A 57,261-nucleotide genomic window follows, 5' to 3' on the forward strand; every position below is an offset into this window, starting at 1 on the left:
GGCCAGGCTGGCGGCTTCGGGCAGTTGCGCGAAGGCGGCGGCGGCGCGCACGCGCTCGGCCACCTGATGCAGCGGCGGCGTCAGCGCAATCACGGCTTCCACCGCATTGCGGTCGAAATCGTTGATGAGCTGGTTGCGGTAGCGCTCGTAGATGAAGGTGCGGACTTCAGCCAGTGTGTCGGCCGGGATCTTGCCGGCGGGGAACGTGCCCGCAGCCAGTTCCAGCAGGCCATTGAGCGACAGCGGGCCGTCCTGGCTGACCTTCAGCCAGCCACCGGCCGCCAATTGTTCAAACGCGCTGATCAGGCCAAGCGCCGCACGGCGCAGGCCGAAGGGGTCGCGCTCGCCCGTGGGCGCCAGGCCGATGGCCCAGATGCCGACCAGCGTTTCCACGCGCTCGGCGATGAACAGCGTGGCGGCGGTCAGGGTGTCTTGCGTGACGGGGGCGTCGTAGCGGTTGCGGTATTGCGTGCGCAGCGCTTCGACGACGCTGGCGGGCTCGCCGTCGCCCGCTGCGTAGTAGGCGCCCATGATGCCTTGCAGCTCGGGGAATTCGCCCACCATGTTCGAACCCAGGTCGGCCTTGGCCAGCATGGCGGCGCGATCGGCGGCGCTAACGTCGCCGCCCAGTTGCTCGGCCACGCCACGCGCGATGGCGCGCACGCGCTCGACACGCTCAAGCTGGGTGCCCAGCTTGTTGTGATAAACGATGGAACCCAGTTGTTCCACGCGCGAGGCCAGCGGCGTCTTGCGGTCGGTTTCGAAGAAGAATTGGGCATCGGCCAGGCGCGGGCGCACTACGCGCTGGTTGCCTTCGACGATGTTCACCGGCTTGTCCGTGTGCATATTGCTCACGATCAGGAAACGGTGCGTCAGGCGGCCGGTGGCCGGGTCGAACAGCGGGAAATACTTCTGGTTCAAGCGCATGGTCAGGATCAGGCATTCCTGCGGCACTTGCAGGAACTGCTCTTCAAACTGACCCACATAGACGGTGGGGTGTTCGACCAACGCCGTCACTTCGTCCAGCAGCGCGGCCACTTCCGGGTCGTCGCCCAGCGTGGCGGACAGGCGGCCGGCGTGGTCCAGCAACTGGCGCTGGATGTCGTCGCGGCGGCCTTCGAAGGACGCCACGACGCGGCCCTTTTCAGCCAGCGTGGCGGCGTAGGAATCGGCGTCGGCAAACGATACCGGGCCGGCGCACATGAAGCGGTGGCCCAGCGTGTCGCGGCCGGCCTGCATGCCCAGCGCGGATACCGGCACCACGTCGGCCCCGAACAGCGCAACCAGGCCGTGCGCCGGGCGCACGAACTTGACGGTGGTGACGCCGTCGGCCAATTGGTAACGCATCACCTTGGGGATCGGCAGGCTGTTCAACGCCGTGTCGATGCCTTCCTGCAAGCCAACGGCCAGTGACGAGCCCGGGGCGGTGCCGCGAGCCACCAGGTAGTCCTGCTTGCCGTCGGATTCGCGGTCCAGCGTGGCCAGGTCGATATTTTCCAGGCCCTTGGCGGCCAGCTTCTTTTGCAGCGCCGGGGTAGCCTTGCCGTCTTCGGTCAGGCCGATCTTGGCGGGCATCAGCTTTTCGGCATAGGGCTGGTCGGGCGCCTGCGCCAGCACGGCGGACAGGTGCACGGCCAGGCGGCGCGGCGTGGAATACGCGGTGACCGCGCAGCCTTCGGCCAAGAGGCCGTGGCGCTCCAGCGTGGCGCGCACGCCTTCGGCAAAGGCCTGGCCCAGCTTTTGCAGGGCTTTGGGTGGGAGTTCTTCGGTCAGCAGTTCGACCAGCAGGGGGCGGATGTTCGTCGTCATTTATGCAGCCTCCCCGGCGGCCTGATTGCGGCGCAGCATGGGAAAGCCCAGTCGTTCGCGGGAATCGAAATAAGCCTGCGCGACGGCGCGCGACAGGTTGCGGATGCGGCCGATGTAGGCGGCGCGCTCGGTCACGCTGATGGCGCCACGCGCGTCCAGCATGTTGAAGGTGTGCGCGGCTTTCAGCGCGGCCTCGTAGGCCGGCAGCGCCAGCGGCACCTCCATCAGGCGCTTGGCTTCGGCTTCGTAGTCGTTGAAGTGCGCAAACAGCATGTCGGCCGACGAGTGCTCGAAGTTGTAGGTCGATTGCTCGACCTCGTTCTGATGGAACACGTCGCGGTACAGCACGCGGTTGCCGTTGGCGCCCTCGGTCCAGACCAGGTCGTACACGCTTTGCACGTCTTGCAGGTACATGGCCAGGCGTTCCAGGCCGTAGGTGATTTCACCCGTGGTCGGCGTGCAATCCAGGCCGCCCACTTGCTGGAAGTAGGTGAACTGGGTGACTTCCATGCCATTCAGCCAGACCTCCCAGCCCAGGCCCCAGGCGCCCAGCGTGGGGTTTTCCCAGTCGTCCTCGACAAAGCGGATGTCGTGCTGGGTGGGGTCGATGCCCAACGCCTTCAGCGAACCGATGTACAGGTCCAGGATGTCGGGCGGCGCGGGCTTGAGCACCACCTGGTACTGGTAATAGTGCTGCAGGCGGTTGGGGTTTTCGCCGTAGCGGCCATCCTTGGGGCGACGCGACGGCTGCACGTAGGCGGCGCGCCACGGCTCCGGGCCGATCGCGCGCAGGAACGTGGCCGTGTGCGAGGTGCCGGCGCCGACTTCCATGTCGTAGGGTTGCAGCAGGGCGCAACCCTGCTTGTCCCAGTATTCCTGGAGCGTAAGGATGATTTGCTGAAAGGTGAGCATAGGATTCTTGGAATTCGACTCGCCAGGCAGGCCTGCCGTGGGCGTGGGAAACCGGGCATTTTAACTGGCCCGGGGCCGTCCTGTTTGGCGGGCGCGGTCGGGCGGTTACATCTATGCCCGGATGGCATCCCCCGGCCGGGCCGAGTGTGCCCCTGGCGGACGCTCGGGAAGCCGCCCGGCTGCGCCTGAAAACCAATGGTCGTATGATTCCGGGTTACGTCCCAAGTCTTATATAAAACCCGGAACCCGATTCCGAGAAATCCCGGAAGGAGCAGTCCTATGTCAGACCTGATCACGGTGGAAGTCACCGACGGCATCCAGATCATCACGATCAACCGCCCCGAAGCCAAGAACGCCATCAACCTGGAAACCGCCCAGGCCATGGCCGCCGCGCTGGACCAGTTGGACAGCCGCGACGACATCCGCATCGGCATCCTGACGGGTGGCGGCGGCACGTTCTCGTCGGGCATGGACTTGAAGGCATTCGCCAAATCCGGGCAGCGCCCCTATGTTGAAGGCCGTGGTTTCGCCGGCCTGAACGAGCGCCCGCCCAAGAAGCCGCTGATCGCCGCCGTGGAAGGCTACGCGCTGGCTGGCGGCTGCGAAATGGCCTTGGCTTCCGACCTGATCGTGGCCGCCAACAACGCCAAGTTCGGTCTGCCCGAAGTCAAGCGCGGCCTGGTGGCCGGCGCCGGCGGCATGCTGCGCCTGCCGCGCCGCCTGCCGTACCACATCGCCATGGAAGTGATCCTGACGGGCGAAATGCTGACCGCCGAACGCGCGCATTCGTTTGGCCTGGTCAACCGCCTGACCGAGCCGGGCGGCGCATTGGCCGGCGCGCTGGAACTGGCGCGCGCCATCGTCGAAAACGGCCCGCTGGCCGTGCAGACCGCCAAGAGCATCGTGTCGCAGGCCGTTGATTGGGAACAGGAAGGCATGTTCGACCGCCAACGCCCGCTGATCGCCCATGTTTTTTCGTCGGCCGACGCGAAGGAAGGTGCGACCGCTTTCGCAGAAAAGCGCAAGCCCGTTTGGAAAGGCCAATAAGCCTTATTTTTCCTCGCGGCCAGCGTTGGCTGGCCGCGTTTTCATGTTTTCCATCTAGACCCGCAAATCGCCATGTCCGTCATCATTAAAGAAGAAGACTTCATCCAGTCGATAGCCGATGGCATTCAGTTCATCAGCTACTACCACCCCGTCGACTACATCCGCCATCTGGCGCGCGCCTATGAGCGCGAGGAAAGCCCCGCCGCGCGTGACGCGATGGCGCAGATCCTGACCAATTCCCGCATGTGCGCCGAAGGCAAGCGTCCGCTGTGCCAGGACACCGGCATCGTCAACGTCTTCCTGAAGATCGGCATGAGCGTGCGCTTTGACACCAAGCGCACCCTGCAAGAGCTCTGTGACGAAGGCGTGCGCCGTGGCTATCTGAATCCCGACAACCCGCTGCGTGCTTCCGTGCTGGACGACCCGCTGTTCGCGCGCAAGAACACGCGCGACAACACGCCCTGTATCCTGCACGTCGAGCTTGTCCAAGGTGACAAGGTCGACGTGCAAATCGCTTCCAAGGGCGGCGGTTCGGAAAACAAATCCAAGTTCGCCATGCTGAACCCCAGCGATTCGCTGGTGGACTGGGTGCTGAAGACCGTGCCGACCATGGGCGCCGGCTGGTGCCCCCCGGGCATGCTCGGCATCGGCGTCGGCGGCACCGCTGAAAAAGCCATGCTGATGGCCAAGCAGTCGTTGATGGAAGACATCGACATGTACGAACTGCTGGCCCGTGGCCCGCAGAACAAGCTGGAAGAGCTGCGGATCGAGCTCTACGAAAAGGTCAACGCGCTGGGTATCGGCGCGCAAGGCCTGGGCGGCCTGACGACTGTGCTGGACGTCAAGATCAGCACCTTCCCGACGCACGCCGCGTCCAAGCCGGTTGCGATGATTCCGAACTGCGCCGCCACGCGCCACGCGCACTTTGAACTGGATGGCTCGGGCCCCGCGCGCCTGGATCCGCCGTCGCTGTCGGAATGGCCGGAAGTGCATTGGGCACCGGACTACAACAAGTCCAAGCAGGTGGACCTGAACACGCTGACCAAGGAAGAAGTGGCCAGCTGGAAGCCGGGCCAGACCCTGCTGCTGTCCGGCAAGATGCTGACCGGCCGCGACGCCGCGCACAAGCGCATCCAGGACATGCTGGCCAAGGGCGAGCCGCTGCCCGTGGACTTCACCAACCGCGTGATCTATTACGTGGGCCCGGTGGATCCGGTGGGCGACGAAGTGGTCGGCCCCGCCGGCCCCACCACCGCCACGCGCATGGACAAGTTCACCGACATGATGCTGGAGAAGACCGGCCTGATCTCGATGATCGGCAAGTCCGAACGCGGCCCGGTCGCGATTGAAGCCATCAAGAAGCACGGTTCGGCGTATCTGATGGCCGTGGGCGGCGCGGCGTACCTGGTGTCCAAGGCCATTCGCGGCGCCAAGGTGCTGGGCTTTGCCGACCTGGGCATGGAAGCCATCTACGAATTCGACGTGAAGGACATGCCGGTGACCGTGGCGGTAGACGCCAAGGGCACCTCGGTCCACACGACGGGTCCGAAGGAATGGCAAGCCAAGATCGGGAAGATTCCGGTCGCGGTTGCTTGATGGGTTTCGCGCGGTCGGCGGTGGGGTTCTTACCCCGGGCCTGCCGCGCTACACCCATCCTACGTGCCTCTTTTTTGTGGCGATGGATGTGCGGACCCATCCTGCGTGCCTCTTTTTTTCGGCGATGGATGTGCGGACCGATCCTACGTGCGTCTTTTTCTCGGCGGTGGAATGTGCGGACACATCGTAGGATGGGTGAAGCGCGCGCGGATGCGGACAAGAACCCTGATGTTTATCGCGCGTAACCCATCATGCAACGGCGGTGCTGTGGCTGAATTGGTTAAGGATTCCGGCGCTGCTTGATGGGTTTCGCGCGATCGGCGTTGGGGTTCTTGCATTTGGCCTGCCGCGCTGCACCCATCCTACGTGCCATCTGTCGGTTTTATTAATTCGGCGATGGCGGCGGGGGATTTTTTCAATACCTCGCGCAACACCTCTTCCGTATGTTCGCCCAATAGCGGCGGGGCGCGGCGGTAGACCACCGGCGAATCCGAAAATCTTAATGGGCTGGCGGTGACGGGTGCCGTGCCGCCCAAGGGATGCGGCAAATCGCGGCGCAACTGCCTGGCTTGGGCTTGTGGATGCGCGAAAGCCTGCGCGATGTTGTTGATCGGGCCGCAAGGCACCCCCACCGCCTCCAACTTTGCAATCCAATCATCGCGGCGGCCTGCCTGCATGATCGCCGTCAGGATCCCGATCAATTCCTCGCGGTTCGTGACGCGCAAGCGGTTGGTGGCAAAGCGCGGATCATCACCCAGCTCCGGCACACCAATGGCGCGGCAATACGCCCGGTACTGCGATTCGTTGCCCGTAGCCACGATCAGATGGCCGTCGCTGGCCGCGAATACCTGATAAGGCACCACGTTCTGATGCGCGTTGCCCGCGCGCGTGGGCGCCACGCCGGAATTGAAGTAGTTGGAATTCTGATTCGCCAGCAACGCCACATGGCTATCCAGCAGGGCGATGTCCAGATGCTGCCCCAAGCCGCTACGATGCCGTTCCTGCAACGCCGCCAGAATCGCGACCGTAGCGTACATGCCCGTGACGATATCCGTCACCGCCACGCCCGCCTTCTGCGGGCCGCCGCCGGGCAGGTCATCACGTTCACCCGTAATGCTCATCAGCCCGCCCATGCCCTGGATCATGAAGTCATACCCAGGGCGCTGCGCAAAGGGCCCGTCTTGCCCGAAGCCGGTCACCGAGCAATAGATCAAACGCGGGTTGATGGCTTTCAGGCTGTCGTAGTCCAGCCCATATTTCTTCAGCCCACCCACCTTGAAGTTCTCGACCAGGATGTCGCTGACGGCCGCCAGCTCGCGGATCAGCGCCGCGCCCGCGGGCGTGGCCATGTCCGCTTCCACCGAACGCTTGTTGCGGTTCGTGCTCAGGTAGTAGGCGGATTCACTCGTATCCTGGCCGTTCGCATCTTTCAAATACGGCGGCCCCCAGGCGCGTGTGTCGTCGCCTACACCCGGGCGTTCGATCTTGATGACGTCGGCGCCCAAATCGGCCAGGTTCTGCGTACACCAGGGGCCGGCCAGGATGCGCGACAAGTCCAATACACGGATGCCGTCCAGCGCGGGCGGCCGCGTCATGACTGCACCGTCGCGGTTCCGTGGCTCATGACCACAACATCGCGTTCGCGCGAGCGTGCCAGGAACTGGATCTGCCCGTCCGGCTGTCGCCAGATATCGCATTGCAGCGTTTCGCCGGGGTACACCGGCGCCGAGAAGCGCGTGTTCAGACTGGTCAGCCGCGAGGCGTCGTAGTCGCAGCAACTTTTCACGATGGCGTGCGCGGCCACGCCGTATGAGCACAGCCCGTGCAGGATGGGGCGCGGATACCCCGCCTGGCGCGCCACCTCGGGGTCCACATGCAACGGATTGGGATCGGCGTTCAGCCGATACAACAGCGCCGCATTAGGCGCGACGCGCAATTCGCAGCGCAGGTCCGGCTCGCTATCCGGCGTAGGGGGCAGCGGTTCGGGGCTGGCATCGCCCTGGCCGAAGCCGCCGTCGCCCCGGCAAAACGTGCTTTGCCGCAAGGTGGCCAGGCAGGCGCCGTCTTCGCCATGCAGCGTGCGTTCATTGATGACGATGGCGCCTTTGTCCGCACCCTTGTCGATTACATGCGTGTTGCGCGTGCGGCTCACGACCATGCCCGACGCCGGCAAGGGCGCGTGCACCGTGAGCCGCTGCTCGCCATGCACCACTTTCACCCAGTCGATGCCGGTGCGCGGGTCGCGCACCCAGAAGCCGGGGTAGGCCAGCACCACGCCCATCGTGGGAAACGCCTGCAAGCCCTCTTCGTACACGTAGCGCAACTGGCGGGTGTCCTCGGGGTCTTGCCCCAGCCCGATGCCCAGCGCGTACAGCATGGTGTCTTTCTGGTCGTAGCGCTGACGGACCTCGTCAAAGCGCCAGTCTTTCACGGTGGCGTAATCCAGCGGCATGGCGGTCTCAGATAGGGTCCCAGTCGATCACGTCGGGCGAACGCTCCAACGCGTAGAAGTGCTTGCGCATCGCCGGCACGGCAATGTCGGCAATGCGTTCGGGCGTCCAGCCTTCGCTGTGATGCACCGTGCGCAGCGGACGCGGCTGGCTGATCAGCATGATTTCGTTGGCGCGCACCGCGAAGATCTGCGCGGTGACTTCGCTGGCCGCGTCGCTGGCCAGGAACACGGCCATCGGTGCGACCTTGCCCGCTTCCATCTTCTTCAACTTTTCGACGCGTGCTTTCTCTTCGTCGGTTTCCGCCGGAATGGAACTCGTCATGCGGCTCCAGGCGAACGGCGCGATGCAATTCGAGCGCACGTTGTAGCGCGCCATGTCCAGCGCGATGGACTTGGACAGCGCCACGATGCCCAGCTTTGCGGCGGCGTAATTGGCCTGGCCGAAGTTGCCGATCAGGCCCGAGGTGGACGTCATGTGCACGAAGGCGCCCGATTCCTGCTCGCGGAAGTACGGCGCCGCCGCGCGGCTCATGAAGAACGACCCGTTCAGGTGCACGTCGATCACCTGGCGCCATTCCTCTTCGCTCATCTTGTGGAAAACGCGGTCGCGCAGATTGCCCGCGTTGTTGATGACGGCGTCGATGCGCCCGAAGGCGTCGATGGCCGTCTGCACGACGCGGCTGGCGCTGTCGTACGCGGCCACGCTGTCCGTGTTGGCGACGGCCTGCCCTCCTGCTGCCGTGATTTCGCGCACGACCTCTTGCGCCGGGCCTTGCGCGCCGCCTTCGCCCGTGAGCGACACGCCGATGTCGTTCACCACCACCTTGGCGCCCGCTTCGGCCATCGCCAGCGCAATGCTGCGCCCGATGCCGCCGCCCGCGCCGGTGACGACCACTACCTTTCCGGAAACGATGCCGCTCATTGACTCTGACTCCTTTGCTGCGGCGCACGCGCCGTCGTTGGAAAACAGTTCCGCATCAACCGGTCTGGTTCATGGGAATGCCCCATGGTAGATTCGTGACGGCATTCGAAGAATTCAAAATTAGAAATGCCCCCCTTCTGCGTGGTGGAACATGAGACATGATCTGACCGACCTGCGTTTGTTTTTGAACGTGGGCGAAACCCTTAACCTGACCCGGGCGGCGGAACGCACGTTCCTGTCCTTGCCGGCGGCAAGCGCCCGGGTCAAGCACATGGAAGAAGCCTTCAAGGCGCGCCTGTTGGTGCGGCTGGCCACGGGCGTGGCGCTGACGCCGGCGGGCGAAGTGCTGCTCAAGCACGCCAACGCCGTCTTCCGTCAACTGGAATGCCTGAACGCTGATCTTCAGCCCTACGCCAGCGGCCTGAAAGGGCGCTTGCGCTTGCTCGCCAACACCACGGCCACGAATTCCTTCCTGGCCGACGCCTTGTCCACCTTCCTGGCGGAAAACCCTGACGTGGATGTCGAGCTGGAAGAAAAAATTTCTGGCGACATTGTCATTGCCATTCGCGCGGGCGCGGGCGACCTGGGCCTGGTGGCCGGCAATATCGACGTGGAAGGCTTGGACGTCACGCCGCTGTTTCGCGACGAACTCACGGTGGTGACGGCGCTGGACCACCCGCTGGCCGCCTCCAAGTCCGCGCACTTCGTGGACCTGGTCGATGCCTATCAGTTCGTGGGCATCCACCCGGACAGCGCCATCCAGACCTTTCTGGAAGATATTGCCAGCGGCCTGGGCAAGCGCATCTGCCAGCGCGTGCACGTGGGCAGCTTTGAAGCAGTGTGCCGCATGGTGGAAGCGGGCGCGGGCATTGCGGTGGTGCCACGCGCCTGCGCCGCGCGCTACAGCCGGCCCGACGCGCTGCACGTGCTGAAGCTGGAAGACCCCTGGGCGCTGCGCGACCGCCTGCTATGCCGGCAGCGCGGCCGGGATCTGCCCAGCTTCGCCGAATGCTTCATCGAACACGTGCAACGCGCCGCGCGCGGGCAGTAAGCGCACGGGGTTCGATTCGACTTGCTTGTGGTCCCACTTGCCTGTCGTCCCTTTGGCCTGCGCCGGATGTCGTATCCGCGCCAGGCCCTAGGGAAAATCCTGTCCGCTCACCGAACATTCAGGTCGTGCGAAAGAGGGGCTTTTGAAAATGTGTAGCGGCGAATCCGGGCGCTCGGCAAATAATAAAAAAGCGCAACAACAGCGCGCATAAAAAACGGCGGGCGGCAGCACCAAAGCTTGACCGTGCATAACACCAAGACCTGGAGACTGCAGTGATTGATCCTCAACGCCGCCGCGTCATCGCGGGGCTGGGCGCCGCATGCGCCTCAGCCGTACTGCCCACCTTGTTGCCTTCCGTTGCCCGCGCCGCCACCTGGCCCGGCCATGCCGTGACCTTCATCGTGCCGTTCCCAGCCGGCGGCCCGGTGGATACCACCGCCCGCTTCACCACGCAGCCCCTGGGCCAGATGTGGTCCGTGCCCACCGTGGTGGACAACAAGTCGGGCGCGGGTGGCATCGTCGGCGCGCAGTACGCCGCCAAGTCGGCGCCGGACGGCTACAACTTCTTCTTCGCCTCGATCCACCACGCGGTGCTGCCCAGCCTGCGCAACAACCTCACCTACGACATCACCACCGACTTCGTGCCGGTGGGCATGGCGGCCGTGTTTCCCATCGTGCTGGTGGTGAATGCGTCGGTGCCGGTGAACACGGTGAGCGAACTGATCGCCTATGCCAAACAACATCCCGGCAAGCTCTCGTTCGGCTCATCGGGCACGGGCGGTGGCACGCATCTGGCCGGGGAGTTGTTCAACGCCATGGCCGGCACCCGCATCCAGCACGTGCCCTATCAGGGCAGCGCGCCCGCCATGCAGGACTTGCTGGGCGGACAGGTGCAGGTGATGTTCGCGGACGGCCCGTCCGCCGTGCCGCATTTGAGCGGCGGCAAGGTGCGCGCGCTGGGCGTGGGCAACCCCACGCGGTCCAGCATGCTGCCCAACGTGCCCACCATCGCCGAGTCGGGCCTGCCCGGCTACGAGGCCTATTCGTGGAGCGGCGTGATGGCGCCCAAGGGCACGCCGCCCGACATCGTCAAGCGCATGAACGCCGACATGGTGAGGGTGCTGTCGGACCCAGGCACGGCCAAGGGCATGATCGCGGCGGGCGCCGAACCCAAGCCCGGCACGCCCGAGCAGTTTGGCGAATTCGTGCGCAATGAAATCGTGAAGTGGCGCGACCTGATCAAGACGGCGAACATCAAGCTGGAATAGGGATCCTTGGAATAAGCCGCCGTGATATAGCGCATCGATAATGCGGGCCACATTCTGGCGTACTTCGGATTGTGGTCCCGCATTTCAGATTTGTTCTATATCTGTTTGCTGTGGGGTCGGCTAGGCTCCTGGCAGGAAATCCTTACGGACTCTGCCATGCCCTCCCAGTCGACTTTCCGTTTCACCTTTCAGCCGGTGAATGCACACGCGATCGGCGTTACGTACGACGTCATCGAGTTCACGCTGGACGAAGCGCTGTCGGAGACGTATCGCTTGACGCTGTGGCTGTCCAGCACGGAATCCGATGTGGATTTCGGCGCCATGCTGGACGACGCGGCCTTGTTCACGATCTGGCATGGCAAACACGCAGCGCGTTACGTACACGGCATCGTCACTGAATTTGAACAAGCCGGCACCGGCTTTCGCCGCACCCACTATCGGGTCGTCGTAGAACCGTCTTTGGCGCGCGCCGCCCTGTGTTCCGATTGGCGCATCTACCAGCATCTGTCCGTGCCGGAGATCATGGCCGACGTGATCAAGCGCCAGGGCATCACCGACTACGAACAAATCAGCACCTACGAACACCTGCCGCGCGAGTATTGCGTGCAGGCAGGCGACACAGACTTAGCATTTCTGGACAGGCTTGCCGCCGAGGAAGGCTATTTCTATTACTACGCGCATTCCGACGTTGGGCATCGTCTGACACACGGCGACCGCATCACCCTCAACGACGACATCCCGGGTGGCCCGGTCATCTACCACCCCGCGTCCGGCGGCGACCCGCCCGCGCCCGGCTTGCAGCGTTTCAGCTATGCCGAGCGCGTGCGCACCGCCATCCAGACACAACGCGACTACACCTATACGCACCCCCGGTACGAGCAGGAACACAGCGCTGTCGCCGCGGATCAGGCCCATCAAGACATGCGCTACGAGCGCTATGACTACCCCGGGCGCTACAAACGTGATGAGGCGGGCAAGCTCTTTACCCGAACCCGCCTGATGGGACGGCGTAACGACGCTTGCACCGCGTCAGTCGAAGGCGACGACCCGCGCCTTGTTCCCGGCCTGGCCTTTTTGTTGCAGGGCCACGCGCGCGACGAGTGGAACCGAAAGTGGCGCCCGGTACGTATGCGTCACCATGGCGTGCAATACGTCAGCCTGGAGCAGGACTGCGCGGATGCCCAGCCAGGCACGCACTACGGCTACACGGCTGAACTCGTGCCTGATCAAACGGACTGGAAGCCGCTACCCCGCGGCAAGCCGTGCATCGATGGCCCACAAACGGCCACCGTTGTCGGCCCGCCCAACGAAGAAATCTTTTGCGATGCCCATGGCAGGATCAAAGTGCAATTTCCGTGGGACCGCCTGGGCCGCAACAACGAACACAGCTCGTGCTGGATACGCGTGGCGCAGGATTGGGCGGGCGCGCAGTGGGGGCATATTGCGGTCCCGCGTATCGGTCAAGAGGTCATCGTGAATTTTTTGAACGGTGATTGCGACCAGCCAATTGCCATGGGGCGGCTCTTCCGCGAAACCAACCTGCCGCCTTACGCGCTGCCTCGGCACAACACGCTTGCCACCATCAAATCCAAAGAGCACAAAGGGCACCGCGCGAACGAACTGCGGCTGGACGACACCTCGGCGCAGATCAGCGCGGCGCTGATGAGCGACCATGACGCATCCCAACTGCATCTGGGTTATCTGACGCAGCCCAGGCCCGAAGGCGGGGCACCCCGTGGTGAAGGGTTTGAGCTGCGTACCGACGGGCAGGGCGCGGTGCGCGCGGCAAAGGGGATATTGCTGACCACGGGCGGACAAGCCCACGCCAAGGGTGGGCAGCTATCCCGCAACGAGCTGGTGCGGGGCCTTGAAAGCGCGCTGGCGCTGGCCAGCAACCTGGGCGAATACGCGGCGGGCCACGAAGCGCTGGCGCATGACGCAACACGCCAGCAGCGGCTGACGGACAATGTGCGGAATCTTGGGCATGGCGCCAACGACGAAGCCGGAGCCAGCAACGGCGGCCAACCCGTTATTGCGTTGAGCAGCCCGGCGGGCATTGCCGTGGGCTCGCCCGCATCAATCACCGTGGCGGCGGGCGGCAACGCGGACACCGTTGCGCAGAAGAACCTGCACCTGACGGCGGGGCAAACCGTCGTCATGAATGCGGGGCAGGGAATCAGCTTCTTCACACAAGGCGGCGATATGCGGCATATCGCCCACCAAGGCCAGATGCTGTTGCAGGCGCAACATGGCAACGTCCGCGTGCAGGCTGAAAAAAGCGTTGAAATTTCCTCGGCCGACGCGCATGTCCTGGCGGTTGCCGACAAGCACATCACGCTGTTGTGCGGCGGGGCCTACATCAAGATGCAGGATGGCGCGATTGAGTTCGGCTGCCCCGGCACGTTCACGGTCAAGGCGGCCAGCCATCAGATGTTGGGGGCGGCCAGTTTGGCGGCGGAACTTCCTAAATTCGACCTTGGCCAGACCCAACGAAAATTCATCGTGACCCTGCCGGACGGCGTGCGCCCGGTGGCCCACCGCCGCTACACGATCACATTGAACAATGGCGAAACCGTCCAGGGCGTTACCGACGCGGAAGGCACAACGCAGTTGATGGAAAGCCATGCGATGCACATCGCAAAGCTGACTGTGCACGACGCCGATTGACGCGTTCTGGCGTCGGGTCGCGATGCGTGTGACGTGGCTCTTGGCGGGCCAATTCACTTCGACCAAGGAGCTTCCATGGAAACACGTTCCGTCCCATTGACGGGCCAGTCCGAGGCGCTGCTCTTGCCCGGCGCGCGCCCTGCGATCGTGCGGGTGCAGCAGGCCAAGCCCTGCGTGGTGATTCTGATTCACGGGGTGAATGATCTGGCCGGCGTGTATGACGACCTGGAAACCGGCATCTGCGTGGGCTTGAATGAGCGCTTGGATCATTTGAAGACCGCGGACGGCAGTAGAAGCTGCGCCGCGCTGAATCCCGCCAGATACCGATTGCCCGCCGAGGATCAGGGCGCGGCGCCTAACCCCGACGCCGTCTACTATCGCCGCCGAGCATCCGCCGGCAAGTTCGGCGGCGCGTCGCGCAGTGTCGTCATCCCGTTCTATTGGGGCTTTCGCGAAGAAGAACAATACATCGACAAGAAGACCGAGCACGGAGAATGGCTGGACCGCTACCACAACAGGCTCGACAAAGACGGCATCAAGCAGGGTGGGATGTTCGCCAACGCCACGACTTCCATTCCGGATATGTGGGGTGAGGGCTTCTCCGGCAAGCTGATGGGCCTGCTGCCGATCAACCCCTTATTTGGGTCGCCCGACCACCCACTGGTCATGGCGCCCAGCCGCAAATACATGCTGCTGGCGGCCAAGCGCCTGGCCATGTTGGTGAACATGATTCGCGCCTACCGCCATCCGGACGGCAAGACCACCGGCGAGAACGACACGATCAATGTGGTTGGGCACAGCCAGGGCACGCTGATCACCCTGCTGGCCAACGCCTTGCTCAAGGACGAAGGCAAGCGGCCCGTGGATGCGGTCATCATGATGAACCCGCCATACAGTCTGCTGGAATCCCGCTTCGAGCGCATGGAGATGTCCGAGGCGCAGCAGACCACCAAGGCGCGCGTGACAACGCTTGCGAACATCGTCGGTTTCATCGGCGCCAATCCCAACCCGGTGCCCACCTTTGCCCAGATGGCCGACCCATCAAGCCCCGCCTGCATCGGTGGCTTGCGTTGGAATGGTTTGCAATGCCAGACCACGCTGGATGGCAAAGACGTTGCCTTTTCCGAGCGCGACAATCGCGGCCGCGTGTTTCTCTACTTCACGCCCGAGGACAAAACCGTCGGCATGCGCAACGTGCAGGGTATCGGCTGGCAAGGCGTTGCCGACACCTTGACTTACCAAGCCATGCCCGTGCGCAAGCCTCGGACGATGGTGGATCTTGTGCCCACGCTGGCGGGCAACATGGCGAAGCAGTGGGTAGGCGATATCCATGGTCCTGGCTTGTCCGCACTGGGAAGCCATTTTCATCAACGGGTATTCACGATGCGAACGCGCGATGGCGAGGGCCAAGCCATTGGTCTGCCACCTACTCAGGACTACGTCTTGCGCCATCAACATGAAAGCACCTGGGAGGGTTCGGGCATGGGCTTGCCGCAGCGATGGGCGGCCAGCGCTGACTTCGCGCCCGACCAGTCGGTGCCCATCAACGCGCCATCCCTGCCGCTGCCATTCCTGGCGGACTTCAGCTCGGGCGGCGTGGTGATGGCCGAGCAGGCATCGGCGGGTATTGCACCGGTAAACGCGCCGGATGATCCGATTGATGCATCGATTGCCATCACGAACAAGGGAATACGCGTGGCGGGCACCCGCGCGGTGACCTTGCCGCAAAGCGCTGGGCCGGTTCCGCAAACCTATAGCTCCCGCAGTGGAGGCATGGCGTATGCTCCATTGCTTGAAGCAGAACTCACGGGTTTGAACGACCCGTTGCGTAACCCGTACAGAGCGCCGGAGAACAACGAATGGGCGGCGGACTGGCACCGGATCACCCAGGTCGACCACGTGGGCGGACGTCGCTTTAACGTGACGTATCAGGAAAGCCCGAACGAAGCGCGTCGGCGAAGAATGAACGCGGGGGTGGACGAGCAAAGCCCGATTTCCTTTCATTCCTCCATCCCCGCGAATGCCATGCATAGCCAGCGGGCGATGGCGTATGACCTGGCGATAGGGCAGGCACGCAGTATTGATGATGCGCCGTTCTATGCGTATCTGTGCCGGGTGGCGGATTGGAGGATGGCTTGGGTGGAAGACTACCGAACCCCGCACTCTGACGGGATAGAGGAACGGGATAAGCCAGATGCGCTGACGCTCGCCTATTACGAGAATGAAGAAGAGGTGTATCGATCGTTGATTGACGCGACAGATCTTTATCGAAGTAGAAAAGTGTCGCTCTATGACTCAAAAGGTCGATTAGTGGAGCGTGGCGGGGGAACGCTTCCAGAGGTGATCGGACAGCTTCCATTGCCAACGTTGGTGACAACTCAGACATTGAAAGACCGTAACAACCGTCTTGCTCCTAGCTCGGGGCGGGGGGCGCCGGATGAATAAATCGCGGAATTTTGCTTTTCTTGCGCTGACCTGCATAGCAACGGGCGTTGCGCCTTTGCATGCGGAACCTCTTATCTCGGGTGAGTCGGCCGCAGTTGTTGGTTGCCGTTTACCAGCCACTCCCGCAGAACCAACCGGCATTGATCCAATACCGCCGTCTCCTGGACACGAAATGCTGAATTTCTCTGCTCCTGCCTCATCCCCTCGCCTGGAAACTTTGGACATCGTCCGCATTGGATTGAGTCTCGACGTCTATCGTCAAGGTCAGGTATGGGCTCAATTGCAAAAGCAGAATGCAGATAGAGCGGAAACATTACATGTCGGGACGATATTGCCTATGGACCCGGCTGACTACCCAACCATTGCCGAAGATAAGGACATGGCCTGGAACATGCGAATGGCTAACGCTCTGGAACTGGCATTGATCGGCTTTCCAGAGCGTTGGCCCATTCCAAGTCTTGCCGTTGTGAGGGACTATGACCCGACAGTAGTGGGGCTGCGCTTTTCTCCTCAGAGAACTTCAGTGTCTATGAACGGGATGATTGATCGAATCATGGGGCCAGCCGGCCTGCATTGGCACCGTGCCAAGCCGCTAAAGCCGGGTGTCATCTGCAATAGCACGCCTGAAGAATTCGTCGACTATCTGTTTAGGATCTTTGAAAGAAACCCGGATATGCCCGCGCTGCTGGTCTATGCCGTTGATGGATTCGGTATGGCTTACGCGCTTGGTAGTCGCAACGACGCGCGCAGGGTGCCCAGCGGCCTGCGGCAAACCGACGATTTGACGGAAGCCGTCACCGCCATCGTCTTCGCCCGCCCCGAGCGCCTGGACTGGCTACGCGGGTTTGCCAAATACACAAAGCCACACAAGAACGACATCGACCCCGCCTTCACCGATTGGCGCCGCAACCCGCCATATTCCTTTCAACCCAGCCCCTGGTTCCCTCAACCCATCACCGAACGCGGTTTCCAGCAATGGGACCGCCTGACACCATTGGCCCGGTTGCACCGCCCGGTCGAAGTCTCGTTGCAATCCGACGGCATTCCCCTGAAAGGCGACGCACGCCATGCGGCAGTGGCAAGCGCCTGGACACAGGCCGTGACGCCTTTGGCCCACGCGCCTACACGAGTCTTCTATGACGCAGGTTTGAACCGTTCTGCCTTGGCAGATCTGCTTCCCGCTTTGCAACTGGCCGACAGCCCGCTGGATCTGCTTGCTTCTGACCAAAGCTATGACCTGACTCAACGCCTGGGCGACACGGGCGCGGCGTCTCCCTTTGTGGGAATTGCGCTAGCCACCATGGCCAGCTATCTGAACGCCGACACCAGCGCCATCGTCCCGCTGCGCCGCGATGATAGGGTCACAGTCATCACCATCAGTTCCCCCACGCCGGGCCAGAAGCCGGCGAACGATCCCTTCGGCGTGAAGCTGCGCCCGCAAACCCGCACCTTGAGCGAAGCCCCGTCACCGGAGTTTCTGCAGCGGTTTGCGGAACTCACGCAAGAAAGCCGGCGCAATGCCCCGCCACCCGCTCGGTATGTGGACCCGGAGAAAATCGCGGCCGAGCAGCGCTTACTGGATCAGTTCATCGCGGGTGGGCCGAGTATGGATTTGTTGGGGGATACGGAAAAGTGACGCGGCGGGTGCAAGCTAGCCCGCTGCCGTCACCAACGCCGCCCGCGCACTGCGATATTCCGCTTCCAACTGATCCACCAGCGTTGCAATCGACAGGATCTCCTGCGCCGCGCCCACGCCTTGCCCGGCGCTCCAGACATCTTTCCAGGCCTTGGGCCGCGAATTCTTGTCCATGTTTGCGGGCGGCGCTTCGCCATTTCGGGACAAGGCCACGGGGTCCAGTCCCGCCGCCAGAATGCTGGCCGACAAGTAGTTCGCGGGTACGCCCGAAAAGTACGGGGTGTAAGTCACGTCAGCCGCTTGCGCTTGCAGCACCATCTCGCGGTACGCGTCGCCCGCCAGTGATTCCTGCGTGGCGATGAAGCGCGTGCCCATGTAGGCAAAGTCGCAGCCCAGGACTTCGGCGGCAAGCACATCCTTGCCATGGCTGATACAGCCCGATAGCGCCAAGGGGCCATCGTAGAACGCGCGGATTTCGTTGATGAGCGCGATGGGGTTGATCTGGCCCGCATGGCCGCCCGCGCCCGCCGCCACCAGGATCAGGCCGTCGACCCCCGCCTCCAGTGCGCGCTTGGCGTGCCGCACGTTGGTGACGTCGTGATAGACCAATCCGCCGTAGGGATGCACGGCTTGCACCACGGCTTCGGGCGCATGCAATGACGTGATGATGAGCGGCACGCGCCGTTCGGCGCAGATGGCCAGGTCGCCCTGCCAGCGTGGGTTGCTGGGGTGGATGATCAGGTTCACGCCGTAGGGCGCCACCTTGGCCGTGGGGTGGGCGCGTCGGCGGGCGGCCAGGCCGTCTTCGATGCGGGTGAGCCAGTCTTGCAACTGTTCCTGCGGACGGGCGTTCAGGGATGGAAAAGTGCCGATGATCCCCGCCGCGCATTGCGCCACGACCAGCTCGGGCCCAGAGACCAGAAACATGGGGGCGCCGATGATCGGCAGGCGGGTCTGGGCGCGTAGCGCAAGCGGAGGATGCATCAGAGGGGCTCCGGTAGAGGTCAGTTGGCCTGGATGTTGGCGCTTTGGATGACGTCCGACCACAAGGCGTACTCGCGGTCGATACGGGCTTGCAGGGCTTTGGAATCGCCCGTGTTGATGGCGTAGCCGCCATCGGTCATGGCTTTGCGGAACGCGGGGTCTTTCGACACGTCTTGCAGCGCGCGGGTCAGGCGGGTTGAGACGGCATCAGGCAGTTTCTTCGGGCCGACCAGCGCGTACCAGCCCACGACTTCGTAGTCTTTCATGCCGGCTTCGATCATGGTGGGCACGTCCGGCAGTTCCGGGTTGCGGGTCTTGGACGTGACGGCCAGCGCGCGCGCCTTGCCGCTCTTGATGAAGGGAATGGCGGTGCTGGTGATGTCGAACATGAACGTCACCTTGCCGCTGACCACGTCCATCATGGCGGGCGAGTTGCCGCGATAAGGCACATGCAGCATGGGCGCGTCGGCCTGTTTTTTCAGGAGCTCGGCCGACAAGTGATTCGAGGCGCCGATGCCGGCCGATCCGAACGACACGGCATCGGGATGCGCGCGCGCGTAATTGACCAGTTCGCCGACGTTCTTGGCGGGAATCTGCGGGCCGATCAGCAGCACGTTGGCGTAGTCGACCACCAGCCCGATCAGCGAGAAGTCGCTGCGCGGATCGAACAGCTTGCTGCGCTGGACCAAGGGCGACATGGTCAGGGTGGGGCTGGCGGCAAAGCCCAGCAGGTAGCCGTCGGGCGTGGCCTTGGCGGTGGCGTCCGACGCAATCATGCCGCTGGCGCCCGCGCGGTTTTCCACCACGACGGTCTGGCCCAGCTTGTCGCCCAGGTACTTGGCGAAGACGCGGGCCGTGGTGTCGACGGGGCCGCCGGGCGCGTAGCCGACCAGCAGGCGGATGGGGCGGTCGGGATACGCTTCTGCACTGGCCGAGGACGCCATGGCGAAGGCTGCCGTGGCGGCGGCCACGGCAAATAGGGTCTTGAGTTTCACGCTGTTGTCTCCTTGTGGTTAAGAGGCCGGTCGTGGAGCGGAAACAGCGAGTCCGCGCCTACGCCAGCCTTTCTTTCAGCGGTTGCTTCAGTATTTTTCCGCTGACGGTCGTGGGAATGCAGTCGATGGGAATGACTCGAGCGGGCCGCTTGTACGGCGCCAGTTGCGCGCGCAGGTGCAGCATCAACAGTTCGGTTTCGACCTTGGCGCCGGGCTGCGGCTCGACAAAGGCGATGACCTCTTCGTTGTGGTCGTCGGTGTTGCGGCCCACCACGGCGGACAGGCGCACGCCGGGGAACGCGTTGATGACCGACTCGACTTCGATGGGGTAGACGTTGAAGCCCGAGCGGATGATCAGGTCCTTGGAACGGCCGGCGATGAAGAGTGCACCGCTGTCGTCCACATAGCCGATGTCGCCGGTGTTGAGCCAGCCGCCGGGCAGCAGCGCTTGCGCCGTTTGTTCCGGGTTGCGGTAGTAGCCCAGCATGACGCCGGGGCCACGGATCAGGATGTCGCCGCGCTGGCCAGGCTTGGGAGCGTCGGCATCGGGGCTGCCCAGGCGCAGCTCGACGCCGTCCACCGCATAGCCGGCGGAGCAGTCTTCGCGGGGTTCGTCGATGCGGGTGATGAACATCGAACCCGCGTATTCGGTGATGCCGTAGCCGTGATGCATGGCCACGCCGAAGTAGCGTTCGGCGTCGCGCTTCAGCGTGGGATCCAGCGCCGCGCCGCCGGTGTACAGGTAGCGCAGGGCAGGGGCGCGCAGGTCGGCGCGGGGCGGGGCCACGGCCATCATGCGGCTGAACATGGTGGGCACGCCTTGCAGGATGCTGACGCCGGGATGCGCCAGGGCCTTGAAGGCGTCTTCCGCGTTGAAGCGGCTGCGCAGCACCAGGCTGGCGCCCGCGTGCACGGTCGCCATCAGCACGGTGGCGATGCCGAAGATGTGCGACATGGGCAGCGCCGCGTAGCCGATGTCATGCGGGGTCAAGCGCCGCGACGCGGCCGATATGCGAGCGAAATGCAGCAGGCCTCGGTGCGGCACCAGCACGCCCTTGGGCGCGCCCGTGGTGCCGGATGTGTAGATGACGGTTGCCACTTCCGTGGCTAGCGCGCCGGTTTCCGCATGAGTGGGAGTCGTCGCGCGCGCGGCTTGCACGCCCGGCCCCCAGACAACGGGGTCCGCTTCCACCGCACCCACGGCGGCGGCGTGGGCGGCTGCCGCGTCCGACACTTCTGTGGTGTACAGCAGCAGTTCGGGCTGGGCGTGCTGGCGGATGTTGTCGACTTCGCGGGCCGACAGCCGCGCGTTCACGCTCACCGGCCACGCGCCCGCCACGCCGCAGCCGAACAGCGCCGCGATCATCGCGGCGCAGTTTTCCCCCACCATCAGCACGCGGTGCCCCGGCTGCACCCCTTGCTCGCGCAGCCACTTGGCCACGGCCTGTACGCGCTGCCATAGTTGCGCATAGCTCAGCGTGCCGCCGCCTTCTTCGTAGAGAAAAACGGCGTCGGGTTGCTGGCGCGCCTGCTGGGCCAGCAATTCATGGATGCGGGTAAGGGGTTCAGCTTGAGACATCGATGGTGGCGTGTGGATCAAGGTGCGAGTCAAGGTTCAATGCAAGGTGCGGATCAAAGCGCGGATCAAAGCGCAAATCAAAGCGCCGCCTGAGTGCCCAGGATGGCGGTCGATTGGCTGGACAGCGTGCCGCCGTTGCCGTGCACCAGCGCCAGTTGCGCGTCGGCCACCTGCCGGTCGCCGCATTCCCCGCGCAATTGGCGCACCGCCTCGATCATGATGAAGACGCCATACATGCCGGGATGCACGCAGCACAGCCCGCCGCCGTTGGTGTTGACGGGTAGCCTGCCGCCCGGCGCAATGGCGCCGTCCGCGATGAAGTCCTTGGATTCCCCCTTGGCGCAAAAGCCCAGGTCTTCCAGGAACAGCAAGGTGTTGATGGTGAAGGCGTCGTAGAGCTCGACCACGTCGATGTCACGCGGCGACACGCCCGCCATTTCAAATGCCTGCTTGCCCGATTGCGCGGCGGCGGTGACGGTCAGGTCGTGCATGGACGAGATCTGCCGGTTCCATACGGCGGTGGCATTGCCCAGCACGTAGACGGGCGGGCGCGGCAGGTCACGCGCCCGGTCGGCGCGCACCAGCACAAAGGCGCCCGCGCCGTCGGTGACCAGGCAGCAATCGCGCACGCTCAATGGGTCGGACACCATGCGCGCTGACAAAATCTGGTCCAGCGTCGTGGGTTCACGCAATTGCGCCTCGGGGTTCAATTGCGCCCACTGGTTGGCCGCCAACGCCACCTGCGCCAGATGCTCGCGGCGCGTGCCGTACTGGTGCATATGGCGGGCGGCGGCCAGCGCGTAGGACGACAGCGGGCTTAGCGGGTCGTAAGGCGTTTCATAGGGCTGCGGGTCGAACTGCTTGCGCACGCGGCCCACTTCGGCGCGGCTCAGCGTGGACGTGCGCTGCGTGCTGCCATAGCAGACCAGCACGGCGTTGCACTGGCCCGACGCCAGTGCGTGCATGGCCGGCAACAGGTGCGCCACGAAGCTGGAACCGCCCAGCATGGTGCTGTCGATGAAAGTGGGGCGGATGCCCAGGTGTTCGATCACCGGCATGGCCCACATCGGCGCGGCGACGCTGGCGGTGCAGATGCCGTCGATGTCGCGCAGCGTCAGGCCGGCGTCGGCCACGGCGCGCTGCGCCGCCTGCACCAGGATTTCCATTTCGGTAAAGCCGTTGGCTTGCCCCAGGCCCGCGTGGCCCACACCGGCAACCGCGACGGCGCCGCGCAAATCGTTAAGCGTCATGCTGCCTCCTGGGTGGGGTCGAAGACCACAAGGCCGTGGCCGTCTTGTTGAATGACACGGGCTTGCACGGCCATGCCGATACGCACGTCGGCGGGCGCAATGCCTTCCACGCGGCTCATCAGCCGCACGCCTTCTTGCAGGTCGATCAGCGCCACGTTGTAGTCACCACCGGCCTCGGGCTTGCGGCGCACGACGGTGGTGGAATACACCGTGCCGCGCCCGTCGGCCGGTGCAAAAGCCAGTTTGTCCGCCCCGCAGTGCGGGCAGACCATGCGGGGATAGAACACCGCGCGGTCGCAGCCGCCACAGTGCTGGATAAGAAAGCGGCCCTGGTCGAGCGCCTGGCGGTACTGCGCCTCGACGCCCTGCGACACGCTTTCCTTGGGATCGGAAACAGTCATGGTGCGATGGGATTTCAGTGGATGACGGCTGCTAGTGTCGGCACTGCGGCGGGCTTCTGCCATTCTTCATTGCTGAAGCAGGCCTTTTGCGTATCGGTAGTGGGGGTGGCTTGCCTTGCCCTACATCCAGCGCGAAGCCGGTCTTCGGAAGAGGCAGATTGTCCGGCCGCGCGCGTCATGGCTAGATACCGGGCAAAGGAGGTAGACCATGAACCTGACCTGGACGCCGCAAGAGCGCCAATTCCGCGACGAGGTGCGCGCGTTTGCCAGCACGCACCTGCCCGCCGATATTCGAGACAAGGTGTTGCGCCATCAGCGCCTGGAGCGCGACGACTACGTACGCTGGCACAACATCCTGGCGGACCACGGCTGGGGCGCGCCCAACTGGCCCGTTGAACATGGCGGCACCGGATGGAACGCCTTGCAGCGCCTGATCTTCGAAGTGGAATGCTTCAAGGCCGGCGCGCCGCGCCTGCTGCCGTTCGGCTTGTCGATGATCGGCCCGGTGCTGATGAAATACGGCAGCGCGGAACAGCAGGCGCGTCTGTTGCCGCGCATTCCGCGCGTACAGGACTGGTGGTGCCAGGGCTATTCCGAACCGGGCTCGGGTTCCGATCTTGCCTCGCTGAAAACGCGTGCCGTGCGTGATGGCGATGACTACGTCGTCAACGGCCAGAAGACCTGGACCACCTTGGCGCAGTACGCCGACTGGATGTTCTGCCTGGCCCGCACCGACCCTGACGCCCGCGCGCAGCGCGGCATTTCGATGCTGCTGCTGGACATGCGCGCACCGGGCGTGACGGTGCGCCCCATCCGCACGCTGGACGGCGGCCACGACGTGAACGAAGTGTGGCTGGAAAACGTGCGCGTGCCGGTGGCCAATCTGGTGGGCGAAGAGAACCAGGGCTGGACCTACGCCAAATACCTGCTGGGCCACGAGCGCACCGGCATCGCCGGCCTGGGCCATTGCCATCGCGAACTGGGCATCTTGAAACAGATGGCGGCCCAAGCGCAATCGCGCGGCAAGCCGCTGTTGGCCGACAGCCGTTTCCGCGACAGAATTTCGCGCATTGAAGTCGACATCATGGCGCTGGAAATGCTGCTGCTGCGCGTGGCCTCCAGCAACGACGGCACGCCGGGCCCGGAGGCTTCTGTGCTGAAGATACGCGGGTCCGAGATCCAGCAGGACCTGGCCATGCTGCAAATGGAAGTGGCGGGGCCGGACGCCTGGCCTTACGACCCCGATTGGCTGCTGGCCGACCACGACACCCACGGACCCGGCCCCGAGATGGCCGCCGCCGCGGGCGCGGGCTATGCCGATATGCGCAAGACCTCCATCTACGGCGGCACCACCGAAGTGCAGAAGGGCCTCATCGCCCGCCTGGTGCTGGGCCTGTAGGCCCCGCGCAACCCGACAGGAAGACACGCATGGATTTCCTCTATACCGAAGAACAGCGCATGCTGGCCGACAGCCTGCGCCGCCTGGTGGACCAGGCATGGACAACCCCCCAACGCCGCGCGCGTCAGGCCACGGGCACGCTGGACGCCCGCGCCTGGGGCGCACTGGCCGAACTGGGTGTGCTGGGCCTGAATATTTCGCAAGACTTTGGCGGCTTTGGCGAAGTGCCCGCCAGCCTGCTGCCCGTGCACGTGGAACTGGGCCGTGGGCTGGTGTCCGAACCCGTCATTCCCAGCGCGGTCATGGGCGCGGCGCTGCTGGATGCCTGCGGTGACGACGCGCGTGGCCGCTGGTTGCCGACCATTGCCTCGGGCGAGGCGATTGTCAGCGTGGCCTATCAGGAACCCGGCCGCCGCTATGACACCCGGCCGCAAGATTGCCGCGCTGCCAAATCCGCTCAGGGCTGGCGGCTGGACGGCGTCAAGCATCTGGTGTGGCACGGCGCCGCCGCAAGCGCTTGGCTGGTGAGCGCGTTGGGGGCGGATGGCCAGACGGTGCTGCTGGCAGTGCCAGCGGATGCCTCGGGCGTGCGGGTTACCGACACGCCCACGCTGGACGGCGCCCGCTGCGCCCGGCTGGATTTCAACGCGGTGGAGCTACCCGAAGACGCCTTGCTGGCGGAAGGCCCGCAAGCCGACGAGGCCCTGGCCCAGGCCTTGCAGTGGGGCACGGCGGCGCTGTGCGCGCACGCGGCCGGCGCCATCGACCGCCTGCTGGAAATCACCGTCGATTATCTGAAGACCCGCAAGCAGTTCGGCCAGCCGCTGGCGTCGTTTCAAGCTTTGCAGCACCGCCTGGCCGAAATGCTGGTGGCCAAGGAACTGGCCTTGTCGATGGCCTATGTGGCCGTGGCCGCCCTGACCGAATCGGATGCCGTGCAGCGCCGCCGCATGATTGCGTCGGCCAAGCTGGAAGCCGCGCGCGCCGGACGCCAGGTGGCGCAGATGGCGGTGCAACTGCATGGCGGCATGGGCATGACCGACGAGCTGGAGGTGGGCGATTACTTCAAGCGGCTGACCATGGTGGATCAATTGCTGGGCGACACCGCCGAACAACTGGCGGTGCTGGAAGAATTGGCGATCCTTGAGGAGCAGGCATGAGCGCGACCCCCACCACCGCAAGCGAAGATTTCACGCAGATCCGCTTCACACTATCGGATGGCGTGGGCGTGATTACGCTGAACCGGCCGGACAGGCTCAACAGCTTTACCGAGGTCATGCACGCCGAACTGGCGCGCGCGCTGGACGCCATGGAGGCGCACGCGGGCTTGCGCGGCCTGGTCATCACTGGGGCGGGCCGGGGCTTTTGCGCGGGGCAGGACTTAAGCGAGCGCAAGCCCGCCGAAGACGGCGCGCGGCGCGACCTTAGCCTGATGCTGGAGAAATGCTACCGACCCTTGATCACGCGCCTGCGCGCGCTGCCCGTGCCGGTGGTGTGCGTGATGAACGGTGTGGCGGCGGGCGCGGGGGCCAGTCTGGTGCTGGCCTGCGACGTCGTATTCGCCGTGCAGTCCGCGCGTTTCGTGCAGGCCTTCAGCAAGATCGGTTTGTTGCCCGATGCGGGCGGCACGTGGTTCTTGCCGCGCCTGGTGGGTTCGGCCCGAGCCATGGGCGCGGCCTTGTTTGGCGAGTCGGTCAGCGCGACGCAGGCAGAATCGTGGGGACTGATCTGGCGCGTCGTGCCAGACGAGGCCTTGGCGTCCACCTTGTCGGACATCACGGCCACCTTGGCCACGGGCCCCACGCGTGCCTATGCGGCCACCAAGGCCGCGTTGCACGCATCCAGCGGCAATACGCTGGCGCAGCAGTTCGACCTGGAATGCCAGTTGCAGCGCGAGCTGGGCTACACCGACGACTACCTGGAAGGCATGCGCGCCTTTGCTGAAAAGCGGCCGCCTGCGTTTAGCGGAACCTGACTGCCGCGGTCGACGACCGCGACTGCCCCGAGCCACGTGCGCCTAAGGCGTGCGCGGCGTCTGAATCTGTTCGATCAGTTCACGCGCGCAGCCGGGCAGGGCGTCGATGTCGCGCACCAGCAGCTTGCGTTCGCGCACCACCCAGGGTTCATCAAGTTCTACCACACGCAGCTTGGTGTCCGCCCCATAGCGGCGGGCGGCGGAATCGGGAATCACGCCGATGCCCACGCCCGCCTGCACCATGCGGCAGATGGAATCAAAGCTGTACAACTGGATGCGCTGCGGCAGGCGTTGGCTGACGCGCTCCAACTGGTCTCGCAAAAAGGCCACCAGCGTGGAGCCTTCGTGCATGGTGATGAACGGGTAGCGCACTGCGTCCACCAGCTTGACCTTGTCCTGGTCTTGCAGCGGATGGCCGTTAGGCACCACCAGCACCAGCCGGTCGGTGCTGAAGTGGATGGCTTGCAGTTCGGGGGCGTCCACCGGGCCGGCCACGATGCCCAGGTCGGTGGTGCCGTCCAGCACGCCACGCACGATGTCGCGCGTCAGGCGTTCTTGCAGGTCGACCGTGACGCCCGGATGCACCGACAGGAACTGCGCCAGGATGTCCGGCATGAATTCGGTCACGGCCGTGGTGTTGGCGAAGATGCGGATATGCCCGGCGTCGCCGTCGGATTGTTCCTGGAAGTCGTGCTTCAGGTGGTCGACCTGCCGCATGATGACGCGGGCGTGCTGTAGCAGCTTCTGGCCGGCGGGCGTGATTTCCACACCCCGGCTGTCGCGGTACAGCAAGCGGGAATTGAGCTGGTTCTCCAGCGCCTTGATCCGCACGCTGACGGCGGCCAGGGACAGATGCGCGCGTTTCGCAGCCTGGGTCAGGCTGGGAGATTCGGCGATGTGGATGAACAGGCGTAGGTCGGCTAGGTCGAAGTGCATGCGGCATAGTTTACGGCGCGCCGCGTCGGGGCTGGGCCTGGCTTGTCGATTCAGGCGCCGCAAACCCCGCCTTGAGGAAAAACGAATTCACAACGGGGACGGCTTGCGGGCATGCTTGATGCCTGAGTAAACCCCACCATTGAACCCACCAGAGGATATAGGCATGACTTCTACGGATCCGGCAGCCTGGATCGGCAGCGGCGAACGCAAGCCGGACGCCATGGACCCCGGCCACGCCGCGCGCATCGCGGCCACCCTGGGCGGCGTTGCCCCGGCCCAGGGCGACGCCTTGCCGCCCTTGTGGCAATGGGCGTTTTTCATCAGCACGGTGGGCATGGATGGCTTGGGGACGGATGGCCACCCTTCGCGCGGCGGCTTCCTGCCCCCCGCGCAGGACCGCAACCGCATGTGGGCGGGCGGCCGGGTGGAATTCCGCCAGCCCTTGAAGGTGGGCGTACCAGCCGAGCGCGTGTCCACGGTGATCAAGGTGGAAGAGAAAGCGGGCCGCACCGGCGCCTTGCTGTTCGTGACCGTGCGCCATGAATACCATCAAGCGGGTGAAATCGTCATCCAGGAAGAGCAGGACATCGTCTACCGCCAGCCGTCGCCGCCCAAGCTTGTGGGCAGCGAGCCTGCGCCCGAAGCCCAATGGCAGGACACCGTCAACCCCACGCCCGTGCTGCTGTTCCGCTATTCGGCGGTGACGTTCAACGGCCATCGCATTCATTACGACCACCCCTATGTGACGGAAGTCGAAGGCTACCCCGGGCTGGTCGTCCACGGCCCCTTGATCGCCACGGAAATGGTGGCGGCGTTCACCCGCGCCCATCCGAAGGCACGCCCCACGCACCTGAGCTACCGCGGCCTGCGTCCGCTGATTTCGCCCACCCCCTTCCAGGTGGCCGGCCGCTTGACCGAGCCGGGCGTCGCCCAGTTGTGGGCCGAGCAGGACGGCACGCTGGCCCACCAAGCCGAACTGAGGTTTACCGAATGAGCACACCGGCATCCCGCCCCTTGGACGGCATTACCGTCGTCAGCCTGGAACACGCCATCGCCGCGCCGTTTTGCACCCGCCAACTGGCGGACATGGGCGCGCGCGTCATCAAGATCGAACGGCCCGGCAGTGGCGATTTCGCGCGTGGCTATGACGAGCGCGTGCGCGGCCTGTCGTCGCACTTCGTCTGGACCAACCGTTCCAAGGAAAGCCTGACGCTGGACCTGAAACGCGAAGAGGCCGGCGACGTCATGCAACGCCTGCTGGAGTCGGCCGACGTGCTGGTGCAAAACCTGGCGCCGGGCGCGGCGGCGCGCCTGGGCCTGTCGTTCGACACCTTGCACGAACGCTTCCCGCGCCTGATCGTCTGCGACATCTCGGGTTACGGCGAAGGCGGCCCGTATCAGGACAAGAAGGCGTATGACCTGCTGATCCAGAGCGAAAGCGGCTTTCTGTCGGTCACCGGCACGCAGGACGACCCGGTCAAGGCCGGGTGTTCCATCGCCGATATCGCGGCGGGCATGTATGCGTATTCGGCCATCCTGAACGCCTTGCTGCTGCGCCAGAAAACCGGCCTGGGCAGCCGCCTGGACGTGTCCATGCTGGAGAGCATGGTCGAGTGGATGGGCTTTCCCATGTACTACGCCTTCGAAGGCGCCAAGCCGCCCGTGCGCGCGGGCGCGGCGCATGCGTCCATCTACCCCTATGGCCCGTTCCCGGTGGGCGACGGGTCCACCATCATGCTGGGCCTGCAGAACGAACGCGAATGGCGAGTGTTCTGCGCGCAGGTGCTGCGCCAGGCCACGCTGGCCGAAGACGCGCGCTTCATCTCGAATTCGCAGCGCACCGCCAACCGCGACGCCCTGCGCGACCTGATCGTGGCGGCGTTTGCAGACTTGTCGATTGAACAGGTTACGCAGCGGCTGGAAGACGCGCAGATCGCCAACGCCCGCGTCAATGACATGGCGGGCGTGTGGGCGCACCCGCAATTGCAGGCGCGGGCGCGCTGGAGCCAGGTCGACAGCCCGGCCGGCATGCTGCCCGCCTTGCTGCCGCCCGCCAGCAGCAACGCCTTTGCGCCGCGCATGGCGGCGGTGCCTGCCGTGGGTCAAAACACGGATGCGGTGCTAGCATCGCTGGGATACGCGCCGGATCAGGTGGCGCAATTCCATGCATCGGAGGTCGTGTGACGCATCCCGTCGTTCGTAGCGCCCTGTTCGTGCCGGCGTCTCGCGCCGAGCGCATCCCCAAAGCGCTGGCCGCGGGGGCTGACACCGTTATCGTGGACCTGGAAGACGCCGTCGAGCATCTGGCCAAGGCCACTGCCCGCGAAGCGCTGTGCGACTTCCTGGGGACGCATCGCGACGTCCGCCTTTGGGTGCGCATCAACGACGCCTCCACATCCTGGCACGACGACGACCTGAAAGCGTGTCGCGGCCGGCCAAACATTGCCGGCATCCTGCTGCCCAAGGCCGAAACGCTGGCGCAGGTGCGGCATGTGGCCCAGACCGGGCTGCCGGTCATTCCCCTTATCGAAACCGCGCGCGGGTTGTTGAATGCCGGCGAAGTCGCGGCCACGCCCGGCGTGGCGCGGCTGGCGTTCGGCAGTCTGGACTACGCGCTGGACATGGGCCTGACACCCGACACGCCCGGCGCCGAGACGGTGCTGGACCATGCCCGCGTGCAGGTGTTGCTGCATACCCGTTCGGCCGGCCTGCACCCCGCGCTTGACGGCGTATTTCCCGGCGTGCAGGACACGGCCGGCTTGATGCAGGCGGCCAGCCGCGCGCAGCAGATGGGATTCGGCGGCATGTTGTGCATCCACCCGGCGCAAGTGCCAGTCATCCACGCCGCCTTTGTGCCGGCGCGCGAAGAGCTCGATTGGGCGCGCCGCGTGGTCGCCGCGCATCGCGATACCTCGGCGGGTACCTTCATGCTGGATGGCAAGATGGTCGATGCGCCCGTCATCGCGCGCGCGCGCCTGGTGCTGGCGCAAGCCGGCGAACAGGCTCCCACATGAGCAACGCGCTCTTCATCGGCCACACCTACATCGACGTCACCGTGTTGGCTGATCACTGGCCCACCGGTGACGAAAAAAGCGTGGCGCGCGATTACGCGGTTTCATTCGGCGGCAACGCCGTCACGGCCGCATTCGCCTGCGGCCGGCTGGGCACGCCGCCCGATCTGATCTGTTCGCTGGCGCCCGATTGGTTGGGCCATATGTACACCGACATGGCGGCGGCGCACGGCATCACGCTGCATGCGCGGCATGTGCGCCGTTCGTCGCTGTCGTTCATCATGCCCAGGCACGGCAAGCGCGCCATCGTGCGGGCGCGAGACGTCGAATACCTGAATGATTTTCCGAAGCTGGATATCGGCGGCTATCGCGCCCTGCATCTGGACGGGCATCAGCCCGACGCCGCGCTGCATTACGCGCGCGCGTGCCGGCAGGCGGGCGTGCTGACGTCGCTGGACGGCGGCGGCATGCGCGAGAACACCGACGAGCTGCTGAAGTTTATCGACGTGGCGGTTTGCGCGGAGCGCATGTGCGAACAATTGGGCTTGAGCCCGGAAGGCTTGCTGGACCTGCTGAAAGCCCGAGGCTGCCGCATCGGCGCCGTCACGATGGGCGAGCGCGGCATGCTTTGGTACGACGAGACAGGGCGGGTGGACACCCTGCCGTCGCTGGACGTGCCGGGTGATCGTATTGTGGATACGTCAGGGGCGGGCGACGTGTTCCATGGGGCTTATGTGTGGTCGTATTTGAACCGGCCTGAATTGCCCTGGCTGGAACATTTCACCTTCGCGCGCGCGGCCTCGGCGCACAAGATTCAGTATCTGGGGAATGAGGCCGGGTTGCCGCGAGTGGAAGACGTGGAACGCGCGATGATGGGGTTCGCGGCGAAGGGGTGATTGTTTGGAGCTTGGCCGCGGGGCGGTGCGATGGATTGGCGGCGGGCGGTGTGATGGGTTGCGCGCGGCGGACGGTGGGTTTCGCGTGATGGTCGTGTCGCGCTTCACCCATCCTACGGTGCTCGTTGGCTCCCGTCGTCGTATGGGGCGTGGCAGATGGGTTGCGCGCGATGGGGGCTTGGGCCTTTCTGACCCGGGTCTCGCTCTTCACCCATCCTACGGTGCATGTTGGCGCTCTGTCCTTGCGTAGGATGGGTGAAGCGCGGATTGACCGCTGTGCGAAAACCGGCGTCTAACGCGCGTAACCCATCAGGCGGCCACCCGCTCAATCGCCTGATCCCGAATCTCATCGATCCAGGCCGAAATCGGCCGGCCATTCACCACCATGTCCGGCGCAAGATCCCGCAGCGGCAGCAGCACGAACGCACGTTGATGCATCCGAGGATGCGGCACGGTCAGCCGTTCGTGATTCAACGCCAGATCGCCGAACATCAGCAGGTCCAGATCCAGCGTGCGAGGCGCATTCTTATAAGGACGCTGCCTTCCATGCAGATTTTCCAGCGCCTGCAGCACATCCAGCAACGCCAGCGGCGCAAGATCCGTATCTAGCGCCGCGACGGCATTCACGAAATCGGGGCCGGTGGCCTCGACCGGGGCGCTGCGGTAGAACGGTGACGCCGTCACCGCCTTGATGCCGTCCGAAGCCTTCAGCTCGGTCAGCACGCCGCGCAAGGTGGCCGCGCTGTCGCCCAGATTGGCGCCCAGGCCGATATAGGCGCGGACCAAGGGGGGCGACACGGTTTACTCGGCGGTCGACGGGCCGCGCGGCGAACGGCGCGGGCGCCGGCGCTTGCGCGGGGATGACGACGAGGCGGGGCCGCTTGGGCCGCCATCGCCGGCTTCGCGCGGCAGCCGCGAGACTTCTTCGATCATGTCGGCGCGGGTGGCGTCGTCGGCATTGGCCAGGTCCATCCACCACTGCGCCAACACGCTGTCGAACTCGCCGGCGGCGGCGCGCAGTTGCAGGAAATCGCAGGCGGCGCGAAAGCGCGGTTGTTCGATCATGCGGAAAATGGTCTTGCCCATGCGGCGTTCAAAACGCGGCTGCATGAACCAGATTTCGCGCATGTCCGACGAGAAGCGGCGCTGGATGGCCAGCTTTTCGGTCTGTTCGTCCAGCACCGAATCCGCCGCTTGCGACAGCGCCGGAATGGTGTGCTCGCCTTGCGCGCGCAACTGCTTCCAGCGCACGTCCACCTGCTGCCACAGCAGCGCGGCAAACAGGAAGCTGGGGCTGATCGTCTTGCCGGCGCGCACACGCGCGTCGGTGCGTTCCAGCGCCAGTTCCACGAAGTGCTCGCCACCGGGCTGTTCCAGCACCACGTCCAGCAAGGGCAGCAGGCCGTTGTGCAGGCCGTCGGCGCGCAACTGGCGCAGGCAGTCCATGGCGTGGCCGCAGGTCAGCAGCTTGAGCATTTCGTCGAACAGACGCGAGGCCGGCACGTTTTCGATGAGCTCGGCCATGGTGCTGATCGGCTGGCGCGTGGCCGGGTCGATCGTGCCGTTGAGCTTGGCGGCGAAACGCACGGCGCGCAGCATGCGAACAGGGTCTTCGCGGTAACGCTTGACCGGGTCGCCAATGATGCGGACCTGACGCTTTTTCAGGTCGGCCACGCCATCGTGGTAGTCAATGACTTCCTCGTTGTGCGGGTCGTAGTACAGCGCGTTCATGGTGAAGTCGCGGCGCTTGGCGTCTTCTTCCTGCGAGCCGAACACGTTGTCGCGCAGGATGCGGCCGTGCTCATCGGTTTCCTGCTCTTCGGACGCCGGGGCGCGGAAGGTGGACGTTTCGATGATTTCCTGGCCGAACACCACGTGCACCAACTGGAAGCGGCGGCCAATGATGCGGGCGCGACGAAACAGCGGGCGGATCTGTTCGGGCGTGGCGTTGGTGGCCACGTCGAAATCCTTGGGTTCAAGTCCCACGATCAGGTCGCGCACCGCGCCGCCCACGATATAGCCTTCATAGCCGTGCTGGCGCAGGACTTCGCAGACCTTGATGGCGTGGCGAGAAACATTACGGCGGTCAATGCCGTGTTTGTCGCGCCCAATGCGCAACGGCCCCCGAGGTGCCGGCGCGAACAAGCGGCCGACGAATTTTTTTATGGTTTCAGTGATCATTTATGACTTCGAGTCTTCCATGTGGTCGAACAAGTCGATCACTTGCCAGCCACGGTCTTGCGCGATGGTGCGCAGGGTGGGGCTGGGGTTGGCGGCGATCGGACGGGTCACCTTTTCGAGCAGGGGTACATCATTGACCGAATCGCTATAGAAAAACGATTCGGGGAAATCCGCAAGCCCAAATCCCATATTGGCCAGCCAATCGTTCACGCGCACCACCTTGCCTTCCTTGAAACTGGGCGTGCCCAGGATGCGGCCGGTGTAGCGGCCGCGCAGGTATTCGGCGTCGGTGGCCACCAGGTGCGGTACGCCAAAGGCGCGCGCGATGGGGGCGGTGACGAAGCTGTTGGTGGCCGTGACGATGGCGCACAGGTCGCCAGCGTCCAGGTGCGATTGCACCAGCGCACGCGCGTCGACGGTGATGGACGGGCGGATGACTTCGCGCATGAATTCCTCATGCCAGTCGGCCAGGTCGAACGGTGAATGCGCCGCCAACAGGCCCAGCATGAACTCGGCGGCCTGTTCGGCGGTGAGTTCGCCACGGTTGTAGCGATCCATCAGGTCGTCGTTCTGGCGGCGGGCTTCAACGGGATCGCCCGCGCGGCCTGTACGGGCCAGATAGTCGGCCCATTGATAGTCGCTATCCAGCGGCAACAGGGTGTGGTCCAGGTCGAACAGGGCGAGACGTCGGGAAGTCATGTGCGTTGCGAGTCAGGATCTGCGAGCATGGCGCGCAGCAATGGCAGGGTGATGGGACGGCCGGTGGCCAGGGAGTAACGGTCAAGCGCGTCGATCAACGCGGCCAGCTTGCGGATGTCGCGCTCGTGGTGGATCAGCATCCAGTTGATGATTTCGGGCGCCAGGTGCATGCCGCGTTCGGCGGCCTGCGCGGACAGGGCGGCCAGCTTGTCGGCGTCTGAGAGCGGGTCCAGGCGGAACACCAGGTCCCAGCCCAGGCGCGTGCGCAGGTCTTCGCGCAGCGGCATCGACAGCGGGGCGCGGTCGCCGGCCAACGCCAGCGCAAAGGCGCGGCCCGTGGCGGCGGATTCACGCCAGCGGTTGTACAGCGCAAACAGGGCGGCCTGGCGGTTGTCGTCCATGCGGTGCACGTCGTCCACAGCCACGAACTTGGGCATGGGCGATTTGGAATCGGCTTCGGCCAGACGGCGCAGCATGGTTTCGCCCTTGGCGGGGTCGATGAAGACGGCGTCCGGGCGCGCGGTCAGGGCGCGCAGCAGGTGGGTGCGGCCACAACCGGCGGCGCCCCATATATACAGGGCGCGGCCGGGATTCAGCGCGCGCACGGCCGCCAGCGCTTCCCCGTTGGGGCCGGCGATATAGTTGTTCAGCGATGGCGCTGGCGCGGGAAGAACGTCAAGCAACAGCTGGCGGTTCATGAGAGGTTATCAATCAGGCTTGTTCGGTACTTCCAAGACCCAGCGCAGTACTGCGCGCGGGGCCCGCTGCGGCGCGATGGGCAGGCCGATGTTGCCGGAAAAGCCAAAAAACGGTGATGCACGGGGCCGATTCGGGTATTGCCCGCCAGAAACTGGCAAAATCCAACCCGGCCAACCCAACACTTTAAACCACCTGGGGGCATGGTGTCGCGCTCAAGGGCTTTGCCAGGCTTGGGTTTGCGCGCTTTTGGTCCCCCAGCGCGTCCGACCCACCCCTGGCGCTTTCGTGGTGCTCGGCCAGACCGAACCCTGCACAGGCCCACAACATCGTAAAATGCGGGGCGTTCCACCAAATTCCCAGCAATTGTTACATACCCCACGGCATTTCTCATGACGAATCAACCTAAAGCCCCCTTGACCTACCGCGATGCCGGTGTCGACATCGACGCAGGCGACGCCCTGGTCGACCGTATCAAACCCCTCGCCGCGCGCACCATGCGCCCCGGGGTGCTGGCCGGTATCGGCGGCTTTGGCGCGCTGTTCGAAGTGCCCAAGAAGTACAACGAGCCCGTGCTGGTGTCGGGCACCGACGGCGTGGGCACCAAGCTGCGCCTGGCTTTCGAGTGGAACCGCCACGACACCGTGGGTATCGACCTGGTCGCCATGAGCGTCAACGACATCCTGGTGCAGGGCGCCGAGCCCCTGTTCTTCCTGGACTACTTTGCCTGCGGCAAGCTTTCGGTGGACACGGCGGCGTCGGTGGTGGGCGGCATTGCCAAGGGCTGCGAACTGTCGGGCTGCGCGCTGATCGGCGGCGAAACCGCTGAAATGCCGGGCATGTACCCGGACGGCGAATACGACCTGGCCGGCTTCGCGGTGGGCGCGGTGGAAAAGTCCGCCATCATCGACGGCAAGTCCATCAAGCCGGGCGACGTGGTGCTGGGCCTGGCCTCCAGCGGCGTGCATTCCAACGGTTTTTCGCTGGTCCGCAAGATCATCGAACGCGCCGGCGCCAAGCCCACCGACGACTTCCACGGCCAGCCGCTGGTTGACGTGGTGATGGCGCCCACGCGCATCTACGTGAAGCAAGTGCTGGCCGCGCTGGCCAAGCATGGCACCGACATCAAGGGCCTGGCCCACATCACCGGCGGCGGCTTGCTGGACAACGTGCCGCGCATCCTGCAAGCCGGCCTGTCGGCCAAGTTGCATCGCGACGGCTGGGAAATGCCCAAGCTGTTCCAGTGGCTGCAAGAGCAGGGCGGCGTGGAAGACACCGAAATGCACCGCGTCTTCAACTGCGGCATCGGCATGGTGCTGGTGGTGGACGCGACCCAGGCCGACGCCATCGCTGAAACCTTGCGCGAGCAGGGCGAAACGGTCAGCAAGATCGGTGAAATCGTCGAGCAGACAGAAGGCATGGCGCAGACCTTCGTGGTGTAAGCCCGACCCCGACCGGTTCCGCGTGAACGAAAAACCCGCCGCTGGCGGGTTTTTTCATGGGCGGACGGCGCGTGCTGCGCCGAGCGTGGCATGGATAGGCCCACGGCCATGGCGCTGCATTGCGGCGCGTACGTTGCCGTTAGCGCTTGCCCGCCAGCGCCAGCGCCACGGCGTCGATGGTTTGCGCCACCGCGTCGCTGGCCAGGCAGTCAACGATGACGCGGTCGGGCTGGGCGCGCAGCCAGGTGATCTGGCGCTTGGCCAACTGGCGCGTGGCGGCAATGCCTTGTTCGCGCGCGGTGGTTAGATCGACCTCGCCATCCAGATGCGCCCACATCTGCCGATAGCCCACGCAGCGCACGGACGGCAGGCCGGGGTGCAGGTCCGGCCGGGCGCGCAGCGTACGGACTTCGTCAAGCAGGCCCTTGGCCAGCATGGCGTCAAAGCGCTGTTCGATGCGCGCGTGCAGCGCGGCGCGGTCCGAGGGCTCAAGGCTGATGGTCAGGTAGTGATTGGTGTCGTCATCCGGCTTTTGCTCGCCGCGCCGCAGCAGGGCCGACATGGGCTGGCCCGTCAGTTGGCAGATTTCCAGCGCGCGCTGGATGCGTTGGCTGTCGTTGGGCGCCAGGCGGGCGGCGGTGACTGGGTCCCGAAGCGCCAGTTCAGCATGCAGCGCGGGCCAGCCTTGCGTAGCGGCGCGGGCTTCGATCTCGGCGCGCAAGGCGGGGTCTGCCTGGGGCAAGTCATCAAGGCCATCGCGCAGCGCCTTGTAATACATCATGGTGCCGCCCGCCAGCAGGGGAATGCGCCCGCGCGCGCGGATCTCGTCGATCAGGCGCAGGGCGTCGGCGCGGAACTCGGCGGCCGAATACGACTGCGCGGGGTCCAGGATGTCCAGCAGGTGCTGGGGCACGCGCGCCTGTTCCTCGTGCGAGGGCTTGGCCGTGCCAATGTCCATGCCACGGTAGATCGTGGCCGAATCGACGTTGATGATTTCCAGAGGCCAGCGCTCGGCCAGCGCAAGCGTGGACGCGCTTTTGCCGGCGGCGGTGGGGCCGGCCAGGCAGATGACCGGCGGCATGTCGGGGGGTAGGGACGAGGGCAAGCTTATTGTCCGCGCAGAAAGAGCTTGTCCAGGTCGGACACCGACCATTGCACCCAGGTCGGGCGGCCGTGGTTGCACTGGTCGGCGCGCTCGGTGGCTTCCATCTGCCGCAGCAGCCCGTTCATTTCTTCGATGGTCAGCTTGCGGTTGGCGCGCACGGAACCGTGGCAGGCCATGGTGGACAGCAGCTCGTTGCGTTGTTCGGTCAGCAAGCGCGACACGCCCACGGCGCCCAGGTCGCGCAGCACGGCGCGCGCCAGCGTTTCGATGTCGCCGCGCGCCAGGATGGCGGGCACCGAGCGCACGGCAATCGACGTCGGGCCAGACGGGCGCATTTCGAAACCCAGGTCGTTCAGTTGCGCGTCGAATTCCTCGACCAGGGCCACGTCCTTTTCCTGGGCATGGAACACCACGGGCACCAGCAGGTCCTGGCGCGGCAGGCTGCGGGCGTCCAGCGCCTGCTTCAGTTGTTCGTAGACGACGCGCTCGTGAGCGGCGTGCATGTCCACCAGCACCATGCCCCGGCGGTTCTGCGCCAGGATGTAGATGCCGTGCAATTGCGCCAGGGCCATGCCCAGCGGGTGCTCTTCGTCGGCGGGCAAGGTGGGAGCGGGCCGGGGCTCGCTGACCGGCGTGACCTTGGCCGCAGTGTCGTCATTCAAGGGGCGGTACAGCGATTGCCAGTCGGCTGCGGGGATGCCGGCGGGCTCGGCATGCAGGCGGAACGGCACCTGTGTGTGGGCGCGTTGCGGGGCGGGCGACGGACGCAGGCCATAGGCGGCGTTCTGGCCGGTGTAGCCGGGGCGGGGAGCGTTCGGCGCGGTCGGGGGGGCGGCGTGGCCGTCTTGAGGGCGCGCGTGGGTGGAGGCCGAGGTGGCGTCGGCGATGGCATTCGCGGCGCCGCCCAAGCTTGAATCTGAACTCGAGCCCGAGGCGGAGGCCTGGGCCGAACCCGGGGCCTGGCCCACGCCGGTGCTTCCGGACGCGACGGTTTCAAAGCCGCCGTCTTCGCCTTGATCTTGTCGCATCGGCGCCACCGCCGACGAGCCGCCAGTCTGCGCCAGCGTCTGGCCGACCGCGTGGGACACGAAGCGGTGCACGGCGCCACTGTCGCGAAAGCGCACCTCGTGCTTGGCCGGGTGTACGTTCACGTCCACGGCGGCGGGGTCTATGTCCAGGAACAGCACATAGGCGGGCTGGCGGTCGCCGTGCAGCACGTCGGCGTAGGCGGCGCGCAGCGCGTGGCTGACCGTGCGGTCGCGCACGTAGCGGCCGTTCACGTACAGGTATTGGCGGTCGGCGCGGGCGCGTGCGGCGGTCGGGCGGGTGATCATGCCGGCCAGGCTGACGGCGCCGACCGAGTGCGACAGCAACAGGCCGTGTTCGGCGAATTCCGCGCCCAGCACATCGCGGATGCGCTGAGGGGGATCGGCCGGCAGCCATTGCCGCTGCGCGCGATCGTGATGGAACAGGCGGAAGGCAATCTGCGGATGTGCCATTGCAATCCGCTCCATCGCATCCACGCAATGGCCGAATTCGGTGGCTTCCGATCGCAGGAACTTGCGCCGCGCCGGGACAGCGTCAAACAACTGACGCACATCCACAGTGGTGCCCGGCGGGCCGGACGCGGGGCTGACCTGCATGCTGCCGGCATCGATCTGCCAGGCGTGTTCGCCGTCGCGCGTGCGTGAAATGATGGTCACCTGGGCGACGGACGCAATCGAAGCCAGCGCTTCGCCGCGAAACCCCATCGACGCCACGGATTCCAGTTCATTCAATGACCGGATCTTGCTGGTGGCGTGTCGGGCCAGCGCCAGCGGCAATTCGTCGGGCGGAATGCCGCCGCCGTCGTCCGTTACGGCAATGCGGCGAATGCCGCCGCCCTCCAGGCGCACTTCGATGGCACGGCCGCCCGCGTCGATCGCGTTCTCAAGAATTTCCTTGAGCACGGAGGCGGGCCGCTCGATGACCTCGCCGGCAGCGATCTGGCTGATGAGCAGGTCGGGAAGCGCAAGAATGGAACGGCGTTCTGTCATTAGGCTTAAGTCTGGTGGTGCTGTGTGGGGGATTTTAGCGTCATGGCTGCTGGGCTATAGTCGCGAGGGTTTAACCTTCTTCCGAACTCCGGGCCGCTGATGCTTGAATTTTTCAATATGGTGCTCCACATCGACAAGACGCTGGGCGTCTGGGTCGCGCAATATGGCGTGTGGGTGTACCTGGTGCTGTTTTTGATTGTGTTTGCGGAAACGGGGCTGGTTGTCCTGCCTTTCCTGCCCGGTGATTCGCTGTTGTTCATTGCGGGGGCGTTTGGCGCCACAGGGCATATCGACCCGGTGCTGATGGCGGTGCTGTTGATCGTGGCGGCCATTACCGGCAACACGCTGAATTACATGATTGGGCGCTACATCGGCCCGCGCGTGTTTTCCATGAACGTAAGATTCCTGGACCGCGGCGCGCTGATGCGCACGCACGCGTTCTATGAAAAGCACGGCGGGAAAACCATCGTGATGTCGCGCTTCATCCCAGTCGTGCGCACGTTCGCGCCGTTTGTGGCGGGCGTGGCGGACATGTCGATGTCGCGCTTTCAATTGTTCAATATCCTGGGCGCATTGCTGTGGGTGATCAGCCTGGTCGCGGCCGGCTACTTCTTCGGCAACATCCCCTTGGTGCGCGAACACCTGAACACCATCGTCCTCCTGGGCCTGGCCGCGGCCATCGTGCCCGTGGTAGGCGCCGGCATTTTCAAGCTGATCAAATCCCGCCGGTAGGATGGGTGCAGCGCGGCAAAACGGCTGCAAGAACACCACCGTATGCCGCGCGAGACCCATCAAGCAGCGGTGGAGCGGACAATGCACCACCCACATGAACGACGTAACCTATCAGCAGCGCGCTGATATCACCCCAGCCGCGCCAGCGGCGGGTTTGCGGTGAAGTAGCGTTGGATGCCCGTCATCATGGCTTGCGCCAGCTTTTCCTGATGCGAATTGCTGCGCAACAGGGCTTCTTCCTGCGGGTTGCTGATGAAGGCCGTTTCAACCAGCACGGACGGGATGTCCGGCGCCTTCAGCACGGCAAAGCCGGCCTGTTCGACGCTGTTCTTGTGCAGGCGGTTGATCTTCTTGATTTCGTCCAGGAAGGCGCTGCCGACCTTGAGCGAATCATTGATCTGCGCGGTGGTGGACAGGTCCAGCAGCACCTTGGCGACCTGGCGGTCGTGGCTGCCCAGGTTGACGCCGCCGATCAAGTCGGCCGCGTTTTCCTTGTCGGCCATCCAGCGCGCCTGGGCGCTGCTGGCGCCGCGCTGCGACAGCGCGAACACCGATGAACCGTTGGCCGACGGCTTGACCCACGCATCCGCGTGGATCGAAATGAACAGGTCGGCATTTACCCGGCGCGCCTTCTGCACGCGCACATGCAGCGGCACGAAGTAATCGTCGTCGCGGGTCAGGTAGGCGCGCATGTAAGGCTGGCTGTCGATCAGTGCTTTCAGGCGCCGCGCAATGCGCAGCACCACGTCTTTTTCACGCAGGCCGCTGCGGCCGATGGCGCCCGGGTCTTCGCCGCCGTGGCCCGGGTCCAGCGCGATGGTCAGCGTGCGCGGCTTGCCACGGCTGGCGGTGCCAGTAGGCGGCTTGGGCGCGGTCGGCAGGGGCGGGGCGGGTTGCTGGCCGCGCACGCGTGGCGCTTCGGGCGGATCGGCGCGGGTGACCGGGTTGCGCTGGATGTCTTCAAGAATGCGCGCCAGCGGGTCGTCGACGTCGGGGCCGCTCTGGTTCAGGATGGCGATAAGCGGATCCTGGGCGACCTTCGGATACAGGTCCAGCACCAGCCGGTACTGGTAGTCGGCCACGGGCTTGAGCGTGAACACCTGCGGGGCCACGGGCTGCTTCAGGTCAAATACCAGCCGCACCACGTTCGGGCGGTTCTGCGCCACGCGCAAGCTCTGGATATAGGGGTCATCGGGCCGGACCTTGGACACCAGGTCGTTCAGCGCCGCGCTCAGGGTCAGGCCCTCGATGTCGACCACCAGGCGGTGGGGGTTTTCAAGCGTGAATTGTTCAGCCTTGAGCTCGCTGTCGAGCTCCAGCGTGACACGGGTGTATTCGTCGGCCGGCCAGGTACGCACAGCCAGGATCGTTGCCGCCTGCGCCAAACGAGGCAGGACCGGCAAGACGAGCAGCGTGGCGGCAACGCTGATCAGGCGGCGCCGGGTGGCGCCTGCCGAGGGAAGGGCGCCGTCTTGGGCGGGGGGACAATCGCGTTCAACCATGTTTGTCCTCGAGCGGTGTACGCGGTCAGGGTGGCGTCGCGGCCCTCATCGGCATAAGCCAGGGAAATGAGCAAGTCGGGGGCGGGCAAAAGGCCCTCGGCCCGCTCTGGCCATTCGATCAAAACCACCGCGTCTTCACGCAGTAAATCCCGGAATCCTGCGTCTAACCATTCGCGCGAATCACTAAATCTATAAAAATCAAGATGATAGAAGTATAAGTTAAAAACTTTATAGGATTCAAGCAGCGCGTAGCTGGGACTTTTGATTCGGCCGGTGACGCCGCATTCGCGCAACAGGGCGCGGGTAAAGGCGGTTTTGCCTGCCCCAAGGTCGCCTTGAAGGTGAATGCAAGCGCCTGCGGGGCCAGTCTGTCCCCCTGAAACCAAGGGGGCGAGCTGGCGCGCAAGCGACTCCGTGGCGGCTTCGTCGGGCAGGTGCAAGGTCAGGGAGCAAAGAGGGGCGGACATGGCGCGAGGCGAGTGGTAAAAAACGATGAAGAGATCACGGATCGCCGCAATTATAGGAATGCGGGTTTCTGCTAATCTAATAAGTGATTGCTATTCTCAATATGTCGCTTCTGGCGGACACCGCCGCTTGCGACTGACAGCCGCCACGGAGTTGTACGCGCCATGAAGACCCGCATCGAAAAAGACACGTTTGGGCCCATTGAAGTCCCCGAGGATCACCTCTGGGGCGCCCAAACGCAACGTTCGCTGCATTTTTTCGCGATTTCCACCGAAAAAATGCCTGTGCCGCTGGTCAACGCGATGGCCCGCCTGAAGCGCGCGGCCGCCAAGGTCAACGCCGAACTCGGCGAGCTGGACCCGACCATCGCCGACGGCATCATCCGCGCGGCCGACGAGGTCATCGCCGGCAAATGGCCCAATGAATTTCCCCTGTCGGTCTGGCAAACGGGATCGGGCACCCAAAGCAACATGAACATGAACGAAGTGCTGGCCAACCGCGCGTCCGAACTCTTGGGCGGCGTGCGCGGTGAAGAACGCAAAGTGCATCCGAACGACCACGTCAACCGCGGCCAATCGTCCAACGACACCTTCCCGACCGCCATGCACGTGGCGGCCGCCGTCGAAGTCGAGCATCACCTGCTGCCTTCGCTGAAGCAATTGCGCGCGACCCTGGCCGAGAAAAGCGCCAAGTTCTATGACATCGTCAAGATTGGCCGCACCCACCTGCAGGACGCGACGCCGTTGACGCTGGGCCAGGAGTTGTCGGGCTATGTGGCGCAACTGGATCTGGCGGAGCAGCAGATTCGCGCCACCTTGCCGGGCTTGCATCAATTGGCCATTGGCGGCACGGCGGTGGGCACGGGCCTGAACGCGCATCCGCAATTCAGCGCCAAGGTGTCGGCCGATCTGGCGCATGCAACGGGCACGGCTTTCGTGTCGGCGCCCAACAAGTTCCAGGCGCTGGCCTCGCACGAAGCGCTGCTGTTCGCGCATGGTGCGTTGAAGTCGCTGGCGGCCGGCTTGATGAAAATCGCCAACGATGTGCGCTGGCTGTCCAGCGGCCCGCGCTCGGGCCTGGGCGAAATCAGCATTCCGGAAAACGAGCCGGGCAGCTCCATCATGCCGGGCAAGGTCAACCCCACGCAGTGCGAGGCCATCACCATGTTGGCCGCGCAAGTGCTGGGCAACGACGTGGCCATCAATATCGGCGGCGCCAGCGGTAACTTCGAACTGAACGTCTTCAAACCGCTGGTGATCCACAACTTCCTGCAATCGGTGCGCCTCTTGACGGACGGCATGGCCAGCTTCAATGCGCACTGCGCGGCCGGCATCGAACCCAATCACGAACGTATCGCCGAACTGGTGGATCGTTCCCTGATGCTGGTGACGGCCCTGAACCCGCACATCGGCTACGACAAGGCCGCGCAGATTGCCAAGAAGGCGCACAAGGAAGGCTTGTCGCTGAAGGAATCGGCCTTGGCGCTGGGTTATGTGACCGAAGCGCAGTTCGCCGAATGGGTGGTGCCCGGGTCCATGACCAACGCGCACAAGTCGTAATCGAACTCACGGGAGCCGCTGCGGCGGCCGCCCTGATGGTTGCCCCTGATGGTCGCCTTTGATGGGCGGCCATTTTTCATAGTGACTACGCGGTCAGCATCAGCCACAGCGGAATCGTGGCGGCCGAGAACAGCGTGCCTAGCGAAATCAGCACTGCCACCATCCGCCCGTCGCCGCCCATGCGCATGGCCAGCACGTAGGCGGCGGACGCGGTGGGCAAGGCGGCAAACAGCAACAGCATGCGCGCTTCAAGCGGGGGCAGGCCCAGCAGCCGCGCCACACCCAGGGCCACCGCGGGCAGCGCCACCAGCTTTACGGCAAGCATCCAGGTGATCAACGCGCCGTAGCCCTTGCCGCCTTCCCAGGCCAGGCTGGCGCCCACGCATAGAATGCCCAGCGCCAAGGCAGCCGCGCCCAGGCGCGCCAGCACCGTATCCACGGGGCCAGGCAGTTGCAAGCCAGCCAGGTTGCAGGCCAGCCCCAACAGGGTTGAGACAACCAGCGGATTGCGCGCCAGTTCACGCAGCAGATTGCCGCCGTTGTGGCGCGCCAGCCCGTAGACCGCGGCCACGTTGGCCATGGGCACCGCGAAGCCGACGATCAGCGCCATCACCGTCTGCCCTTGCGAACCGGCCAGGCTGGCCGACAGCGCCAGCCCGATATAGGTATTGAAGCGGTAACCGCACTGCGCGGATGAGGCCAGCCCCAGCGAGGACGGCCGCAGCACCAGACCCGCCAGCCAGGCCATGGCCACGCCCGCCACGATCACGGCCGCCGTGGCCTGCAGCAGCAGGGCGGCGTTGCCGGCCGTGATGGGGGTACGAAGAATGGATTGGAACAGCAGCGCGGGGAACAGCACGAAGTACACAAGGCGTTCGGTGCCCGCAAAGAATTCGCGTGAAAAACCCAGCTTGTGACGCAGCGCCCAACCCAGCGCAACCAGCATGAAATCAGGGAAAACCAGAAGGGCAACCGACATGGGACCAGGGTGTTTTTTTAGGGGAGCGGGCCGGGATCGGCGCGCTATGCGGGTGTAAGCATTTGCTGCTATTCTCCGTCATTCTGGCGGGCGCGTCTGCCACAAGCAATTCATAAAAGCAGCGCCACACACGCTGCACAGAAGCAAAGCGCTCCCACCGTTATCTGCTGGCCCGTCTACAGACGAGACCATCTCAAAACGGTCCGTTCACATACGGGCTCGCAATCTTGGAGGAAACACACCTATGAATAAAGTTCGCTCCCTGGCCTTGGCTATCGCCGTGGCGACTGGCGCCGCCGGCACGCTTGGCGCCTCCGTCGCGCATGCCGCCGACAAGTACCCCAGCAAGCCGATCCGCGTGATCGTTCCCTTCGCGCCGGGCGGTTCCACCGACATCATCGCGCGCCTGGTGACCCAACGCATGAGCCAGGAACTTGGCCAGCCGATGGTTGTGGAAAACAAGGGTGGCGCAGGCGGCGCCATCGGTGCGTCGGAAGCCGCGCGCGCCGATGCTGACGGCTACACGCTGTCGATCGCCACGGTGTCGACCATGGCCGTCAACCCGGCCTGCCGTCCGAAGGATCTGCCGTACGACCCGATCAAGGATTTCCAGCCGGTCACCAACTTCGCCAACACGGCCAACGTGGTTGCCGTGAACCCGAAGTTCCCGGCCAAGGACTTCAAGGGCTTCATCGAAGAACTGAAGAAGAACCCCGGCAAGTATTCCTATGGCAGCTCGGGCACTTGCGGCGTGCTGCACTTGATGGGCGAATCCTTCAAGATGGCCACGGGCACCGACATCGTGCATGTGCCGTACAAGGGTTCGGGCCCGGCCGTGGCGGATGCCGTCGGCGGTCAGATCGAAATCCTGTTCGACAACCTGCCGTCGTCGATGCCGCAGATCCAGGCCGGCAAGCTGAACGCCATGGCCATCGCCTGGCCTGAGCAAATTTCGTCGATCAAGGGTGTGCCCACGTTCAAGGAAGCCGGCTTTCCGGTGCTGAACCAGCCGGTCTGGTACGGCCTGCTGGCGCCCAAGGGCACGTCGATGGAGGTTGTGAACAAGCTGCGCGACGCCGCTGTCGTGGCCCTGAAGGACCCGAAGGTCATCAAGGCGCTGGAAGACCAGGGCTCGGCGCCGTCGGGCAACACGCCGGAAGAGTTCGCCAAAGAAATCAAAGAGCAATTTGATTGGGCGCAAGACGTCGTGAAGAAGCAGAACATCAAGCTGGATTGATGCGGCATGGGGCCGGCCCTTGGGCCGGATTCCAACGCCAGTAAAAACGGGTGCCTTGAACGTCAAGGCGCCCGTTTTATTTTGGCGGCGTTTATTTTGCCGACGCCGCGTCCTTCACGCGGGCGTATCAAGCGACGCAATGCGCGCGGCGCAGGCGGCGCGCAGCCGGTCGATCAGGTCGCGGTGCAGGGCCGACAACGGGTCCTGGTTGCGCACCATGATGCTGATCGGCACACGCAGCGCGGGCTCCAGGCGGCGCAGGCTCATGCCGGGGCGCAGCATGGCCTGGGCAGTGATGGCGTCGACGATGGCGTCGCCGCAGCCTGCGTCCACCAATGCGCAAGCCACGTAATGCGTCTGCACCTGAATAGCCACTTGCGGCGCCAGGCCCTGCGCGTCCAGCGCCATCTGCAGCAGCGCGCCCGAGGCATCGCCCGCGTCCAGCACGATCAGCGTATCGCCCTTGGGGTCGGCCAGTTCAGACAGGCGCATCGCTCCGGTGGCGGGCCTGCGGCTCAGGTGCACCAACTCGGTATGGCCCAGGCCCATGCGGGTCAGGCCGGGGTAGTCGTTGGTGTCGAAGGTAATGGCCAGGTCCAGTTCGCGCGTCAACAGGCCCTGCACCAGCTCCGCGCTGTGATGCGTGTGGATGTCGAACGTGATGCCGGGTTGCGCATCGCGGCTTTCGCGCACCACGTCGGGCAGCAAGCCCAGGCCCAGCGCGGGCGCGCAGCCTAGCCGCAGGTGCCCGTTTGGCCGGTCTCGCAGGCTGGCGACAAGCCGGCGCACGCTGTTCAGGTCCTGGTTCAGTCGCGCGACTTCGGGCGTCAGGATCTCGGCCTCGCGCGTGGCGACCAGGCGCCCCTTCACGCGCTCAAACAGTTTGAAGCCGAGTTGGGTTTCGGCGTGCGCCAGCAGTTTGCTGGCGGCGGGCTGCGAGATATGCAGCGCGGCGGCGGCCTCGGTCAGGGATCCGGTACGGCGGATCGCTTCGAAAATCTCGATGTGGCGCAGGCGCATGTCAGGGGGAGGAAGAGGGACCGGAACCGCGATTCTATGTCGGGTTGACGGCGCGGGACACCCGGGCCGATGATGAACGCCTGCCGGCATGCCGGCGCCACCTTGGAGTTGACCATGCGCGCTTGCCGCCACGCCGCCGCCATTCTTTTTGCCACCACCCTGGCCGCCATGCCGGCTGCGTGGGCGCGTACCCCAGCGGCGGTTGAGGACCTCAACCCCGAGGCGGCCAGCGGCGCGCAAGCGCGCGAACTGGTCCGAGCGCCGAAATATATGATGGTGTCCGCCAACCCGCTGGCCACGCAGGCGGGCGACGACATGCTGCGCGCGGGCGGCTCGGTGGTGGATGCCGCCATCGCCACGCAGTTGGTATTGAATCTGGTTGAGCCGCAATCGTCAGGCATCGGCGGGGGCGCGTTCCTGGTGCTGTATTCGGCCAAGACCGGTCGCATCCAAACCTATGACAGCCGCGAAACCGCGCCGGCGGCAGCGCGCCCCGACCGCTTCCTGGGCGCGGATGGCAAGCCGCTGCCTTTCGCGCAGGCCGTGAACAACGGCATGGCGGTCGGCGTGCCGGGCTTGCTACGCGGCCTGGAACTGGCGCACGAGGAAGCGGGCGTGCTGCCCTGGGCCGACCTGTTCCAGCCCGCCATCCGGCTTGCCGAACAAGGCTTTGCCGTGTCGCCGCGCTTGCACACGCTGCTGGCGGGCAACAAGGCCCTGCCGAAGCAGGCGGCCGCCGCCGCGTATTTCTATGCACCGGACGGCTCGCCCTGGCCGGTGGGGCATGTGTTGAAGAACCCTGAGTTCGCGCGCACCTTGCGCGCCGTGGCCACTCAGGGCGCCGATGCGTTCTATCAAGGCGAGATCGCTCGCGACATCGTGGCGGCGGTGCATGGCCATGCCACGCCGGGTGACCTGAGCCTGGCGGACTTGGCCAACTATCGCGCCAAGACGCGCGACCCGGTGTGCGGCGCGTATCGCGGCTACCAACTGTGCGGCATGGCGCCGCCCAGCAGCGGCCCCATCGCCGTGCTGCAGATGCTGGGCGAGCTGGAACAGTATCCGATGTCGACGTATGCGCCGGGTTCGGTGCAGGCGGTGCATTATTTTTCCGAAGCTGGGCGGCTGGCGTTCGCTGACCGAGACTTCTATGTGGCGGATCCGGACTTCGTCGATGTGCCGGTACGTGCCCTGTTGAACCCGGCCTATCTGCGCGCGCGCGGTGCGTTGATCCAGCCGGATCGCAGCATGAAGGTTGCGTTGCCGGGCGACCCGGAAGGCAAGCTGCTGACGCTCGGCCGTGACAACGCGCTGGAACTGCCGTCCACCAGCCATCTGGTGGCGGTGGACAAGCAAGGCAATGCGCTGTCCATGACGACGACCATCGAAAGCGAATTTGGCAGCAAGATCTTCGTGCGCGGCTTCTTGTTGAACAACGAAATGACGGATTTCTCTTCGTCGTTCAAGGACCCCGAAGGCAGGCTGGTGGCCAACCGCGTTGAACCCGGCAAGCGGCCGCGCAGCTCGATGGCGCCGATCATCGTGCTGCGCGACGGCAAGCCCGTGATGCTGGTGGGCTCGCCGGGCGGCAGCGCCATCATCAATTACGTGGCCAAGACGATTGTGGGCGTGCTGGATTGGGGCCTGGATATCCAGGCCGCGATTGCGCTGCCCAACATGGGCAGCCGCAACAAGGACACGGAACTGGAAAAGGGCACGCCGCTAGAAGCGCTGGCGCCCGCGCTGGAAGCCATGGGGCACCCGGTGCGCATCACCGAATTTCCCAGCGGCATCCATGGCATTGTGATCGACGCCAACGGCCTGCAAGGCGGGGTGGACCCGCGTCGTGAAGGCCTGGCCAAGGGCGGTTGAGGCGGCGTTTTATTCCAGCGCAGACGGGTCGATTTCCATGCGTGCTTCCTTGCGACGCGCCAGATAGGTCACGCCCCACATCACCACCCCAAGCAGCAACAGCCAACCCGCCACCTGATACTGGATCACGTCGCGCCCGGTCAGCGGCGTGACCAGGAACAGGCACGCCGCTGCGCCCAGCCACGGAATGATGCGGCTGATGCGGAAGTGTTCGTGCTTGACCTCGTCGCGACGCAGGACCAGTACCGCGACGTTGACGAAGGCGAACACGCCAAGCAGCAGCAGCGCCGTGGTGCCGCCCAGCGCGCGGATGGCTTCCGAATCAGCCAGGGCCACCAGGATGATCAGGCCAAACGCAAGCGCGGTGGTGAACAGGATGGCCGTCCAGGGCGTCTGGTTCTTGCGATGCACATGCGCCAGGAACGACGGCAACACGCCTTGGCGCGACATGCCGTAAAGCAGGCGGCTGGCCATCATCATGTTGATCAGCGCGGAGTTGGCCACGGCAAACATCGAGATCACGGGCATGATGTATTCCACCGGCAAGTCCGGGGCGGCGCGCTTGACCACCAGCACCAGCGGTGTCGAGCTTTTAGCCAATTCGCCCACCGGCACCAGCGCCACCGCGCAGATCGACACCAGCACGTAGATCACGGCGGTGATGCCCAAGCCGGTCAGCATGACCTTGGGAAAGATGCGGCTGGGCTCGTGCGTTTCTTCGGCCATGTTGACCGAATCCTCAAATCCCACCATGGCGAAGAACGCCAGCGCGGTGGCTGAGGTGACCGCCAGGAAGACGCTCTTGTCTTCGGGCGTGTCGAAGGCGATCACGCGCGAGAAATCCGCCTGCCCACCCGCCATGGCGTAGAAACCCAGCAGGATCACCATCAACAGGCCCGATAGTTCGATCAGTGTCAGCACGACGTTTGCCTTGACGCTTTCGGCCGCGCCGCGCAGGTTCACCAACATGACCAGCAACATGAAGCCCAGCGCGCCGAAGGTGATCCAGGTTTTTTCTGCTTTGATGCCAAAGGCAGCGAACAGGTTGGCGGCAAAGGCCTGCGAAGCCGTGGCGGCTGATGTCAGCCCCGAGCTCATGACGGTGAAGCAAACAATAAAGGTCAGGAAGTGCACGCCGAAGGCTTTGTGCACATAGAGCGCCGCGCCGGCGGCACGAGGGTACTTGGTGACAAGCTCCAGGTAAGACAGCGCGGTCAGCAAGGCCACCGCGAAAGCCACCAGAAAGGGCAACCACGCCGCGCCACCGACTTCAGCGGCCACCTGGCCGGTCAATGCATACACGCCTGTACCAAGGATGTCGCCAACAATGAACAGCAACAATAGTTTGGCGCCCATCACGCGCTTGAGCGGCGCATTATCTGTGGACGCGGCGATCGTCTCGTTTGTGGCCATATTCTTTTCTCCTCTTTCTTGGACTTTGCGGGGGGAGGCGACCCGAAAAGTCTAAGGCGGGGAGGGTGTAGACAGTGCTACAACGGTGCAACGAAATGTCTTAGTTGTTGGGATTCGTAGGATGGGTGCAGCGCGAGAGGCAGGTCAGAAAAACCCCAGTGCAATTCGCGCGAAACCCATCAAGCAGCGGCGGAGTCTGGGGAATCTTGGCCACACGGCTGCGTGGCTGGATTAGCGCTGCATGATGGGTTCCGCGCGAACATTTTCGGGGTTCTTCTGCCCGTTTTCGCGCGCTGCACCCATCCTACGATTCATATCCGGTTGGGATTCGTAGGATGGGTGCAGCGCGAGAGAGCAGGTCAGAAAAACCCCAGTGCAATTCGCGCGAAACCCATCAAGCAGCGGCGGAGTCTGGGGAATCTTGGCCACACGGCTGCGTGGCTGGATTAGTGCTGGTTCCAGCGCTGCATGATGGGTTCCGCGCGAACATTTTCGGGGTTCTTCTGCCCGTTTTCGCGCGCTGCACCCATCCTACAATTCATATCCGTTTGGGATTCGTAGGATGGGTGCAGCGCGAGAGTCAGGTCAGAAAAACCCAAGTGCAATTCGCGCGGAACCCATCGATTCACGCCTTCAATTCTGGTGGCAGTTTCCGCAGGCTAGCCGGTGTGCGCGATAGCTTGATCGGCGAGCCTACGCCTTTGTATTCGCCTTGCTCTAGCACCATGCCGCGGTGCTTCGTGTGCGGATGCGCCAAGGCTTGGTCCACCGTTTGCACGGCGGCGGCGGGGACGCCTGCGCGAAGCAGGCGGTCGGCCAGCGCCGACGCATTCTGACTCGCCAGCAAACTCGACAATTCATCGCGCAAGGCTTGCCGGTTTTGCAGACGATCGGCATTTGTCGCATAGCGCGCATCCGCCGCCAGCCCCGGCGCTTCAAGCACCTGCGCCATCAACGCAAACTGCCGGTTGTTGCCCACGGCAAGAAAAATCGGTCCGCTGGCGGTGGGCAGGGTTTCGTAAGGCGCAATGTTCGGGTGCGCGTTGCCGCTGCGCTTGGGCACCTTGCCGCTGTAAAAAAAGTTGGCGGCGTGCGGATGCAACAGCGACAGCGCGCAGTCGTACAGCGTGATGTCCAGGAATTGGCCCAGGCCGCTGCGATGGCGTTCGTTCAGCGCCAGCAACACGGCGACCGCGGCGTTCAGTCCGGTCACCATGTCCACCACCGGCAGACCCACGCGCGTGGCCTCGCCGTCGGCTTCGCCATTCACGCTCATCAAGCCGCACATGGCTTGGGCGCAGGCGTCGTAGCCGGGCAGCCCGCCCAAGGGGCCATCCGCGCCAAAGCCGCTGACGCGGCAATGCACCAGCTTGGGAAAGGCCTGGCTCAGGCTGTCATAACCCAGCCCCCACTTTTCCAGCGTGCCGGGCTTGAAGTTTTCAACCAGCACGTCGGCGTCGGCCAGCAGATGGCGCAGCAGTTCCTGGCCGGCAGGTTGCGACAAGTCCAGCGTCATGCCTTCCTTGTTGCGGTTCACGCCGATGAAGTACGAGGCCGTGTCGCCCAGGAAAGGCGGCCCCCAACCACGGGTTTCGTCACCGCCCGGGGGCTCGATCTTCAGCACGTCGGCGCCGTGGTCGGCCAGTATCTGCGTGCAGTACGGGCCGCCCAGCACGCGCGACAGGTCGATCACTTTGCAGCCGGCCAGCGCGCCGGCGTTCGGAAGAGTAGGGGCCATGGAATCTCTGCTTCAGTCGATGGAAACGTTGGCGCTCTTGATGAGTTCGCGCCACTTGGGGACTTCGGCCTTGATGAAGTTGGCCAGGCCTTGCGGCGTCTGGTCCTTGGCCGCCACGATGCCTTGCGAACGCAGTGCCTGCTCGACGGTGGGGTCCGACAACGCGGTCTTGAACGCCTGGTTCAACGTGTCCACCACATCGGCCGGCGTGCCCTTGGGCGCGACGATGCCGAAGAAGACGCTGACGTCATAGCCCTTGAGGCCCTGCTCGGACAAGGTGGGCAAATCCGGCAGCGCGTCCGATCGTTGCGCGCTGGCCAGGCCGATGGCGCGCAGCTTGCCGGCCTTGACGTGGGGCAAGGCCGTGAGGATGTCGGTGAACGACATGGACACCTGTCCGCCCAGCAGGTCATTCAGCGCGGGCCCCGTGCCCTTGTAGGGGATGTGCATGATGTCGGTGCCGGCCATCTTGTTGAACAGGATGCCTGCCAGGTGCGACGATGCGCCGTTGCCCGACGACGCGTAGCTGAGCTTGGTGGGATTCTTCTTGGCGTAGGCGATCAGCTCTTGCACATTGTTGACCGGCACCGACGGGTTCACCACCAGGATGTTGGGCAGATGGCCCAGGCGGATGATCGGCGCGAAGCTGGTTTCAGGGTTGTAGCCCTGGTTCTTGTACAGGCTGACGTTGATGGCCAGCGGGCCGGACGTACCGAACAGCAGCGTATAGCCGTCGGGCTTGGCCCCCGCCACATATTCCGATCCGATGTTGCCGCCCGCGCCGCTGCGGTTTTCAACGATGACGTTCTGCTTGAGCGGCTCGCGCAGCTTCTCGGCCAGGCGGCGCGCCATGGCGTCGGTCGGCCCGCCGGGCGGGAACGGCACGACCAGCGTGATGGGGCGGGCGCTGGGAAAGGCGTCGGCGGCCAGCGCGGACGTGGCCGGCATGACGGCGGTAGCCGCGGCCATAAGCAAGGGGGCAATAAAGCGTTTCATGGTGGTGTCTCCTGTGGGGAAGGCGCGCCGGCTGTGCCGCCGGCGTCGGATTACAGCGCGTACTGCAAGATGGCCTGGCAGGCCGCGCTTTCGTTGGGGGGAATGGCATAGGGGTCGCGCGGCGCCAGGCGGTGCAGCAGCACCTGGTCGGCCAGTTGCGCACGGCTTTCCAGCCCGGCGCCCGTGGCTTCCCAGCGCAGCGCGGCCATGGACACGGCGTGGTACAGCAACGATGCGGCCTGGCGGGCCAGTTCATCATGGTCGCCCGCCGCCGCGTGTTCGGCCAACGCAAAGCTCTTGGCCAGCGCCTCTGCTTGCAGTTCGGCCAGATCGGTCGGGCAGGGCACGCCCGCCGCCAGCAACTGGTCGATGTGCGCACGCAGGGCGGGCAGCGAATTTTCTTTCTTGATGGCGCGCAGCACGTCCAGCGCCACGATGTTGCTGGTGCCTTCCCAGATGGATCCCAGATGTGCGTCGCGCACCAGGCGCGGCTCGGTCCATTCCTCGATATAGCCGCAGCCGCCGCGCACTTCCATCGCGTCGCCCGTTACCTTGCGGGCATCGCGGCAGGCGCGGAACTTGATCAGCGGCGTCAGGATGCGGGCCAGCGCCGGGTCGGCCGTGCCCTGGTCGGCGTCCGCCAGCGCGCGCGCTGTCTGGAACATGACGCTGCGCGCCTGTTCGGCCCATACCGTCATCTTGACCAGCTGGCGCTGCATCAGCGGCATGTCGATCAGTCGCTTGCCGAAGGCGCGGCGGTGCTGCGACACGTAGATGGCTTCGGTCACCGCGCGGCGCATCAGCCCGGCCGCGCGCATGCCGTTGGACAGGCGCGAATTGTTGATCATGTCGGCCATCTGCTTGAAGCCGCGACCACGTTCGCCCACCAGCCAGGCTACGGCCCCTTCCAGACGGATCTCGCCGCTGGCCATCGAGCGTGTCCCCAGCTTGTCTTTCAAACGCAGGATTCGGTAATGGTTGTGGCTGCCATCGTCCAGGTCGCGCGGCAGCAGGAAGAGCGACACGCCCTTCAGGCCCGGCTGCGGCTCGCTGCGCGCCAACACCATGGCGAAGCCCGCGTCGGGGTTCGAGCAGAACCACTTGTCGCCATGGATGCGCCAGGTGCCGTCGGCCTGCGCTTCCGCGGTCACTTCTGTGGCGCTCACGTCCGACCCCGCGCCCTGTTCCGTCATGAACATCGCGCCTTGGCGCAGCGCGTCGAAATCCTGGGTGGTGACTTGCGGCAGCACGCGCTCGACCAGCGCGGGGTCGCCGAACTTGCGCAGTGTGCGCGCCAGCGAATCGGTCATGCTGACCGGGCAGCACAGGCCAAATTCGGCCTGCACGAAAAGGTGGCTAAGCGCGTACTTGGCGCTGGCCGGCATGGGTTCGGGCCAGCCCAGCACGCCGCCGCGATGCGACAGCGCGGCCAGGCCGAATTCGCTGTAGGCCAGCCGTTCAAGCTCGACATAGGCGGGATGCTTGTCGACGCGCGATTCGTCCGCGCCCGCGCGGCTGCGCACGGACAGGGTGGGCGGATGCTTGTCCGCCGTGGCCGCCAGCTCGTCCATCACACCGCCAGCCAAACCGCCCAGGCGTTCCAGGTGCGGCAGCAGATGCGTGTGCAGCGCGGCCGGCAGATAGCGCTGGCTTAGCGCGGCGGCATAAGGGTCCGCGCTGAATAGATTCAGGCCGCGTGAATCCGGAACGGGCGTGGTGTTGGGGGCAACGGGGCGGGCGGGGGCGTCCATGGCGGCATCCTGCGGAAAACGGGGGAGATGGCCGATGTTGCGCGGGTAGATTAATCTATGCAAATACCGATTTTGTGTAGAACAATCCATAAAAAATATAGATAGGGGGAGACCATGGATCTGGACCCGCGCCTTTTGCGCTACTTCATCGCGGTGGCCGAAGAGCGCCACTTCAGTCGCGCCGCCACGCGGCTGCATATTTCCCAGCCCCCGTTGAGCTACGCCATCCGCCAATTGGAAGACAACGTTGGCGCTCGCTTACTGGCGCGTACCAGCCGGCATGTGGAACTGACCGACGCGGGCCACGTGCTGTATCGCGAGGCCCTGACGTTGCTGAGGCAGGCGGAAGAGGTACGCACGCTGGTGCAAAGGGTGGACGCGGGCTTGCGGGGCCGGCTGCGCATCGGCTTCGTGGGGTCGATGCTGTATCGCGGCCTGCCGACGCTGTTGAACGCGATGCGGGCGGAGTTGCCCGACGTTGAGCACGTGCTGACTGAACTGAATTCCCACGAGCAGATTGAAGCGGTGCGGCGTGGTGAGCAGGACCTGGGCTTTATCCACGCCAACCCGGTGCCCGACGAGGTGCTGGCGCGCGACCTGATCGCGGAACCCTTCGTAGTATGCCTGCCGGACTCGCATCCACTGGCGGGCCGCCAGTCGCTACGTCTTGCCGAACTGGCTAGCGATGATTTCGTCTTCTTCGCCCGCGCGGCGTCCCCCAGCTATTACGAAACCGTGCTGTCCATGTGTGTGGCGGCGGGGTTCATGCCGGTGATCCGGCACGAAGTGCGTCATTGGCTGAGCGTGGCGTCGCTGGTGTCGCAGGGTTTGGGCGTGTCGATCGTGCCGGCCTGCCTGTCGCGCAGCGGCCTGGCCGGCACGCGCTTCATCGCCTTCGCGCATGACGCGCGCTCGGTCAGTCAGGTGATCTGGCACGCCGGTGCGCGCACGCCCTTGCAGCAAAGGGCGATGGCGCTGGTGGAACGCCAGTTTCCATCGGCCGCGACCCAGGCCGCGGCCGACTGAAGACCCGCGCAATACAGATCAGATCAGCGGAACACCACGGTCTTGTTGCGGTTCAGCAGGATGCGGTGTTCCACATGGCTGCGCACCGCGCGCGACAGCACCAGCGATTCAATGTCGCTGCCCACTTGGGTCAGGTCGGCCGCCGTCATGGTGTGGTCGACCCGTTCGATGTCCTGGTCGATGATCGGGCCTTCGTCCAGGTCCGACGTCACGTAGTGGGCGGTGGCGCCAATGATCTTCACGCCGCGCGCATGCGCCTGGTGGTATGGGCGCGCGCCCTTGAAACTGGGCAAGAAGCTGTGGTGGATGTTGATGGCGCGGCCATTCAGCGCGCGGCACATGTCCGCCGACAAGATCTGCATGTAGCGGGCCAGCACCACCAGGTCGGTGTTGGACTGGTCGGCAATTTGCAGCACCTGCTTTTCCTGTTCCGCCTTGGTGTCCGGCGTTACGGGCAGGTAGTGGAACGGGATGCCGTAGGACGCGGCCAGGCTGGCGTAGTCGTTGTGGTTCGACACGATCGCAGCCACTTCCGCGTGCAAATGCCCGCTATGCACCCGGAACAGCAGGTCGTTCAGGCAGTGGCCTTGCTTGCTGACCATGATCAGCAGACGCTGCTTGCGGCGGGCGTCGTGCAGCTTCAGGTCCATGCCGTAATCCACCGACAGCGTATCCAGCCGGGCGCGCAGGTCGTCGGGGTTCACGGCCACGGGCAGGTCGAAGTGCACGCGCAGGAAGAACTGGCCGGTTTCCTCGTCGCCGAACTGCTGCGAATCCAGGATGTTGCAACCCAATTCGAACAACAGGCCGCTGACGCGGTAGACGATGCCGGTGCGGTCGGGGCAGGACAGGGTCAGGATGTAGTCGTTGTGCTGCATGGTGCGGGAATAGGCCAGGGTAAGGATAAGAGGGGATGGGTGGAATCAGGCGCTCAGGCGCGCCAGGGTTTCTTCCGCCAGGGCCAGGCTTGAGGTCAGCCCGGGAGATTCAATGCCGAACAGGTTTACCAGGCCCGGCACGCCATGCACGGCGGGGCCGGCAATGACGAAGTCGGCGGCGGGCTCGTGCGGGCCCGAGATCTTGGGCCGGATGCCGGTATAGCCGGGCGCCAGCGCGTTGTCGGGCAGGGCCGGCCAGTAGCTGCGCACGGCTTCATAGAACACGTCGGCGCGGGCCGGGTCCAGCGTGTAGTCCTCGGTGCCGATCCATTCGGTGTCGGGGCCGAACTTGGCCTGGCCGCCCAGGTCCAGCGTCAGGTGCACGCCCAGGCCGGCGTGTTGCGGCACGGGGTAGATCAGGCGCGAGAACGGGGCGCGGCCGGACAAGGTGAAATAGCTGCCCTTGCACAGGTAGTCGGTGGGGATGCTGGCGGGCGGTACGCCGTCGATGCGGCGGGCCAGCGCGGGCGCTTGCAGCCCGGCTGAATTGATCAGCACGTTGCAGGTCAAGGTCATGGCTTCGTCGCCGCCGAATTGCAGCTCGAAGCCGCCTTCGGGGCGCACGCGGCCAGATACCAGCGGCGTGTGGAAGACGCATTGGCCGCCGGCGTTTTCGGCGTCGCCCTGGAACGACAGCATCAGG

At 64.9% G+C, this 57,261-nt stretch carries 47 protein-coding genes (2 of these 47 running past the window's edge); 20 read left to right on the forward strand and 27 right to left on the reverse strand.

Going from position 1 to position 57,261, the window contains the following annotated elements:
• Positions 1–1,809, reverse strand: partial view of a glycine--tRNA ligase subunit beta gene (glyS, locus tag WBR68_RS00250; protein ID WP_230605744.1) — the 5' portion only. The gene continues 330 nt to the left of window position 1, outside the view; only the first 1,809 of its 2,139 coding nucleotides appear in the window; its start codon is at positions 1,807–1,809; its stop codon lies off the left edge, out of view.
• The gene (gene glyQ / locus WBR68_RS00255) at positions 1,810–2,721 is read right to left on the reverse strand and encodes a glycine--tRNA ligase subunit alpha (protein ID WP_046806489.1); all 912 of its coding nucleotides are present in this window, start codon (positions 2,719–2,721) and stop codon (positions 1,810–1,812) included. It abuts the gene before it with no gap.
• A 279-nt stretch (positions 2,722–3,000) separates the two neighbouring features.
• Here glyQ and WBR68_RS00260 point away from each other — a divergent pair, with 279 nt between their 5' ends.
• Together WBR68_RS00260 and WBR68_RS00265 are read left to right on the forward strand one after the other, a co-directional pair.
• Positions 3,001–3,768: a crotonase/enoyl-CoA hydratase family protein gene (locus WBR68_RS00260; RefSeq protein ID WP_230605747.1), complete on the forward strand. Its 768-nt coding sequence runs from the start codon at positions 3,001–3,003 to the stop codon at positions 3,766–3,768.
• A gap of 72 nt (positions 3,769–3,840) precedes the next feature.
• Entirely contained in the window at positions 3,841–5,364 is a 1,524-nt protein-coding gene (locus WBR68_RS00265; protein WP_050447499.1) for a fumarate hydratase, read from the forward strand.
• A 362-nt stretch (positions 5,365–5,726) separates the two neighbouring features.
• Here WBR68_RS00265 and WBR68_RS00270 read toward each other — a convergent pair whose 3' ends face one another.
• Genes WBR68_RS00270 through WBR68_RS00280 form a run of 3 tightly spaced genes read right to left on the reverse strand, consistent with a single transcriptional unit; the run spans position 5,727 to position 8,738 of the window.
• Positions 5,727–6,959, reverse strand: a complete 1,233-nt coding sequence (locus WBR68_RS00270; RefSeq protein ID WP_230605750.1) for a CaiB/BaiF CoA transferase family protein — start codon at positions 6,957–6,959, stop codon at positions 5,727–5,729.
• Positions 6,956–7,816 (reverse strand): MaoC/PaaZ C-terminal domain-containing protein, encoded by an 861-nt coding sequence (locus WBR68_RS00275; protein WP_050447495.1) that lies wholly within the window; start codon positions 7,814–7,816, stop codon positions 6,956–6,958. The genes WBR68_RS00270 and WBR68_RS00275 overlap by 4 nt, the downstream gene beginning before the upstream one ends.
• 7 nt (positions 7,817–7,823) lie before the next feature.
• Complete coding sequence (locus WBR68_RS00280; protein ID WP_050447494.1) at positions 7,824–8,738, reverse strand: SDR family NAD(P)-dependent oxidoreductase; 915 nt, start codon at positions 8,736–8,738, stop codon at positions 7,824–7,826.
• Between the two features lie 151 nt (positions 8,739–8,889).
• Between WBR68_RS00280 and WBR68_RS00285 the strand changes: the two genes are divergently transcribed.
• From WBR68_RS00285 to WBR68_RS00305, 5 genes are all read left to right on the forward strand, one after another.
• Positions 8,890–9,789 (forward strand): LysR substrate-binding domain-containing protein, encoded by a 900-nt coding sequence (locus WBR68_RS00285; protein WP_050447493.1) that lies wholly within the window; start codon positions 8,890–8,892, stop codon positions 9,787–9,789.
• A 272-nt stretch (positions 9,790–10,061) separates the two neighbouring features.
• A complete protein-coding gene (locus WBR68_RS00290; RefSeq protein WP_230605752.1) occupies positions 10,062–11,057 on the forward strand; it encodes a Bug family tripartite tricarboxylate transporter substrate binding protein in 996 nt (331 codons plus the stop codon).
• A 156-nt stretch (positions 11,058–11,213) separates the two neighbouring features.
• The gene (locus WBR68_RS00295) at positions 11,214–13,724 is read left to right on the forward strand and encodes a type VI secretion system Vgr family protein (protein ID WP_230605755.1); all 2,511 of its coding nucleotides are present in this window, start codon (positions 11,214–11,216) and stop codon (positions 13,722–13,724) included.
• A 123-nt stretch (positions 13,725–13,847) separates the two neighbouring features.
• A complete protein-coding gene (locus WBR68_RS00300; protein WP_230605758.1) occupies positions 13,848–16,169 on the forward strand; it encodes a T6SS effector phospholipase Tle3 domain-containing protein in 2,322 nt (773 codons plus the stop codon).
• A 172-nt stretch (positions 16,170–16,341) separates the two neighbouring features.
• The gene (locus WBR68_RS00305) at positions 16,342–17,805 is read left to right on the forward strand and encodes a type VI lipase adapter Tla3 domain-containing protein (protein ID WP_230605759.1); all 1,464 of its coding nucleotides are present in this window, start codon (positions 16,342–16,344) and stop codon (positions 17,803–17,805) included.
• Between the two features lie 15 nt (positions 17,806–17,820).
• On the opposite strand, the gene WBR68_RS00310 is transcribed toward WBR68_RS00305, so the two are convergent.
• From WBR68_RS00310 to WBR68_RS00330, 5 genes are all read right to left on the reverse strand, one after another.
• Entirely contained in the window at positions 17,821–18,789 is a 969-nt protein-coding gene (locus tag WBR68_RS00310; RefSeq protein WP_050447486.1) for an NAD(P)H-dependent flavin oxidoreductase, read from the reverse strand.
• Between the two features lie 20 nt (positions 18,790–18,809).
• Positions 18,810–19,784: a Bug family tripartite tricarboxylate transporter substrate binding protein gene (locus WBR68_RS00315; protein WP_050447485.1), complete on the reverse strand. Its 975-nt coding sequence runs from the start codon at positions 19,782–19,784 to the stop codon at positions 18,810–18,812.
• Positions 19,785–19,842: 58 nt separating this feature from the next.
• Positions 19,843–21,363, reverse strand: coding sequence for a class I adenylate-forming enzyme family protein (locus WBR68_RS00320; protein ID WP_230605761.1), 1,521 nt, complete (start codon positions 21,361–21,363; stop codon positions 19,843–19,845).
• A 77-nt stretch (positions 21,364–21,440) separates the two neighbouring features.
• On the reverse strand, positions 21,441–22,613 hold the full coding sequence (locus WBR68_RS00325) for a thiolase (RefSeq protein WP_127183580.1): 1,173 nt from the start codon (positions 22,611–22,613) through the stop codon (positions 21,441–21,443).
• Positions 22,610–23,014 carry a Zn-ribbon domain-containing OB-fold protein gene (locus WBR68_RS00330; RefSeq protein WP_230605764.1) on the reverse strand — a complete coding sequence of 135 codons (405 nt, stop codon included), beginning with the start codon at positions 23,012–23,014 and terminating at the stop codon, positions 22,610–22,612. The genes WBR68_RS00325 and WBR68_RS00330 overlap by 4 nt, the downstream gene beginning before the upstream one ends.
• A 208-nt stretch (positions 23,015–23,222) precedes the next feature.
• Here WBR68_RS00330 and WBR68_RS00335 point away from each other — a divergent pair, with 208 nt between their 5' ends.
• The 3 genes from WBR68_RS00335 to paaG are packed head-to-tail and all read left to right on the forward strand — an operon-like array spanning position 23,223 to position 26,388.
• On the forward strand, positions 23,223–24,413 hold the full coding sequence (locus WBR68_RS00335) for an acyl-CoA dehydrogenase family protein (protein ID WP_230605767.1): 1,191 nt from the start codon (positions 23,223–23,225) through the stop codon (positions 24,411–24,413).
• 29 nt (positions 24,414–24,442) lie between these two features.
• Positions 24,443–25,573: an acyl-CoA dehydrogenase family protein gene (locus tag WBR68_RS00340; RefSeq protein ID WP_230605770.1), complete on the forward strand. Its 1,131-nt coding sequence runs from the start codon at positions 24,443–24,445 to the stop codon at positions 25,571–25,573.
• Positions 25,570–26,388, forward strand: a complete 819-nt coding sequence (paaG, locus tag WBR68_RS00345) for a 2-(1,2-epoxy-1,2-dihydrophenyl)acetyl-CoA isomerase PaaG (protein ID WP_230605772.1) — start codon at positions 25,570–25,572, stop codon at positions 26,386–26,388. Before WBR68_RS00340 ends, paaG begins: the two co-directional genes overlap by 4 nt.
• A 42-nt stretch (positions 26,389–26,430) precedes the next feature.
• Here paaG and WBR68_RS00350 read toward each other — a convergent pair whose 3' ends face one another.
• On the reverse strand, positions 26,431–27,324 hold the full coding sequence (locus WBR68_RS00350; protein ID WP_050447477.1) for a LysR family transcriptional regulator: 894 nt from the start codon (positions 27,322–27,324) through the stop codon (positions 26,431–26,433).
• 163 nt (positions 27,325–27,487) lie between these two features.
• Between WBR68_RS00350 and WBR68_RS00355 the strand changes: the two genes are divergently transcribed.
• Genes WBR68_RS00355 through WBR68_RS00370 form a run of 4 tightly spaced genes read left to right on the forward strand, consistent with a single transcriptional unit; the run spans position 27,488 to position 31,231 of the window.
• Positions 27,488–28,318: an FAS1-like dehydratase domain-containing protein gene (locus tag WBR68_RS00355; protein ID WP_230605775.1), complete on the forward strand. Its 831-nt coding sequence runs from the start codon at positions 27,488–27,490 to the stop codon at positions 28,316–28,318.
• Entirely contained in the window at positions 28,315–29,508 is a 1,194-nt protein-coding gene (locus WBR68_RS00360) for a CaiB/BaiF CoA transferase family protein (RefSeq protein ID WP_050447474.1), read from the forward strand. The genes WBR68_RS00355 and WBR68_RS00360 overlap by 4 nt, the downstream gene beginning before the upstream one ends.
• The gene (locus tag WBR68_RS00365) at positions 29,505–30,338 is read left to right on the forward strand and encodes an HpcH/HpaI aldolase/citrate lyase family protein (RefSeq protein ID WP_230605778.1); all 834 of its coding nucleotides are present in this window, start codon (positions 29,505–29,507) and stop codon (positions 30,336–30,338) included. The genes WBR68_RS00360 and WBR68_RS00365 overlap by 4 nt, the downstream gene beginning before the upstream one ends.
• Positions 30,335–31,231 (forward strand): sugar kinase, encoded by an 897-nt coding sequence (locus WBR68_RS00370; protein ID WP_230605780.1) that lies wholly within the window; start codon positions 30,335–30,337, stop codon positions 31,229–31,231. Before WBR68_RS00365 ends, WBR68_RS00370 begins: the two co-directional genes overlap by 4 nt.
• A 309-nt stretch (positions 31,232–31,540) precedes the next feature.
• Here the strand turns inward: WBR68_RS00370 and WBR68_RS00375 are convergent, their stop codons facing one another.
• From WBR68_RS00375 to hda, 4 genes are read right to left on the reverse strand one after another with little or no spacing between them, the layout of a single operon-like run.
• Entirely contained in the window at positions 31,541–32,029 is a 489-nt protein-coding gene (locus tag WBR68_RS00375) for a 2-amino-4-hydroxy-6-hydroxymethyldihydropteridine diphosphokinase (protein ID WP_127183586.1), read from the reverse strand.
• Positions 32,030–32,032: 3 nt separating this feature from the next.
• Positions 32,033–33,412: a polynucleotide adenylyltransferase PcnB gene (gene pcnB, locus WBR68_RS00380; protein WP_127183587.1), complete on the reverse strand. Its 1,380-nt coding sequence runs from the start codon at positions 33,410–33,412 to the stop codon at positions 32,033–32,035.
• Complete coding sequence (locus WBR68_RS00385; protein WP_050450151.1) at positions 33,413–34,111, reverse strand: HAD family hydrolase; 699 nt, start codon at positions 34,109–34,111, stop codon at positions 33,413–33,415.
• Positions 34,108–34,809 carry a DnaA regulatory inactivator Hda gene (gene hda / locus WBR68_RS00390; protein ID WP_050450150.1) on the reverse strand — a complete coding sequence of 234 codons (702 nt, stop codon included), beginning with the start codon at positions 34,807–34,809 and terminating at the stop codon, positions 34,108–34,110. The genes WBR68_RS00385 and hda overlap by 4 nt, the downstream gene beginning before the upstream one ends.
• 390 nt (positions 34,810–35,199) lie before the next feature.
• Here hda and purM point away from each other — a divergent pair, with 390 nt between their 5' ends.
• A complete protein-coding gene (gene purM, locus WBR68_RS00395) occupies positions 35,200–36,249 on the forward strand; it encodes a phosphoribosylformylglycinamidine cyclo-ligase (RefSeq protein ID WP_050450149.1) in 1,050 nt (349 codons plus the stop codon).
• Between the two features lie 139 nt (positions 36,250–36,388).
• Here the strand turns inward: purM and miaA are convergent, their stop codons facing one another.
• Positions 36,389–37,330 (reverse strand): tRNA (adenosine(37)-N6)-dimethylallyltransferase MiaA, encoded by a 942-nt coding sequence (gene miaA / locus WBR68_RS00400; RefSeq protein WP_230693485.1) that lies wholly within the window; start codon positions 37,328–37,330, stop codon positions 36,389–36,391.
• A 26-nt stretch (positions 37,331–37,356) separates the two neighbouring features.
• Entirely contained in the window at positions 37,357–39,390 is a 2,034-nt protein-coding gene (gene mutL, locus WBR68_RS00405) for a DNA mismatch repair endonuclease MutL (protein WP_127183588.1), read from the reverse strand.
• A 99-nt stretch (positions 39,391–39,489) separates the two neighbouring features.
• On the opposite strand from mutL, the gene WBR68_RS00410 reads away from it, so the two are divergent.
• Positions 39,490–40,122 carry a VTT domain-containing protein gene (locus WBR68_RS00410; protein ID WP_083447577.1) on the forward strand — a complete coding sequence of 211 codons (633 nt, stop codon included), beginning with the start codon at positions 39,490–39,492 and terminating at the stop codon, positions 40,120–40,122.
• A gap of 128 nt (positions 40,123–40,250) precedes the next feature.
• Here the strand turns inward: WBR68_RS00410 and WBR68_RS00415 are convergent, their stop codons facing one another.
• Together WBR68_RS00415 and tsaE are read right to left on the reverse strand one after the other, a co-directional pair.
• Positions 40,251–41,624, reverse strand: coding sequence for an N-acetylmuramoyl-L-alanine amidase (locus WBR68_RS00415; protein WP_050450145.1), 1,374 nt, complete (start codon positions 41,622–41,624; stop codon positions 40,251–40,253).
• Positions 41,552–42,091 (reverse strand): tRNA (adenosine(37)-N6)-threonylcarbamoyltransferase complex ATPase subunit type 1 TsaE, encoded by a 540-nt coding sequence (gene tsaE / locus WBR68_RS00420; RefSeq protein WP_230605782.1) that lies wholly within the window; start codon positions 42,089–42,091, stop codon positions 41,552–41,554. The genes WBR68_RS00415 and tsaE overlap by 73 nt, the downstream gene beginning before the upstream one ends.
• 162 nt (positions 42,092–42,253) lie before the next feature.
• On the opposite strand from tsaE, the gene fumC reads away from it, so the two are divergent.
• Entirely contained in the window at positions 42,254–43,648 is a 1,395-nt protein-coding gene (gene fumC, locus WBR68_RS00425) for a class II fumarate hydratase (protein ID WP_050450144.1), read from the forward strand.
• Positions 43,649–43,733: 85 nt separating this feature from the next.
• On the opposite strand, the gene WBR68_RS00430 is transcribed toward fumC, so the two are convergent.
• Positions 43,734–44,627: an AEC family transporter gene (locus WBR68_RS00430; protein WP_230605785.1), complete on the reverse strand. Its 894-nt coding sequence runs from the start codon at positions 44,625–44,627 to the stop codon at positions 43,734–43,736.
• 244 nt (positions 44,628–44,871) lie between these two features.
• On the opposite strand from WBR68_RS00430, the gene WBR68_RS00435 reads away from it, so the two are divergent.
• The gene (locus tag WBR68_RS00435; protein WP_050450142.1) at positions 44,872–45,864 is read left to right on the forward strand and encodes a tripartite tricarboxylate transporter substrate binding protein BugE; all 993 of its coding nucleotides are present in this window, start codon (positions 44,872–44,874) and stop codon (positions 45,862–45,864) included.
• 114 nt (positions 45,865–45,978) lie between these two features.
• On the opposite strand, the gene WBR68_RS00440 is transcribed toward WBR68_RS00435, so the two are convergent.
• Positions 45,979–46,884, reverse strand: a complete 906-nt coding sequence (locus tag WBR68_RS00440) for a LysR family transcriptional regulator (protein ID WP_230605788.1) — start codon at positions 46,882–46,884, stop codon at positions 45,979–45,981.
• Positions 46,885–47,052: 168 nt separating this feature from the next.
• Between WBR68_RS00440 and ggt the strand changes: the two genes are divergently transcribed.
• A complete protein-coding gene (gene ggt, locus WBR68_RS00445; protein WP_230693486.1) occupies positions 47,053–48,756 on the forward strand; it encodes a gamma-glutamyltransferase in 1,704 nt (567 codons plus the stop codon).
• Positions 48,757–48,765: 9 nt separating this feature from the next.
• Here the strand turns inward: ggt and WBR68_RS00450 are convergent, their stop codons facing one another.
• The 4 genes from WBR68_RS00450 to WBR68_RS00465 form a co-directional block, all read right to left on the reverse strand.
• On the reverse strand, positions 48,766–50,169 hold the full coding sequence (locus WBR68_RS00450; RefSeq protein WP_050450140.1) for an APC family permease: 1,404 nt from the start codon (positions 50,167–50,169) through the stop codon (positions 48,766–48,768).
• Between the two features lie 625 nt (positions 50,170–50,794).
• The gene (locus WBR68_RS00455) at positions 50,795–51,907 is read right to left on the reverse strand and encodes a CaiB/BaiF CoA transferase family protein (RefSeq protein WP_050450139.1); all 1,113 of its coding nucleotides are present in this window, start codon (positions 51,905–51,907) and stop codon (positions 50,795–50,797) included.
• Positions 51,908–51,919: 12 nt separating this feature from the next.
• The gene (locus WBR68_RS00460) at positions 51,920–52,903 is read right to left on the reverse strand and encodes a Bug family tripartite tricarboxylate transporter substrate binding protein (RefSeq protein WP_230605790.1); all 984 of its coding nucleotides are present in this window, start codon (positions 52,901–52,903) and stop codon (positions 51,920–51,922) included.
• A gap of 50 nt (positions 52,904–52,953) precedes the next feature.
• Complete coding sequence (locus tag WBR68_RS00465; protein WP_230605792.1) at positions 52,954–54,654, reverse strand: acyl-CoA dehydrogenase family protein; 1,701 nt, start codon at positions 54,652–54,654, stop codon at positions 52,954–52,956.
• 114 nt (positions 54,655–54,768) lie between these two features.
• Here WBR68_RS00465 and WBR68_RS00470 point away from each other — a divergent pair, with 114 nt between their 5' ends.
• Positions 54,769–55,680, forward strand: a complete 912-nt coding sequence (locus WBR68_RS00470; protein ID WP_050448960.1) for a LysR family transcriptional regulator — start codon at positions 54,769–54,771, stop codon at positions 55,678–55,680.
• 23 nt (positions 55,681–55,703) lie between these two features.
• On the opposite strand, the gene purU is transcribed toward WBR68_RS00470, so the two are convergent.
• Together purU and WBR68_RS00480 are read right to left on the reverse strand one after the other, a co-directional pair.
• Positions 55,704–56,558, reverse strand: a complete 855-nt coding sequence (gene purU, locus WBR68_RS00475) for a formyltetrahydrofolate deformylase (protein ID WP_050448959.1) — start codon at positions 56,556–56,558, stop codon at positions 55,704–55,706.
• 45 nt (positions 56,559–56,603) lie between these two features.
• Positions 56,604–57,261, reverse strand: partial view of an NAD(P)/FAD-dependent oxidoreductase gene (locus WBR68_RS00480; RefSeq protein ID WP_230605794.1) — the 3' portion only. 452 nt of this gene lie beyond the right edge of the window; the window shows 658 of its 1,110 coding nt (coding positions 453–1,110); its start codon lies off the right edge, out of view — the gene reads right to left on this strand; it ends in the stop codon at positions 56,604–56,606.

The sequence above is a fragment of the Achromobacter sp. JD-1 genome (genome assembly GCF_038594925.1).
Lineage (GTDB): Bacteria > Pseudomonadota > Gammaproteobacteria > Burkholderiales > Burkholderiaceae_B > Achromobacter > Achromobacter spanius_C.

Excerpts from the sequence above, each read along its gene's own strand:
- glyQ (WP_046806489.1), bottom strand. The coding sequence starts at position 2,721 with ATGCTCACCTTTCAGCAAATCATCCTTACGCTCCAGGAATACTGGGAC.
- WBR68_RS00260 (WP_230605747.1), top strand. The coding sequence starts at position 3,001 with ATGTCAGACCTGATCACGGTGGAAGTCACCGACGGCATCCAGATCATC.
- WBR68_RS00265 (WP_050447499.1), top strand. The coding sequence starts at position 3,841 with ATGTCCGTCATCATTAAAGAAGAAGACTTCATCCAGTCGATAGCCGAT.
- WBR68_RS00270 (WP_230605750.1), bottom strand. The coding sequence starts at position 6,959 with ATGACGCGGCCGCCCGCGCTGGACGGCATCCGTGTATTGGACTTGTCG.
- WBR68_RS00275 (WP_050447495.1), bottom strand. The coding sequence starts at position 7,816 with ATGCCGCTGGATTACGCCACCGTGAAAGACTGGCGCTTTGACGAGGTC.
- WBR68_RS00280 (WP_050447494.1), bottom strand. The coding sequence starts at position 8,738 with ATGAGCGGCATCGTTTCCGGAAAGGTAGTGGTCGTCACCGGCGCGGGC.
- WBR68_RS00285 (WP_050447493.1), top strand. The coding sequence starts at position 8,890 with ATGAGACATGATCTGACCGACCTGCGTTTGTTTTTGAACGTGGGCGAA.
- WBR68_RS00295 (WP_230605755.1), top strand. The coding sequence starts at position 11,214 with ATGCCCTCCCAGTCGACTTTCCGTTTCACCTTTCAGCCGGTGAATGCA.
- WBR68_RS00305 (WP_230605759.1), top strand. The coding sequence starts at position 16,342 with ATGCTGAATTTCTCTGCTCCTGCCTCATCCCCTCGCCTGGAAACTTTG.
- WBR68_RS00310 (WP_050447486.1), bottom strand. The coding sequence starts at position 18,789 with ATGCATCCTCCGCTTGCGCTACGCGCCCAGACCCGCCTGCCGATCATC.
- WBR68_RS00320 (WP_230605761.1), bottom strand. The coding sequence starts at position 21,363 with ATGTCTCAAGCTGAACCCCTTACCCGCATCCATGAATTGCTGGCCCAG.
- WBR68_RS00325 (WP_127183580.1), bottom strand. The coding sequence starts at position 22,613 with ATGACGCTTAACGATTTGCGCGGCGCCGTCGCGGTTGCCGGTGTGGGC.
- WBR68_RS00330 (WP_230605764.1), bottom strand. The coding sequence starts at position 23,014 with ATGACTGTTTCCGATCCCAAGGAAAGCGTGTCGCAGGGCGTCGAGGCG.
- WBR68_RS00335 (WP_230605767.1), top strand. The coding sequence starts at position 23,223 with ATGAACCTGACCTGGACGCCGCAAGAGCGCCAATTCCGCGACGAGGTG.
- WBR68_RS00340 (WP_230605770.1), top strand. The coding sequence starts at position 24,443 with ATGGATTTCCTCTATACCGAAGAACAGCGCATGCTGGCCGACAGCCTG.
- paaG (WP_230605772.1), top strand. The coding sequence starts at position 25,570 with ATGAGCGCGACCCCCACCACCGCAAGCGAAGATTTCACGCAGATCCGC.
- WBR68_RS00350 (WP_050447477.1), bottom strand. The coding sequence starts at position 27,324 with ATGCACTTCGACCTAGCCGACCTACGCCTGTTCATCCACATCGCCGAA.
- WBR68_RS00355 (WP_230605775.1), top strand. The coding sequence starts at position 27,488 with ATGACTTCTACGGATCCGGCAGCCTGGATCGGCAGCGGCGAACGCAAG.
- WBR68_RS00360 (WP_050447474.1), top strand. The coding sequence starts at position 28,315 with ATGAGCACACCGGCATCCCGCCCCTTGGACGGCATTACCGTCGTCAGC.
- WBR68_RS00370 (WP_230605780.1), top strand. The coding sequence starts at position 30,335 with ATGAGCAACGCGCTCTTCATCGGCCACACCTACATCGACGTCACCGTG.
- pcnB (WP_127183587.1), bottom strand. The coding sequence starts at position 33,412 with ATGATCACTGAAACCATAAAAAAATTCGTCGGCCGCTTGTTCGCGCCG.
- WBR68_RS00385 (WP_050450151.1), bottom strand. The coding sequence starts at position 34,111 with ATGACTTCCCGACGTCTCGCCCTGTTCGACCTGGACCACACCCTGTTG.
- hda (WP_050450150.1), bottom strand. The coding sequence starts at position 34,809 with ATGAACCGCCAGCTGTTGCTTGACGTTCTTCCCGCGCCAGCGCCATCG.
- purM (WP_050450149.1), top strand. The coding sequence starts at position 35,200 with ATGACGAATCAACCTAAAGCCCCCTTGACCTACCGCGATGCCGGTGTC.
- miaA (WP_230693485.1), bottom strand. The coding sequence starts at position 37,330 with ATGCCGCCGGTCATCTGCCTGGCCGGCCCCACCGCCGCCGGCAAAAGC.
- mutL (WP_127183588.1), bottom strand. The coding sequence starts at position 39,390 with ATGACAGAACGCCGTTCCATTCTTGCGCTTCCCGACCTGCTCATCAGC.
- WBR68_RS00410 (WP_083447577.1), top strand. The coding sequence starts at position 39,490 with ATGCTTGAATTTTTCAATATGGTGCTCCACATCGACAAGACGCTGGGC.
- WBR68_RS00415 (WP_050450145.1), bottom strand. The coding sequence starts at position 41,624 with ATGGTTGAACGCGATTGTCCCCCCGCCCAAGACGGCGCCCTTCCCTCG.
- tsaE (WP_230605782.1), bottom strand. The coding sequence starts at position 42,091 with ATGTCCGCCCCTCTTTGCTCCCTGACCTTGCACCTGCCCGACGAAGCC.
- fumC (WP_050450144.1), top strand. The coding sequence starts at position 42,254 with ATGAAGACCCGCATCGAAAAAGACACGTTTGGGCCCATTGAAGTCCCC.
- WBR68_RS00430 (WP_230605785.1), bottom strand. The coding sequence starts at position 44,627 with ATGTCGGTTGCCCTTCTGGTTTTCCCTGATTTCATGCTGGTTGCGCTG.
- WBR68_RS00435 (WP_050450142.1), top strand. The coding sequence starts at position 44,872 with ATGAATAAAGTTCGCTCCCTGGCCTTGGCTATCGCCGTGGCGACTGGC.
- WBR68_RS00440 (WP_230605788.1), bottom strand. The coding sequence starts at position 46,884 with ATGCGCCTGCGCCACATCGAGATTTTCGAAGCGATCCGCCGTACCGGA.
- ggt (WP_230693486.1), top strand. The coding sequence starts at position 47,053 with ATGCCGGCTGCGTGGGCGCGTACCCCAGCGGCGGTTGAGGACCTCAAC.
- WBR68_RS00450 (WP_050450140.1), bottom strand. The coding sequence starts at position 50,169 with ATGGCCACAAACGAGACGATCGCCGCGTCCACAGATAATGCGCCGCTC.
- WBR68_RS00455 (WP_050450139.1), bottom strand. The coding sequence starts at position 51,907 with ATGGCCCCTACTCTTCCGAACGCCGGCGCGCTGGCCGGCTGCAAAGTG.
- WBR68_RS00460 (WP_230605790.1), bottom strand. The coding sequence starts at position 52,903 with ATGAAACGCTTTATTGCCCCCTTGCTTATGGCCGCGGCTACCGCCGTC.
- WBR68_RS00465 (WP_230605792.1), bottom strand. The coding sequence starts at position 54,654 with ATGGACGCCCCCGCCCGCCCCGTTGCCCCCAACACCACGCCCGTTCCG.
- WBR68_RS00470 (WP_050448960.1), top strand. The coding sequence starts at position 54,769 with ATGGATCTGGACCCGCGCCTTTTGCGCTACTTCATCGCGGTGGCCGAA.
- purU (WP_050448959.1), bottom strand. The coding sequence starts at position 56,558 with ATGCAGCACAACGACTACATCCTGACCCTGTCCTGCCCCGACCGCACC.